We start from the raw sequence: 49439 nt of genomic DNA, 5'->3' as shown, positions 1-49439 counted from the left end.
CGCCGAGCAGCCGCGCAACCGCAACACGGCTTGGTCCCGGCAGATGCGCTTCGACATGATCTGCGAGGCCAACGGGATCGAGCACCGCCTCACCAAGCCGAACCATCCGTGGACGAACGGTCAGGTCGAGCGGATGAATCGCACGATCAAGGAAGCCACCGTCAAACGCTTCCACTACGAGAGCCACGATCAGCTCCGCACGCATCTCGCCGACTTCATGGCGGCCTACAACTTCGGCCGTCGGCTGAAGACGCTCGGCGGTCTCACGCCCTACGAGTACATCGCCCGGATCTGGACCTCAGAGCCCGACCGGTTCATCGTCAATCCGATCCACCAGATGCCGGGACTGAACAGCTAGGGGCAAATCAGCGACACGCCGATAGTAGCGGCTGTGCACTCGGTGCGAGAGTCGATCGCAAGACGGGCATGCCGCCGATAATGCTCGCGCCGAGGCGGTGACGATCAGGACGCCGTCCACAAACTCCTGGTGATCGACAACCAGCCCGGCTGGAACGACGGACGAGAGCGAAAGACGGCACGACATGGCAGAGATCCCTATCGGAAATCGCCATTCCCGCCGCCAAACTGCATCAGTTGTGAGTCAGACCCAGTTTTGCAGGCCGTTTGACATGATCGGCGGATCCGGACGCGACATCTACACGGTCGACGACATCGGCGACGTGGTCGACGAGGTCACGGACCAGGACGCGGACGACGGCGCCCTGGACACCGTCTGGAGCACGGTCTCCTTCATGCTTGGGCCGCGCGTCGAGAACCTTCGCCTCCAGTCGGGCGACATCGACGGCACGGGCAACGAACTAGCCAACCTGATCACCGGCTCGGCCGGCCGCAACGTCATCGCCGGGGGGACGGGCATCGACAGCCTCTACGGCAAGGGCGGCGCGGACGTGTTCGTGTTCGCCGAGAAGGGCAAGGACAACAAGGACTCGATCTGGGACTTCGACGCCGACGACAGGATCCAGCTGCGAAAGCAGGTCTTTTCCGGTCTCGATGCGGACGGCGACGGGGTTCTGGATGCGGGCGCCCTCACCTTCGGCTACCGCGCCGCAGCCACCAACGCGCAGATCGTCTACGACGCCAAGACCGGCAACCTCTCCTACGAAGCCGACGGCACGGGCGGCGCGCCCACCGAGGTGATTGCCATGGTCGGCAAGAACCTCTCTTTCCTCGACTCCGGCGACATCCTGCTGGCCTGACGCCCCGGCTCCGAATCGTTTCGGGCGACCGTCCTCTCCCGGCGGTTCCGACGCTTGGCGTTTCCCGAGAGAATGCCGGGCGGCGGCTCCGCGCGGGGCGTGCCACATCGCGATATCGCGCGGACGCAATCCGAGCGCCCGGCAGGTTCTTTGGTCGGAACAGGCGCCTGAGCGGCGCCTACCGGATCTTACCCTGCGGCAGGCCTGCCGAACCGGGCAGTGACGGCGCCGAGGTCGATGCAATCGCGGGCGGAGCGCCCATCGTTAAACAATCATTAATCCTCTGGTTGACTCATATCTAGCCGTCATTATTAATCCCGTTACCATCACAGGGGGCCTTCATGACATTTAAATCAAACTTTATATTTGGCGCCGTCCAGCTCACCAACGGTGACGATACGCTCAGCGCGAAGAAGTATCTGCTGGCGGACGTGTTCGGTCGTGACGGGGACGACGCGTTCATCGCCACGGGGAACGGCAGCATCTCGTTCAGCGCCTTCAAAGGCGGCGCGGGGAACGACCGCCTCGTGGTCGACGCCGACACGTCGCTGATCGGCTCATCCACCTATAACGGCGGTGCGGACAAGGACATTCTCGAGTTCTCCTCGTCCGACCGCATCGTCATGCGCGAGACCGGAGTCTCGTCCACCGGCGAGACGGAAATCACCCTGACCACCCTGAAGTTCGGCTGGCTTCCGCTCGGGTCGATCACCACCACCAGCGTCGAGCGTTTCGTCATCACCGGCAGCGCCTACAACGACGTGCTCGTGGGCAGCTCAAGTAACGACTGGCTGGACGGCGGCGCCGGCGCCGATACGTTCGCCGGCTCGGCAGGAGACGACGGCTACGTGTTCAGCAGTGCCGCCGAGCGCGTCGTCGGCGAGACCCAGAACGGCGGCGAAGACTCGATCTGGACCACAGTTTCCGTCGATCTGCGCCAGAACCAGTTCGTCGAGAACCTGCGTCTCTACGAAGAAGGCGGGGCCATCAACGCCATCGGCAACGAGCTGGCCAACCTAATCACCGGCAACGCCGCCAAGAACGTCATCACCGGGGGACTCGGCAACGATTCGCTCTACGGCAAGGGCGGCGCGGACGTGTTCGTGTTTGCGGAATACGGACAGGCAAACAAGGACTCGGTCTGGGACTTCGATTCCGACGACAAGATCCAGCTGAGCAAGTCGGTCTTCTCCGGACTCGACGCCAATAACGACGGCGTCCTCAATGCGGGTGCGCTCACCTTCGGCACCCGTGCCGAGGGCACGAACGCCCAGATCATCTACGACGCCAAAACCGGCAACATCTCCTACGACGCCGACGGCACGGGCAGTTCGCCGACCGAGGTGATCGCGCTGATCGGCCGGAACCTGCCCTTCCTCGACCACAAGGACTTCCTCCTGGCCTGACCGGCCGACGCGTCGCCGGTGGCGAACCGGCGATGCGTTTCGAAGGCGCGGCGCGGCGAAGGGCTTCGCCCGCAAGCCGACGCCGCCGGAAGACCCCCGGTCCGGCACTGCCGGGGCCGGGGACCCGAACCCGGATGCTCCCGCAGAGATCACCGACATGGGAGCCCGCACGCCTCGCCCATGGCGTTCCATCGCGAGCCGACGGAACGTCTCGGAGCGGCATAGCGAGGCCGGACATACGGGCGGCCGATGTCTAATCGGCGCCTTGCTCACGCAAGATCATACATCGTTTATATTTTGTGTTGCGCTGCGAGATGTCCGGCAACGCGCGGACAGACTTTCCCGCCGACGACTTCGCCGCGGCGATATTGCACTCAACCCTTGAACCACAAGAGGCAAACCGCCTCATTTTTTGCTCCAAATGCCAAAGTTCCTCTGTTAGTTAACAAGGACATAATGTCATTTGACTATTTAACCGCTATCTTGCATATCCTCATTCCACAGCGTCATCTGGAGACTCACCCATGGCAACCACCTACAACCGTTCGAATATCGTCCTCTCCGGCGATCAGTTTCTCGGCCGCGTGGACGACACGCTCATTGCCAAGGGATACGACAACGCCTCCGTGATCGGCCGCGAAGGCAACGACACGTTCAAGACCGCCGGAGCCGGCACGTTCACCTGGTCCACCTTCCTCGGCGGCGACGGCAACGACCGTCTGGTCGTGCAGGAAGGCGATACCTTCGTGGGCACCACGTCGTACTACGGCGGCACGAACACGGATTCGAGCATCCGCGAAAGCGACATCTTGGAGTACAGCACCAACAAGCAGCTCACGATGTCCGTCGAGGGCAGCGGCGTGCTCCTGCAGCAGGCCGGCGTCAGCGGGCAGCTCTATGTCAGCAACGTCGAGCGCTTCGTGATCAAGGGCAGCGCCGACGGCGACGTGCTGATCGGCTCCAACGGCAACGACTGGCTGGACGGCCGCGGCGGGCTGGACACGTTCCAGGGCTCGACCGGCGACGACGGCTATGTCTTCGACAACGTGAACGAGCGCGTCGTCGGCGAGCAGGCCAATGGCGGTAACGACTCGATCTGGTCGACGGTCTCGGTCGACCTGCGCCAGAACGCCAACATCGAGAACCTGCGCCTCTACGAAAGCACCAACCAGATCGAGGCCGTCGGCAGCACGTCCGCGAACCTGATCACCGGCAACACGTCCGACAATTTCATCGCCGGCCTTGCGGGCAATGACCGCCTTCACGGCAAGGGTGGAGCAGACACGTTCGCGTTCAACGAGTTCGGCAGCGCGAACAAGGACACGATCTACGACTTCGCCAGCGACGACCACCTAGCCCTCGGCAATGCTTTCACGGGCCTGAACTACAATGCGGACGGCACGCTGGTCGCCAACCAGTTCGTGACCGACCCGTCCGCGCTGGTGGCCGGCGTGGCTGCGATCATCTACAACAGTGCGACCGGTGTCGTGTCCTACGACTCGGACGGTGCCGGCGGCGCGGCGGCCGAAGCCTTCGCCCAGATCGGCCGGGGCGCCAGCCTCGACAACACGCAGATCATCAAGACGGACTTCTTCCTCGTTTAAGGTCGAAGACATCGTCGAGACAATCGAGGCCACCGGCGGCAAGCCGGTGGCCTCTTTTCGTTGGAGCCGTGAACGGCGGGCTGCCCCGTACGTGCATCGACGCCGGCCAAAGGGGCGGTGCCGGCCCGCCTCGGCGAGGACGGACGTGCGGACACCCTTGTCCAGATCAAGCTCCCGCATGGGTCGCAAGCGACGACCCTGTGCGCGCTTCTGCGGCATCCACAAGTCAGCGCGGCACCCTTGCCGCGGTCTTGAACGACCCGAGACGGTGTCGTCGGGGTCGAACGGCTCTGAGCCGATCGAGCGCGTCGTCAAGCGGCAGATGCGGCGCGAACGCTTCGACGTCGCTCGTTGTACCGTTTCGCGCCTGATGCGGCAGATGGGTCTGAAAGGTGACGTCCGCGGCAAAACCGTGCGCTCCACGATCCGCGAGACCGCGGCGCCATGCCCGCCCGACCGGGTGGACCGCATCTCCGAGGCGCCGCGCCCGAACATGCTGTGGCTCAGCGATCTAACCGATGTCGCGACCTGGGGTGGCTTTGTTTATGTCGCCTACGCGACACATGCCGCGCATTTGCGCTGACGTCGTGACGCCTTCGCCCAGTGCATCGTTGCTTGGCGGGTATCGCGCTCGGCGCCGACGGACTTCGTTTTAAATGCTCCGGAACAGGCGGTCCACCAACGCCGGTCCTTCGCCGGCGACGGCCTCGTTTGCCATTCGGACCGCGCTGGCGCTCCTTCGACGCCGTCGAGTTCGCTACCCTCGAATGGGTCGACTGGTTCAATACCTGACGATTGCTCGAGCCGATCGGCAACATCCCGCACGTCGAAGCGGAAGAAGTCTATTACGCCAGGCTTGAGGCCATGCCGATCGCCGCGTAGAACTCAAACCAAACAGCCTCCGGGAAACCCAGCGTGGTTCAATCGAGTACAGCCCGACGATGCAGGACGCGATCGAAGGGGCCGACCTCTGCGTTCTCGCGACGGAATAGGACAAGTTCTTGCGGTTCCCGCCGGAGGGCTACCGGGCGGCCCTGCGCAACCCGATCTCTGTCGACTTCAGCAACGCCTTCTCGCTGGAGGCCATGGCGGAGGGTGGCTTCGAGCATCTCTCGATCGGCTGCGGCAGCGTCGAGGCGGCCGAGCCGGCCCTGGCCAAGCGCAACGTCTGAGGGACGTAGACCCCTGGGCCGTCGTCACGCCGCGACCGCTTGCGAGACGGTGGCCGGCGGCAGAAGGAAGGCCGTGAGGCGGCGCCCCTCGATCATCCAGGCGGTCGTGGGCTGCACCGCGCTGCGGGCATCGGCGCCGGTCGCCACGCCGCCGTATTCGGGAACGGACGGATTGCGGATCGCCACGTTCGGAACGAGCCTGACGGCGAACGGAGGGTGGCAGGAGCCCGCTGCGGACGTCTTCGGGGGCTGTCTGGGAAGGCCGGGGGAGGTCAGCAGTCGAGGTCGGGCCGGCACCGCGTCGGACGGGGGCGTCGAGGCGGTCGGCGACGTCGCCGCGACCCGGCCCGACATTGTCTTCATCGAGTTCGGAGCCAACGACGCTGCGCTGAATAAGCTGATCGGCCCGTCAACGAGCACGGCCAACATGCGTTGGATCGTAGACGCGTTGTCTACGCGATGAGGATGAACCCGTTCGGCGGCCGGCGCTCTTGGATGAGTTCCTCTGCGGGACCGCTGCAAAGAGGTGCATCGCGAACTCGTCGCCGAACTCGGCCTCGGCTACATCGACCACCGGCCGGCCTAGGCGGCGCTGCCGCTCAACGAACTCTATCTCGCGGTCTGCGACAGCCTTCATCCCTCGCCCTCAGCGGCGGCCGTCATCGTGCCCGACACCGTGCAGCGCATGAGGGACGATGGCCTCGTCCGCTGCGGCGCCGGCACGACGCCATGAACCGTGCCTCCCGCGCCCCCCGCGCGACCGCGTTCGCACTTGGTGAAACGCCCGACAGGAGACGATCGGCATGAAGGCAGGAGCGATCGAATTCGTCGGTCTCGCCGCGACCCTGGCATTGACGGTCTGCGGTACCGCCGAAGCGACGGAGGCACCCCGTTCCACCTTCGTCGAAAGCGCGATCCTGTCCGAGCCGTCGGGCGACGTCCAACGCCTGTCCTCGCGCGACTTCACCGAGTACATGGAGCGCTCCGTCCTCGACTACGGGCGCACGAAGGCGCCGGCGGCCTTCGACGGCTGCCCCCTCCCCGACCCCGTGTCGAAGGGGCGGACCTACGTGCTCGATCCCGTCGGCGGCCGGCTGGACGGCGAGGGAAGCGCCGAGCGGCCGCTTCCCTCGCTATCCGCCGTGTTCGACGCGATCCGTAAGGGTCGGCTCCAGATGCCGCTGGAGGCCGGCGACACGTTGCTCCTGCGGTCGGGCGATCACGGCTCGGTGGTCGTGCCCGACCTCGGCAATGACGGCTTCATCGCGATCCGGGCGGCGCCTGGGGCGGCCCCGGTCATCGAGACCCTGCGGGTCACTGACGCCCAGAACATCGTGTTCGAGGGTCTGCGCTTCTCTTCGGCGGGCGACGGGAAGAACAACCGGTGGCTCGCTACCGTCTCTCCCGATGCGTCGTCCATCGTCTTCCGATCCAACCGCTTCTCCACCCGCACCGACGGCGCATCATGGAGTGATGAGGACTGGGCGCAACGTTCCAGGATGGGCCTGTTCTCGCGCGGGCACTGCGCTTCGGTCGTCGGCAACCGGTTCGACGATCTCTACAACGGCTTCCGGTCGGCCGGCACGTCCGCACTGGTCGCGGGAAACCGCTTCGAGGGCGTGGTCAACGACAACATCACTTTCGAGACGGGTCGCCAGTGGCTCCTCGGCAATGCGATCCTGAACGGGCGCAACAGCTTGTCAAATCCGCTGCATTCGGACGCCATCCAGGGGTGGAACAAGGATCCGGACCTCGCCTCCGACGTCGTGATCGACGGCAACCTGACCCTGCACTACCAGCCCCAGCGGGCGGAGCCGCCCGATCCGAAGCGCAAGGTCGCCGGCCAGTGGATGACGCCCGAATCCGGTGTCTACCGCCAGGGCATCTCGATCTTCGACGGGAAATGGAGCCATGTCCGGGTGAGCGGCAACGTCATCGTCACCAATTCCACGCACGCGCTGACGATGCTGGGCGTCGAGGACTCGGAGATTACGGAGAACGTGGCGCTGAGTTCCGACCCGACGCGCGTGACGGCGCGGATCCGCATCCTCTACGCCAAGAGCCGGGCGCCGGTCGAGCGGACCGTCGTGGAGGGCAACGTCGTGCCCCAGTTGGAGGTGACGACCCGTCTCCCGCCGCACCCGAACGTCATCCTGGACGAGCTGATTCAAAACACCAAGGGCCAGCCAGGGGAGACGCCGGTGCCCCCTGGGCCGCCCGCGGGATGGGGCGGGGTCCTGGATCGGCAGCAGGACGTCTTCGTGCGCGATATCGACCCGGCGGCCGGCATCTACGACGTCAGGCCGCGCGAGCCCATGCATCCGTGAAGGGGTGGACGGCAGGACAAGAAGCCGCAAGCACCGCCGCCGAACCACGGGATCGCGCGGCACTCATCCACGCACGTCATAAGCTCGAGGCGCGATGATCATCAAACTGTTCAGCACGGCGAACCTGTCCTCCGGCCGCTCCAAGGTCTTTCAGAAAGATGGTGGCGTCGGTCGAGGCGGCCGCGCGCGCCAGGCCAGACGTGACGATCCGGCTGCTGCTGCTGCAGGGCTGCGAGAGCGTACCCGCCGAGCTCATGTTCGAGGACGAGGCTCGGTTCGCCACCCTTCTGACGGTGCCCGAGATGTTCTCGCTGTCGGTGGCGCGCAACCAGCTTCTGGCCGAAGGACGGCGCCTCGGCTGGATGGCCGACGGCGAGATTGTCGCCTCTCCGGATGACGACTGCTGGTATACGGACGGCATCCTCGCGCATGTCCACGGCATCTTCGCGTCCGACGCGTCTCTTGACTTCTGATTCTGCGACTACGCGTCCGCGCCGGTTCGGATCAACGCGACGCTCGAGCGCGGCGCCTCGGTCCACGACGTCCTGCGGCGGGCCTCGTCCAACACGATGGTGTTCCGCAGCCAAGTCGCACACGACCTCGGCGACTTCGATCTGGATCTAGGCGTCGGGGCGCGGCTGAACGGCTCGGAAGACAACGACTACTCCCTGCGCGCCTTCGCGGTGTTCCGGTGGGCACACTTCCTGCCGCAGCCCGCGATCGGGCATCGGGATCGCAACACCGCCATCCGTGCCAAGTGCTACCGGTCGGGGCTGATGGTGATCGCCCGCCACGCACGCCGCCTTCCAGCCTTGCGCAGCGCGCTTCTGCGCAAGCTGGCCGTCTGCTCGGCGCTGATGGCGCGCGGCGAGCTGAAACCAACGGCCTTTGTCGGCGTGGTGCGGACGGCCGCCGGCGAACTCAGGGGCGCAGGGGACGCCCGCAGCGAGCAACGCCCTTGAGCGCGGCGCCTTGGCGCGACCGTCCCCACCCCCGCATCAAGGACTCGCGAACGGCGCGCCTTTGGCCTTCGAAAGGGGCAGGCGCCGGCCTAGGGACATCGCCGGCATCTCGACGAGGCGTAAGCAGAGTTCGGTCGCCGCCAGTGAAACGACGATCACCAGGAGGGAGATCCCCAGCGGCGACAGGACGCCGTCAAAGATCCGGAAAGTGGCCAGAAGAATAAGAAGATGGACGAGGTAAAGGCTGAAGGAGACGCGCCTCAGCCAGACCAGAGGCGCGACGTTCAGGAAGCGCTGTAAGACGTTGGCCCCGAGGGCGATGAGGACGACGGAGGCGATCCCGAACAGGAACTCCGACCCCTTGATCCCCGGCGGGACGGCCAGGAGCGTGACACAAACCGCGATCGTCGCCAGCACCCACAGAGGCTTCATTTCCGACGCGCGGCGCGCGACGTCATCGCGGCGGACCGACAGCAGGGCGCCGGCGGCGAAGTAAGTCGAATAGTAGAGCGTCGCATTCAGCGAGGCGAGGAGCGTGTCCGGCGTGACGAGCGGGGCGGTGAGTTCGGTGAACAGGAGCACGATGGCGATCGCCGCCAGCGTCGCCGGCACGCCGCGCAGGACGACCAGCATGACGAGCGGAAACGCCAGCGAGATCCGCATCTCGTGCACGAGGCTCCACATCACGTTGTTCAGAGAGGAATGGCTTGCGATACCGTCCATGCTGAGATGCGCGACGATCAGCTCGAAGCTGACCGGGTCCGTCCAGGACTTGCCGTGGAACCATTCGCTGAGGCCGGCGACCCCTTGGTTTACAGCCAAGGCGGTGAGAAGCGCCGCCAGTAGGATCGCCGCGGCGAACGGGATGTAGATCCGGCAGAACCGCTTCCACGCGTAGTCCAGATAGGGTGTCTGGGCCACCCGCTGGAAGACAATGTCGAGCACAAAGCCCGACAGCACGAAGAACAGGACCACCGCAGGCCGACCGCCAACGAAGGTTCTCAGCGGCGAATAGTGTAGCCAAGTCGACCACTCTCCTCAGATGGACAGCGATCCCAAGTCGATCCGGTCGGACGTGATCGGAAAGCGAGGAAGAGGTGGTGAAGCACGACGGTCAGGGCGGCGATGCCGCGCAGCGCGTCCAACGAAATCAGTCGTCCCAAAGCAACCCAAGTCGATTGTCGGAGGTATTTCTAAAAAAAATATCATGCCGTCATTATCAGGGCGAGGTTATCACGCGGAATTGATTCGAGCGCCGGCCGCATTCGATTCCTCCCGCCGGCGGCCGGCCGGCTCGTCCCCCCGACGCCCATCCGCCCTCGATGCCGCTCGCCGCCCACCCTGGCGCGGTGGCGCGGTAGCGGCGGACGGAGCGTCCGATAGATTTATGATCAATTTTGCAAAAATAGAATTCATTTCAAATGTTATATTATAAGATGATTTTTTGATTTTTTATTAAAATACTACTGCTGCGCCACATCAAGACTAAAAGGATAGCGATTACAGTCCTCAATCAATGATGACCACCTCGATGTCCGGGTGGTCCGCTGTTTTCGAGGACGCCCATGCCGCTGACCATCCAGCTCCAGTCGAACGCCACCGAAGCCGACATCGTGGCGGGCCTCGAGGTCCTTAAGGCCCAGGGCGGCGGCTCCCTGATCCTGCCCAAGAGCGCGACGATCCTCGTCACCAAAGAAATTAAGCTGTCGATCGACGCGCACCACATCAAGATCGACCTGAACGGCAGCACGCTTCTGGCCTCGGGCGAGCACCGCGTGCTCGTGGCCGAAGGCAAGGAGACCCCCCCGACCGCCGTGACCCTGTCGTCGGACACGGCAGGCAACGCCAAAATCACCTATGCCGCCCTGCCAACGGACATCAAGGTCGGCGGCTGGGTGAAGGTGGTCGCCGACAACGGCCTACCGGGCGACCACATCGACGCCGGCGACGGTGGCCAGACGACGAAGCTCGGACAAGCGGCCCAGATTGTCGCGATCGACGGCAACACGGTCACGCTGAAGGGGCCGCTCGTCGAACAGGGTCTCTACACCGCCAACGTGCGCGCCACGACCTACGCCGCCGGCAGTTTCACCCTCGAGAACGGTAACGTCACTGGCACCGCGGCGACCTACTCCTGGTCTGGGACCGACCTCGTCCACATCCGCTCGCTCGTCGACACCGAGGTGTCCGGCGTGACCGTCAAGAACGGTGGCACCGGAATCAACGTCGTCAGCAACGTCCATGCCGAACTGAAGGACATCGTCGCCTCGAACCTCTGGGCTGGCGTCCATTCTGCGACGTCGCTTGGCACCGAGGTGAACGGCCTCTTCGCCGAGACCGTCGGGCACGGCGTCCTCGTTCACGGCGTCGGCACCACGGCCAACGGCCGCTCGGCCTCGAGCTACGGTGCCGACATCGGGCTCGATGCCTCGAACTCGGTCGTCTACGACGCGTCGAAGTCGGCCTTCGACTTCCATTCGGAATCGCGCAACGGCACCTACAGCGAGGTGCTCGCCTTCGACGCCCGCATGCTCGGCAGCTTCCGCGGCATGGGCAACGGAATGAAGGACAGCGGCGGCGCCGGCAACGATTATGCCCTGCAGTTCTATGAATACGGCCAGGGCGACGGCCGCAATATGGTCGTCGACAACCTGACGGTCCGCGAGACCCAGAACTACAGCTTCATCATCTCCGGCAAGCCGGTCGGCAACACCCTGACCAACAGCCTCTTCGAGAGCAAGACGGCCGGATACGCGATCGGCGCGACGGCTGTGACCATGACCAACGTCGCGCGCACGCTCAGCAAGGGGGATGACGATATCCTGATCGGCACGAACAAGGCCGACAAGCTCCTGGGCGGCAAGGGCGCGGACCAGATCTTAGGCGGCGGCGGCAACGACTACATCTGGGGCGGCGCGGGACGCGACGACCTGTCGGGCGGGGACGGCCGCGACCGCTTCGCCTACAACGCCCTGAGCGAGGGCGGCGACGTGATCCGCGACTTCAAGGCCGGTGTCGGCGGCGACATCATCGACGTGTCCGTGCTCGCGATCCGCATGGGATGGGACCGGAGCAACCTTCTAGGCCAGCACACCATCCACGCGGTCCAGGACGGCCAAGACACGGTGATCAAGGCGGTAGACGGTTCGGGCCACCTCGTCACCCTGGCCCAGCTTACCAACGTCAAGGCATCCGATTTCACTGCCTCCAACCTGCAGACCAAGCTGTCGGAGCCGCTTCCCGCCGGCACGACTCAGCCGGTCGACCAAGCGGCGCCGGACGCGGCGAAGGTCCCGGCCCTTCCCGCTGCCGCAGCCCCCACCGTGGCCGTCGGGCCGAGGGCCGTCGGCTATGCGTTCTCGGCGAATGACGGCCACCTGAAGGCGGGCGAAACGATGACCGTCTCCGTCAATTTCAGCGAAGCCGTGACGGTCGCGGGCAAGGGCCTCGCCCTCCATCTCGCCAATGGAGGGTCGGCGAGCTACGTCTCGGGATCGGGGACCGCGAAGCTTACCTTCTCCTACAAGATCGCCGACGGCCACGACACGGGGGCGCTGAAGGTCGCCTCGCTCGACGTGACGAGCGCGACTGTTGCGTCCTTCTCCGGCGCCACGGCCGGCACGGCCGTCGCGGGTTCGCCTTCGGGCCAGCCGGTCGCGATCGACACCGAGGCCCCCCTGTCCAGCGCCATCTCCCTGTCCTACGAGGACAGCGGCCTGAAGGGCGACGGGCTGACCAACGCCGAGAGCATCCAGGTGTCGGGCTACGGCGACGCCGGTTCGACGGTGCAGGTCTACGACGGCACCAAGCTCGTGGGCACGACGAAGGCGGGGGCCGACGGCCTGTGGCAGCTCGACGTCGCCTCGCGCGCCAGCGGAACCCGCGCGTTCACCGCGGTGGAGACCGACCTGTCGGGCAACCGGAGCGCGGCCTCGAGCGTGGCGGCCGTGACACTGGACCTCAAGGCGCCCGACCGGGCGACGATCGACGGGACCCTCGGCACCGCCTTCACGAAGGACGCGGCCTACACCCTGTCCGGCACGGCGGAAGCGCTTTCCACGATCCGGATCCTGGACGGTAACACGCTGATCGGGACCAGCCGGGTCGGCGCGGACGGGCTCTGGAACTTCGAGGCAGCAGGCCTGTCGGAGGGCCGGCACCGCTTCACCGCCTTCGCCGAGGACGACGCGGGCAACCTGGGACGCGCCTCGATCTACCGGGACGTCACGGTGGACCACACGGCGGCCGACATCGAGGTCACCCGCCTCAATGCGGCCAACGCGAACGGCCAGACCCAGCTGCGCGGCGCCGCCAGCGAGGGCCAGACCACAATCTCGGTCTTCGACAACGGAAAGCTGGCCGGAACGGTCCTGGCCAAGTACGGGAGCTGGATGTTCGACACGACGGTCGATACGTCCAAGGCGCATAGTTTCACCTTCGCAACGCAAGACCGCAGCGGCAATGTCGGCAAGATCGAGGGAACCGCGCTTCTTGGAACCCGCAACGCCGATCGTCTGGTCGGCACGGTCCACGACGACATCTTCACCGGCGGCGGCGGCTCGGACACGTTCGTCTTCGCCCGGAACCTCAGCCACGACACCATCACCGATTTCCGCGGTGGGGCGCCGGCGAGCGGCGGCGACGTCCTCTCCCTCGACCCGCACCTGGCTTCCAGCTACGGCGACGTGATGGCCGATGCCGCGCAGGTCGGAGCCGACGTCGTGATCACCTTCGACGACCATTCGAGCCTGACCCTACAGCGCGTGGCCCTGTCGAGCCTGACGGAGCACAACTTCCTCTTCGCCTGAGCGCGCACAGTGCGCCACAGCGGGGGCGCCAGAGCCGCTCTCCCGCCGACGCCGGCGACGAGCCCGGACGCCGGGCGGCGCGCGGCACACGCTACGGACCGCTCTTTCCTTCTTCGAAGACCCTATGTTAGATGAACCATGCTGCAACGCACGTTCCGCCGCCGCGTCACGGGAGCGGTCGGGTGGCGTCGAAGTCGGCCACGCAGCGGCTTGCCTGCCCCATTCCCTTGCGAGATGCGATCGACCATGAAACTCGGCAAGCTGCGCAGCCTCAACAGTATTTCTTGGGTTCGGAAGTCGATCATCCGAACGAAGTGGCACATCTATACAAAGTTCTGGGGCATGGACATCGCGCGGTCCGCCAGCTTCTCGATGAAAACGCATTTCGACAAGACCTATCCCAAGGGCGTGCATATCGGCGAGCGCAGCTACGTCGCCTTCGACGTGGCGATCCTGGCGCACGACATGACGCGCGGCCTCTACCTGCACACCCGCATCGGCGACGACTGCTTCATCGGCGCGCGCAGCATCATTCTGCCCGGCATAACGATCGGGTCGGGCAGCATCGTCGGCTCGGGCAGCGTCGTGACCAAGGACGTGCCGCCACACTCGATCGTCGCCGGCAACCCCGCCAAGGTAATCCGGTCGGACATCGAGGTCGGCCCGTTCGGCCGCTTCACCAACGCGGAAGAGACCAAGATGCGGCTGGTGGCGAGCGGCGCGTTCGACTGACCGGCCGTGTGCCCGAGCGCCCCACCGATAGCCGGATCGACGCCCCCCGCATGACCCCTCTCTTCCTTGTCCAGAGCCACAACAACCCGGCGCAGCTCGTGCGCCTGGCGACGCTGATCAGGACGACGCTCCCGCAGTCCGTCGTTCTCTTCAGCCACGACGTCCGGGCAGCGCCGCTGGACAAGGACCTCTTCGGCAAGGACGATGCAATCCTGGTCACGCAGGGCCAGGGCGGACGCGGCGACTTCGCCATACTCGATGGCTATCTCGACGCGCTCCGCTTCCTGCGCCGGGAAGGCATCCGGTACGACTGGCTGACGAACCTGAGCGCGCAGGACTATCCCGTGCATTCGCTGGAAGGGATGGTGGCGGTGCTGGCGGCGGCAGAGGACCACGACGGCTTCCTCCACCATTTCGACGCGCTCGCCCAGGATCCCGACGCCATGGCGCCGATGGCCTGGCCGGCCGGGCATGGTTATGAGCGCTACCACTTCCAGTACGCCAAGCTGAAGGACCGGATCGGGACGCCGGAGCGGGCGATGCTGAAGATCCCGCGTCTTCTCGCCGAGCGCTTCCCGAGGGGGGTCCGCATCAACACCGCCTATGGGTTGATGGTCGGGCGCCATGCTGCGAATGCGCCCTTCGACGAGAGCTTCCGCTGCCATGCCGGCAGCTACTGGCACACGATCCGGGCGCGCTGCGCGGAATACCTCCTCGACTTCGCGCAGGAGCGGCCCGACGTCGTCGCCTATTTCCGCAAGGTGCTGATCCCGGACGAGTCCTTCATTCAGACCGTCCTCATGAACAACCCGGCGTTTCGCTTCGAGCCGCGCAACCGGCGATATTTCGACATGCGCGGGTCGCGGCATGGCCATCCGCAGCTGCTGACGGCGGAGACCTTCGACGCCTATACCGATGGCCGTTTCTTCTTCGCCCGCAAGTTCGCGCCCGGCGCGGCCAATGCCGGACTCTTCGACCGGCTCGACCGGATCGCGCGGGCGCCTGCCGCCTCGCAGGTCGGCTGAACCGATCCGCCAGCGCCTATCGGGCCCGGCGGACCTGGCGTGCCATGTTCATTCCCAACTTGATGGTTCCCCGGTCGATCAGCGCCATCGCGGCGGCGTAGACCAACGCGCCCGTCGTGATCATCGCGGCAAGACGCAGGACCGGCGAGACGCCGACGAGTTCGATCGACACGAACCCGACTACTGCGGCCATGATGCCCGCGCACAGGATCGGCCGCAGCGTCGCCTCCCCCTGCTCGCGCACCGAAACGCCGATCGCGGAGCGGATCGTCAGGAGACCCCATGGGATGCCGACGACATGCCGCAGCACCCAGGCGATGCCGATCGCCATCATCCCGTAGCCCGCCGACAGGAAACCACCGAGATTGGTGACGGCGACGGCCAGGAACGCGTAGAAGATCAACCCCTTCTGCTGCCCCTTCGCCCGAAGCACGGGACCGACGAGAACGCGTGGGAAGGCGAGGACCCAACCGGTGGCGGCCATCTGGCACACGATGATGGACGGCTCCCACCGGGCGCTGAACACCGTGCCGATGAGATCGGGGACGACGAGCGCGATGCCGACGAAGATCGGCGCGGCCACGGCGGTGATCAGGCGCGTGGCCTTCAGGAAGGCCTCGTTCGGGCTCTGGCCGAGGCGCTCCAGGGCCGAAAAGTAGGACAGGCCGAAGCGGATCGAGAAGGTCTGGATCAGCGTGGCCGTCTCGTCGATCAGCCGCTGCGCGAACTGGAAATAGCCGAGCACCGCCGCTCCGTGGACATAGCCGATCACGAGCCAGAAGAGGCGCACGAGAAGCCCCCAGAGAAGGCGCTCGACGCTGAGGGCGCTGCCGAACGCGACCAGCCGGCGGAACTCGGCGCCGACGAAGCGCGGACGCGGCCACCGGTTCATGGTGGGAAGCAGCATCAGCATGCCGCCGATCGAACCGGCCACGGCGCCGAGCACCACCGACCAGCTTCCGAACTGCAGCCAGGCGAGAAGACCGGTTGCGAGAAGGACGGTCACGCGCGTCGCCATCATGCGAAGCGTGAGCGCGGCCGCACGCATCTTGCGCGTCAGAAGCGCGGTCGGGATGGCAATCGAGGCGTTCAGCGGAAGGGTCAGGGCCGCGACCATGATCAGCGGCGCGAGTTCCGGATCGTCATAGAGAACAGCCAGGGGATGGGCCGCGACGAGGCAAAGGCCTGCGCCAACGAGCGAGAACATCATCACCCCTGTGAACGCGGTGTCGGAGGCCGTCGTATGGCTCGATCGTGCCGCGATCAGCGCCTCCACGAGGCCGAGGCCGAACAGGATTTCCACCGTCCCGACCAGCGCGAGGGCGATTACCGCGTGGCCGACCTGCGTCGGATCGAGAAGCCAGGCGAAGATGAAGGTCATCCCCAGTCCGACGAGGCCGTTGACCAGGCTCTCCGCTAAGCTCCAGGGAACCGCGCGCGCGACCTGCTTGTGGAGGCGTGAACTCACGACAGCGCCCGCATCGACATGTTGCGCAGCATGGTGTCAGTGCCCGAGGGCACTGTGCATGCGGTCGGATCCCTGGAACCAGAGATTGGCGTAGCGGTGCAGCTTGCCGTAGTTGCCGTCGGTGTAGCGTACCGTCTTGCCGAGCAGCGCACCGAGGATCATGCCGTGCAGACGGTCGGTGTAGATCTCGGCATAGGGGCGGAAGCGCTCTGTGGCGCGCGACACCAAACTGTCTCGATAGGGACGCCAGAGACTGTAGTTAGGAACGACCTGGCGGAGCGGATTGTCGATGATCTGCCACTTCCGCAAGGCCTTGATCATGAAGCGGTCGCGCGACGAGAACAACTCGTCCCAATCGAAGCCGCCCTCGTTCGAGCCTTCGTTGCGGCTTTCCTTGTCCCGCCGCTCCTGTACCAGCACGCCCTGGGCCTTGCCGGGCTCCCCCGTGTTCAGTCGCCCCCAGAGCTGGTGCGCCATGTCCGGCATGAGGGCTGTCGGCAGGCCGCATTCGTCGCGGACGAAGTCCAGAGAAGCGGCATCCCGGACGAAGATGTGAAGGTTCTTGTGAGCACCAAACAGGCTGGCCGCTCGCTTCTGCTGAGCCGCGTCATGAAAATGTATCGACTGGGGGAAGATGACGATCTTGGAGTCCGGGTAGCGCGATACGATCATTTCCCGAAACTGCTGGAACTCCGGCCAGATATCCCCGAAATTGCCGCCGCCCTGCATGATGATCGTGGGGCGGTGACGCGATACCAGATCGTCGAGCGCCTTGATCGATGGCTTGAGCGCAAGGTGGGGCTGCTTCTTGTCGACCCGACGCGCGAACTCGTGAATCGAAAACTGACCGAGTGTATTATAGCCGTTTTCGCGCAAGAACGCTTCGCCGCCCTGATGGATCAACAGGTCGCCGATGTTATCGTAAACGGGATAGTCCAGATACACGACCGGAACGTCTGGCGAGCATACGGCCTTGATGTCCAGAAGCTTCGTCTTGGTAGCTTCCATGACGCTTTCATGAGTCACGCGTCGTCTCCTGTAAAGAAACCGAATGCCTTCTCTCCTTGAGCGAAGAAGGACGGCACGTCAGCTGGCAGTCCGTAGTTGTGTCGTCTTCGGCATCATCGCGTACGATTGTCGCGGCTGCGGAGCGAAAGCCATCGCCAATACCAGGACGAACACGGACGTATTCGAGCTGATCACGTTGTCGGTGAAGCAGTATATGAAGAAGCTTGCAACCATCACAACAAACGCAGGCGTCCGGTACTTCGATGCTTGATACATCAGACGGAGAAATATCACTATAAGGAAGAAGAAGAAGGCGTAAGCGCCGACGTAACCTATCTCCAGAGCAAGTCGGAGATATTCGTTATGGGCAGCAATCGTGGCTGCCCTCTCGGCCACGTTCTCCGGGATCACCACGGTCTGGTGCCCAAGACCGATACCGAACATCGGATACATATCGAGGACAGCCTGCAGCGCACCCCAGATCAGGTCGCGTCCGCTTGACGATTCGCTTTCAAACCGAGCGGCGATGCGTTCTCCGAGGATGAGGTAGGCGACAAAGGCGAGCAACATGAGAGCGATCGACGCCAGCGAAACGGTGATGATCCGCTTCGTATGGAACTGGTAGAACATGACCAGGCAGACGAGAGCCGCCATGGCGAAGGGCATGCGCGCCGCGCTGAGAACCAGGATGATGAGATTGACACCGACCAGCCCCAGATAGCGGCGATCGACGAACACCGACGCCGTCATGGCGGCAATCGTGCCGACATAGCCTAGCGATCCGACGCCCGCCGGTATGACCGACCCTTGCAACCGTTGTACGCCAAGGAAGTCGACATACCAGACCGGATGGATGCCCAACACGTTGTAGACCATTCCGAGCGCGATGCAGCCGACGGGTGCCCAAGCCAGGTTGAGAATGATGAACCGATAGTCCTTGCGGTCGAAGACGACCATCAGGGGGATCAAAACGGCGACCAGGGAGAACAGGCTCAGGAAATAACGGCTGTAGCTCAGGTGGTTGAAGTCCGACAGAAGCGCGCAGACGAAGGTCGTCGCGACCATCATCGAAACGCAGAACACCGCGAAGGGGCGCTTGGGGCGCGACAGGAGGGCGGCGACGCCGAAGGCGAACAGGGTCGACTTGTGCAACTGGTTCGCCCCGGCGAGGCCGAGGACGCGCGGATTGAGCACCCAGATGACAAGATGCATCGAGAAGAGCCAGCGGGTGATCATGTCAGCGCCTATCCGCGAAAGCATGGGCGGAGTTCGCATGCTGATCCGCCGTCATCCGCCCTCTCCATGCGTTTCGAGTGCACCGCCGTTCGCCGGGATGCCCGGTCGCCTTGAAACCGTGCACTCCCGGCTCGGTTCGACGCCGCCAAGGGGAGAGAACCGTCAAGCTCCGGCGGCGGACGGTCTTCTATCACCATCCATCAGGCGGGCATAGGCCGCGACGTAACGCTCGGCCTCGCGATCCCAGTCGAACTGGGCGTCCGCCAGCGCCTTCGCCCGCCGGCCGGAGGCCAGGCGCAGCTCGAGGTCCTCGATCAACGGAACGGCCGCCACCGCAAGGTCGGCCGGCGTGGCGCCAAGCGCGTAACGGCCGGCCTCGCCGAGAAGGCGGCGCGTTTCGGTGAGATCGTAGGACACGGAGGAGATGCCGAGCGCAGAGTACTCGAACACCTTGTTCATGCTGATCTTGTCGTTGTACTCGTTCACCGGGTCGGGAATGATGCCGATATCGAAGGTCGACAGGGCCGCAAGAAGATCCTCGCCGCGCAGGTATCCCGTGAAGGTGATGTGGTCGGCGACCCCAAGCTCGCCCGCGAGCCGCTTGACCGACTCCAGCGCCGGGCCGTCCCCCACCACGACCGCGCGGATCGACCGCTGACCGTGATCAGCCACGAGATGGTGGACGCAGCGCACCAGATGGTCGACGCCGTCCTGGTCCGCGATGATGCCCACGTAGCCGAGAACGGTGGCCGCTCCCGCCCGCAGCGCCTCGTTGGGCGACACGCGGCGTATGCGCGCCTTGTCGGGCACGCTGTAAACTGTCACCACGTCTTCCGGCTTCTTTCCGCCGCGCGAGATCGCGAGACGGCGATAGGTCTCGTTCGCCGATATGACGAGGTCGGCCGTGCGGAAGGTCGCCTTCTCGGCTAGCAGGAGCAGCGTGTGGAAGAAGCCGCGGCGCTCGAACTTCGCCACGAAGAGTTCGGGGCAGACGTCGTGATGGTCGAAGACGAAGCGCTTGCCGAAGAGCTTGAACGGTGCCGCGACGAGGAAGATCAGGTCCGGCGGATTGCAGGCCTGGATCACGTCGAAGCCGCGGCGCCTCCGGACCTTCCAGAGCAGGCGGAACTCGTGGAACAGCGCCGCGGCGTATTCGTAAAGGAAGGCGAAGCGGCCGGAGGCCTCTAAGGGAAGGTCGTGCCGGAAGATCTCGATATCGTCGATCGTCTCGAAGGCGAGCGGGAACTGCGCGCTCTTGGGGCAGATCACTGAGATGGTCCAGCCTGCGTCGCGAAGGGCACAGGCCTCCTGCCAGACGCGCCGATCGAGCGGCACGGGCAGGTTTTCGACAATGATCACACAGGACGGCATCGCGTGCCCTCTCGATTTTAGGCGCCAACGACCGCCTGGGTGATCGACGCGCACGACCGTGACGGTGGATGGGCGAGGTGTATATTGCTGCAGCGCACCAATCAAGTCGACATGGCGGCTTGTGAAAAGGTGGTAAAGGCAATTCGGCGCGTCACGGGCGCCTGGACGTCGCGGACCCGCGCCCGCGGCCCAGGCTGATCGTCGTCGCCGCCGCCAGGTAGGCGGCGAAGAACGCGGCCATTCCAGGAATCTGGAGCGAGAAGTCGACAAGGCTGTGTAGCGCGACGAGCGCCACGGCGCCCAAGGCGATGATCGGAACCACGCGCATGCTGCGCCGACGACGCAGGCCCGCCACGAAGTTTCCCACGATGTGGAGGGCGCCCCCGATCAGAAGCGGCACAAACCCGATCCCCAGCCCGAGAAGGGCTTCCAGGTAGATGTTGTGCGCGCGCAGGAAGACGTCGCCCGGCGCGCCGCATCCAGCCGATCGGTAGATCGGGAAGACCGATTCGAACGTGCCGAACCCGGTGCCGAAGCGCCAGTTCTGACCGATGGCGTCCAACATCGACCAGTACACGCAAAGGCGCGCCGCATCCACGCCGCGTGTCTCCATGCGATGGATCGTCAGGCCGCCGAAGAGACCCACGACGCCGAGGGTGAGGATCGCGACGCCCACGGCGACCGCCGCCGGACGCCCGAGCGCCGCCAGCCTCGAGCGCGCACCCTTGACGGCCGGCGGCCGGCTTCCGCCAGAATCGAGGATCAGGAACGGGATAATGGCTACATAGGCGATCGCAGTGGCCAGGAGCGCGCCGCGCGATCGCGTCAAGAACAGGGCGAACAGGATCGCGAACAGGCACGAGAGCATCAGGAAGGCGCTGCGCCGCTGCGGCGCCGGCGCATCCGGATCGGTGAGGAGGCCGAAGAAGGAGTAGCGCACTTCCCCCTGCCGCACGGGCCGCAACGCCAGGGTCAGCACCGCGAAACTCGCCACGCCGAGGAACGTGCCGGCCGTATTCCGGTTGACGAACGAGGCCGTCAGACTGTCGAGATAAGCGGTCTTCTCGGAAAACAGGAGGCTGCGGGGAAAGAAGGCGACCTGCAGGAGCCCGAAGACCGCGAAGGCGACGCCCATGGCCGTCAGCCAGCGAAGAAGCACCACGCCCCCCTCGTCGCGCTGGAACAGCGCCAGCCCTGCCGAGAAGACGAGAAACGGCGCGACCAGCGTGAAAAGGGCGCCGCGCGTGGTCGCGGGGGCGACCGAGATGGCCGCGACGTCGGCACCCAGAAGCCGGTCCACCCTGCTCCAGAGCGGATTGGCAAACGGGTTGCCCAGAAAGCTCCAGGACTGGAAGACAAGATACAGCGCAAGACCGCCCGCCACGAGGATGCACAGGCGATAGGATCGCAGCGTCGCCGCCGCGACCGGGGGTGACAGGGCCCCCACGGCCAGCGACACGCCGACGAGGCAGACAACGCCCAGAAGGACGAGCGGCGAAACGGCGCCGCGCAGCGCGATGCACAGAACGAGTGCCAGGATGAACAGCGTCCGTCCGACAAGGACGAGACGGGTGGTCCCCGCCAGCCCCGCCCCCTCGCCGTCCCGCTCCCTGAAAAGAGGGCGCGGCGGTGCGGGATCTCTTCGTCCGGGTTGCCGAAGTTCGTCGACCCGCCTGTCTTCAACGGGCATCCCGTCCCTCTCGCTTTCCAATGGATTTGAAATGGAAGCCTCCGCTTGTCGGCGGTGCCGTCGCGCCCCGCCGCCGAAGCGCGGGCGGACTGTGTGTCGAAGCGGGACGCAGGGTCAAGACCGCCGCCACGTCCCGCGCTGCGGGGTCCACGACGCGCCGTAGCGATGTGTCCCAGCGTTAACCCACTGGAGCATAAAAACTTCTGCCCTGGGCCGGCTGCAACTCTCTCGACTTTCTCCGTTAATTATCCTGTGTTAAGGGTCTAGTTAGTATTAGAGGTCTTTTGAGTTTAGGGGCACGGCGTATGGATGTTTTCCGGGCTGGAATGATTGGATTGGCGCTTCTGGTGCCGGGTGGCGCCGTGGCGCAGGACGCGGCGGCGCCGCCGGTCGCCCCGCCGCAGGCCGGCGCGCCGGCGATGAATTCCGAGCAGGTCCCGGCCGGGTCGGCTGAGGATGCCGCCCAGTCGACGGCTGGTTCGCCGACCGCGTCCCAGGCCGGACCCGCCGGTTGGGAGGGCGAGGTGCCGCCTGCCTATGCCGGCACGCGCACGCCCGTCGGCGCCAATGCGATCGAGGCTTGGCTGGCGCAGCCGCGATCTATCCTCGACGACAATCCCCGCGGCGGCCGGAACATGGCTCAGTTCGTCCGGTCCCTGGTCGAATCGGACAATCGGTCGGTGCTGACCCTGGTCGACCTCGTCAAGATGCCCGACGTGCGCGACGCTCAAGTCGGCGCGGTGGCGGAGGGCCTGGCGAGCGCGATGCGCGACTCGGAAGGCCTCGCTCCCCGCTACGCCGCGTACATCCAGTGGGCGGTCGCCCAGAGCGGCTCCAACGAGCTGATCGAGGCGTTCGAACGCTCGTCGGGTGCTGACGAGGACCGCACGGCGGCGATCGGCGGGGGTGCCGGTGGCGGCGGTGCCGCGGGCGGTGGCTCGCTCGGCGGCGGGGGCGCTCCGGGAACCTCCGGTCCTGCCGGCGACGACTCGACCGTCGCGCAGACCGGCGGCCTGACCGGCGGCCGCGGTGGCGGCGGCAGCGTGTCCCTGAGCGAGTCCGATCGTCTGCTGGATGGTGCCTCCGGCCGCCTTATCCTATGCACGGTCGATGCGAGCCCGGCGGGTTGCCAGGTCGTATTCTAGGAGTTGTGCATTGCGGCACCCCTTCGCGCCGCCATAATTCCGACCCGGATAGTTGATGTTCGAATGCAGTAGGTGTTCGGCCGTCGTTGCGGTCCAACCGGAGACAGGCAGGACGGGACCGACGAACGATCGTTCGTCTCCGTCCGGGCTGAAATCGGTTCTTAGAATGTTCGGGCGAAAAGCGGTTGGGGGTGGGTGTCGCCCCGGATCGCTTCGTCGCGCTTGGGTTCTCCCGTTCGCGCCGCTCGTGCCGTCGCCGCAAGGCGGGGTCCGCGGGCCGTCCCGAAATGCGTCCAGACTTTCCATCCGTGAGGCGTCATGCTGCACTACCCCGAGATGAACGCCCGAGAGACCTCCGTCGCGATGGCGGAAAAGGATGGATCGGGAGACTTCATCGACTTCGACCGCATCCTCGCGATGGTGCGTCGACAGATCTGGGTCGTCGTGATCGGCATCGCCGTCGGCATGGTGATCGGCGCCGCCTACCTGATGTCGGCCGTTCCGGTCTACACCGCCTCGACCGACATCCTGATAGACAAGGGCCAGTCGAAGCTGGTGGACGAGCTGGCAACGGCCAGCGGCGTCTTTCAGGACGAGGCCGAGATGCTGAGCCAGGTCGAGCTTCTGAAGTCCCGCCAGATCGCGTCCGCGGTGGTGCGGGAACTCAAGCTCGACGAGAACGACGCGTTCCTGGCGGGTAGTCCCTCCCCCTTGCGTTCGATCCGTGTCGCCCTGAGCGGCGTGCTCTCGGCTATCCGCCCCGAACTGGCCGCCGAGGGCGTCGACGAGACGGCGGCGCGGCGCGACGCGGCGATCGACAACCTCCAGGCCAATGTCGACGTGGCCCGCGTCGGCCAGACCTACGTTCTCAGGCTGACCTACACCTCGCCCGACGCGGCTCTGTCGGCCCGGATCGCACGCGCCTACGGCAGCGCCTATCTCGACGACCAGCTTCAAGCCAAGTACGCCGCCACGCGCCGCGCCAGCACCTGGCTGCAGGACCGGATCGCCGAGCTGCGCCAGCAATCCTACGATGCCGACCTCGCGGTCCAGCAGTTCCGCAACGACAACGGGCTGCTCGCCTCCGGCGCCGGGCTCGTCTCGCAGCAGGAGCTGGGCGAGATCAACTCGCAGCTCGTCGCCGCACGCGCGCAGACGGCCGAGGCCAAGGCCCAGCTGGACCAAATCGAGCGGCTGATCAGCGACGGGCGCACGGACGCGGTGGTCAACGACGCGCTCGCCAGTTCCACCATCAACTCGCTGCGCAACCAGTATCTCGAGGCGGCGCGGCGTGAGAGCGAGATCACGCGCAAGCTGGGGCCCGACCATGTGCAGGCCGTTCGCCTGAAGGCCGAGATGCGCGAGTACGAGCGGCTGATCTTCGGCGAACTGCGGCGCATCGCCGAAAGCTATCGCAGCACCTACTCGGTTTCTCAGGAGCGCGAGCGGTCGCTGGAAGCGAGCCTGGCCGACATCCGGGCCGTGAACGCCGACGACAACACGCTGCAGGTCCGCCTCCGCGAGCTGGAGCGCGAGTCCGAGGCCTATCGCTCGCTCTACGACGACTTCCTGCAGCGCTACCAGCAGACCGTCCAGCAGCAGTCCTTCCCCATCACCGACGCGCGCATCATCACCGACCCAACCGTGCCGGAGAATCCGAGCGCGCCGCGCAAGCTCTTGGTCATGGCGCTGTTCGCGGGCCTGGGCGCCGCGGCCGGCGGCGCCGTGTCCGGGCTTCGCGAGTACCGCGAGCGCTTCTTCCGTGTCGGCAGTCAGGTCCGCAGCGAGCTCGACATGGAGTTCCTCGGCTTCATGCCGCTCGTGGATGCCGGCGAGGCGAAGGGCGGCGAGCCCGGCCCGGCGTCGCGCCTGTGGCCCGGCGGCGCGCTATCTACCTACGTGCGGCGCCGGCCGATGTCGTCCTTCGCCGAGACGCTGCGCAACATTAAGGTCGCGGCCGACCTGAACATGCCCAACATTCCCTCGAAGGTCATCGGCATCGTGTCCTGCGTGCCGTCAGAGGGCAAATCTTCGGTGGCGGCGAGTCTCGGGAACCTTCTCGCCCTGCAGGGCGCCAGAACCCTTCTGATCGATGGCGACATCCGTAATCCCGGACTGACGCGCAGCCTCGATACCAAGCCGGAGCGCGGGCTCGTCGAGGTCATCATCGACAATGCCGATCCCGACGAGGCCTTGCTCTGGGAGAGCTCGATCCCGCTGGCTGTTCTTCCGACCATCTTGAAGAGCCGCGTCTCCAACACCAGCGACGTCCTGGCGTCGGCCAAGATGGCGCAGATCCTAGCTCAGTTCCGCGAGAAGTTCGAATACGTGATCGTGGATCTGCCGCCGGTCGGCCCGGTAGTGGATGCGAAGGCATTCGCCAGCCGTGTGGACGGGTTCGTCTTTGTGGTCGAATGGGGCCGCACGTCCCGCCAGCTCGTACGCAGTGCGATGGGCAACAGCCCGGTGTTCCGGAACCATTCCCTCGGCGTCGTCCTGAACAAGGCCGACAGCAAGAAGATGAAGTTCTACCGGTCCTACGGCTCGCCCGAATATTACGCATCGCGCTACGAGTCCTACTACCGCAACTGACCCATGTCGCGGCGCTCGGCGGACACCATCGTGGTTCTCGCGGCCCTGCTGACGGTCGCGGGCGGCACGTATGCGCTGGTCGGCGCGCTCTCGGCCGAGCCATGGGTTCGCTACGCGCTGCGTCTAGAGTCGGCGCCCGGTCCGCTGAACCTGCCGGAGCCGGTGCGCGACGAGCTCGCCGAGCGGATCAGCCTGCGCGATCCTGGAAGCTGCGACTGGGACATCGCCCGCAGCCGGGTGACCATCGTGCTGGATCTCCTTCGGCGCAGTGCGGCCGCCGACGCGGCGCCGGCGCAGCGCGACCAAGCGGCGCGCGACGCGGTGGCGGTGGTCCGGGAGGGGCTTCTGTGCAACGCTGCGGATGCGAACTTGTGGTACCTGCTCGCGCTGCTCGAGTACCGCGCGTCCTCCGACTGGGGCAGGACGCAGCCGCTCCTGCGGACGTCGGCCCTGCTCTCGCCTTTCGAGGGGGACCTGCTTCTGAAGCGGGCGCAGCTCGCCGCGCTGGCCCTAAGCCGTCCCGAAGCCCGGCTGGACCTCGACGTCGCAAGCGACCTACGCCGGGCGATGGCCTTGGCGCCGGTCGCGCAGGCCTCCGCGGTACTGGGGCGCCTTCGCGACGCCGGACGGGGGTCGCTCGCGGACGAGCTGGTCGTCGACCTGCCGGCGGAACGGCTGGAGTCGCTGGCCGGCGGTACGAACTATCGCCGCTCGACCTTCGGGAAAACCGAGCGCTACCGCCACTTCGACTACGAGCCGTTCGGCGCGGGACAACCCTGACCGGTCGCGCCGCGACGTCCGTTGCCGACAGTCGGATCTGGCATAGGAGCTTAGGACCGTTCGCGAATTCGCAAGCGGTGCATGTCTAGATTGGTTTTGGTCCGCCCGTTCCCGTCGAACGGTCAAGACGTTGCGGATGGGGATCTGCCACATGGTTGGAACATCGCGAGACGCATCGCTGCCCGTCGGTCGCGCCGAGATCGTGAAGGCGCTCGCCACCTGTCGCTGGGCGCTCGTGGGCATCGCGATCCTGAGCGGCGTCCTGAACATTCTGTTCCTAACCGGCTCCTTCTACATGCTGGAGGTCTACGACCGCGTCTTGCCCAGCGGCAGCATCCCGACGCTGGTGGGCCTCGCCGTGATCGTGACGATCCTCTACGGTTTCCAGGGCATCGTTGATATGATCCGCGGCCGCCTCCTGGCGCGGATTGGGACGGCGGTGGACTCGCAGCTAAGCGGACGCGCTCTCCAGGCGATCACCCGACTGCCGCTCACCGCGACCGGCATCGACAGCACCCAGCCCTCGCGCGACCTCGACATCGTCCGCAACTTCCTGGCCGGCCCCGGGCCGACGGCGCTCTTCGACCTGCCCTGGATTCCCTTTTACCTGACGATCTGCTTCGCGTTCCATCAGGCTATCGGCTGGGCCGCGACGATCGGCGGGCTGGTCCTCGTCGTGATCGCGCTGTGCACCGAGATCATGTCGCGCAAGCCGGTCGAGGCGGCGTATACACTCGGCCGCCAGCGGGGCATGCTGTCCGACACGTTCCGGCGCAACGCCGAGGTCCTGCGCGCCATGGGCATGGAAGCGCGCGTTGGCCAGTCCTGGACCGAAGTCAACGACAAACTGGCGGCAGCGCAGCAGCGCTGCGCCGACCTAAATGCCGGCCTCGGCGCCATCTCGAAGGTCACGCGCATGCTGCTCCAGTCGGCAGTGCTCACGGTCGGCGCCTATCTCGTCATCAACGGTCAGGCGACGGGCGGCATCATCATAGCCAGCTCCATCCTCAGCGCGCGCGCCCTGGCGCCCGTCGAGCTCGCGATCGGCCAGTGGCGCCCCTTCATCGCGACCCGCGCAAGCTGGAAGCGCCTGTCCAACGTGCTTCAGAACCTTCCGCTCCCCACCGCGCCGCTCGACCTGCCGCCGCCGTCCCGGACCCTCTCGATCGAGAACCTGAGCGTCGCTCCCCCGGCGGTACGCGTGCCGTTCGTGCGCGACGCCACCTTCCGGGTGAAGGCGGGCGACGGTCTGGGCATCATCGGCCAGAGCGCCTCGGGCAAATCCACCCTGATCCGGGCGATCGTCGGGGTCTGGGCGCCCATGAACGGAGCCGTCCGCCTCGACGGCGCCGCGATCGACCAGTGGTCCGCCGACCGGCTCGGCGCCCATATCGGCTACCTGCCGCAGGAGCTTCAGCTCTTCCCCGGGACCGTAGCGCAGAATATCGCCCGCTTCGACCCTTCGGCGACCCCCGAGGAAGTTATCGAGGCGGCCGTCGCCGCCGGCGTCCACGAGATGATCGTTCGCCTGCCGGACGGCTACGAGACGGCGACCGGCGAGAACGGGCTCGCCCTGTCGGTGGGCCAGCGCCAGCGGATCGGCCTTGCCCGGGCGCTGTTCCGCAAGCCCTTCTTGGTCGTCCTCGACGAGCCGAACTCCAATCTCGACGCCGACGGCGAGGCCGCGCTGACGAACGCGCTGGCCGGCGTCCGGCTCCGGGGCGGCATCGTCATCGTGGTCGCCCACCGACCGAGCGCGCTGATTGCGATGAACCTCGTTCTCGTCATGGCCAATGGCCGGGTCCAGGCCTTCGGCGACAAGGACGACATCCTCGGCCGCGTCCTGTCACCCGCGTCCGTCGCCCCGCCGCCAGCCTCGCCCGCTGTCTCGGACGGGCGTCCCTATTCCCAGCAGCGAGGTCTGCAGAACTCACAGGCGGGATCCGCATGAGCAAGCTTCTCTCCAACACGACCCAGCGCTCGATCCGCCGTCACCTCGTGGCCGGCATCGCCCTCGTGGCACTTCTGGGCGGCGTCGTCGGCGGATGGGCGGCGAACGCCACTCTGGCTGGCGCGGTGATCGCCCACGGCGCCCTCGTCGTCGATACCGCCACCAAGCAGGCGCAGCACCCGCTTGGCGGGGTGGTGGAGACCCTGGCCGTCCGCGAGGGAGACCGTGTCGCTGCGGGCCAGCTCCTGGTACGGCTCGACCCCACGCAGGCGCGCGCGACCGAGCAGATCGTGGTCAAGCGGCTCGACGAGGCGCTCGCACGCAAGGCGCGGGCCGAGGCCGAGCAGTTGTCGCTTCCGGCGCCCGTAGTGCCCCCGGAGCTGACAGACAGGCTCGAGCAGCCCGACGTAAGGGCGGCGCTGGCGGGAGAGAAGACCATGTTCGATCTGCGCCGGGCCGCTCGGGAAGGCCAGCAGACGCAGCTCCGGGGACGGATCGACGAGCTGGAGGGAACGATCGCAGGCCTTACCGAGCAAGTCGCCTCCAAGGACGAGCAACTCGCACTGATCGACGAGGAACTCGGCAGCGTCGTCGCGCTCGTCCAGAAGAAGCTCGTCACTGCGACCCGCGCGACCACGCTGAAGCGCGAACGGGCCGAGACGCTGGGCGAGCGCGGCCAGCTCACCACGACAATCGCCGAGGCGCGCGGAAAGATCGCCGCCGCTAAGCTGCAGATCATCCAAGTAGATCATGACGCCCGCGAGGCGGCCTCTCGCGAGATCCAGGAGGCGCGCAACCAGATCGCCGAACTTGTCGAGCGCAAGACGGCGGCCGAGGACGAGCTGAAGCGAATCGAGATCCGCGCCCCCCAGGAGGGCGTCGTCCACAAGCTGGCGGTTCACACGATCAGCGGCGTCATCCGTCCCGGCGAGACGATCATGGATATCGTTCCGCTCGAGGAAAAACTCAGCGTCGAGATCAAAATCCTGCCTAAGGACATCAACGATGTGCATGTCGGCCAGACGGCCAAGCTGCGCTTCTCGGCGATCAACGCTCGCACCACGCCCGAGGTGACGGGGACCGTGTCGCGCGTGGCGGCGGACGTGACGGAGGATCAGCGTACCGGCCTGTCCTTCTATTCCGCTCGGATCGAGGTGACGAGCGAGGAGATGGCCCGGCTAGAAGGGCTGCGGGCGGTTCCCGGCATGCCCGTGGAAGCGTTCATCCAGACCGGCGAGCGCACAGCGCTGTCCTATCTGGTGCAGCCGCTCTCGGATCAGGTCGTGCGTGCCTTCCGCGAGCGGTGAGCCGACCCGAGCCGCCGGCTAGCGGCCGACGGCTCGCCCGGCGGAGGGCACCGCCGGGCATTTGCTCCATGACTGTCGCGTAAATGCAACCGTTTACCATTGAATCAAACTTCTCGTTCAAACGCTATAGGACTGCCTGCCAAGCCAGCTTATGGTTCGCGGCCCGTGTTTCTGTGTCCGTCGGATAGGTAATCGATTTTGCGCACCACCAAAACGACCTGCCTGACTTTGGGCGTCCTCTGCACAGTTGCGCTGGCGGGCTGCACGACGCTGCCCCGCTCCGGACCCGACGACAAGCGGATCCGGGATGAGGCGACGCTTTATTTCGCCGCCGACAAAAAGAAGCCGCTGACCGACTACGTCCTCGTCGACCTGACGGAAACGGTGCTTGGATATTTCCCGATGCAGTCGCAGGGATTGTCCCGAGGCTTCGGGCCGACCCGCCGTGGGGCCCCCGAGTTACCGCTCGGCAACGGCGACACGATCCAAATCACACTATTCGAATCTTCGGCTGGCGGCCTGTTCATCCCGGCCGAGGCAGGCAGCCGACCGGGCAACTTCATCACGCTGCCGCCGCAGACGATCGATACGACCGGCCGGATCTCGGTGCCCTATGCCGGAACGCTGACCGTCTCTGGTCGAACCCCGGCTCAGGTTCAGGCCGATATCGAGGATCGGCTCGCCAACCGCGCTATCGAGCCGCAAGCAATCATCAACCTGATCGAGAAGCGGTCCAGCCAAGTCTCGGTGCTCGGCGACGTAAACGAAGCCGCCCGGATCAGCCTGAGTGAGGGAGGCGAGCGCGTCCTTGACGTCATCTCCCGCGCGGGCGGTATCAGCGCTCCCGCGGAGGAGACCAGCGTCACGCTGCAGCGTGGCGGAACCTCCGCCACCGTGCCGTTCAACCAACTCGTCACGAGCCCAAGTGACAACATCTTCGTCTACCCCAACGACACGATCTACGTGAACCGCGAGCGCCGGACCTATCTGGCCTTCGGCGCCTCGGGCCTCAACGGGTCGATCGACTTCGACGACCTGAACCTCAGCTGGGCGGAAGGCGTCGGGAAGGCTGGCGGTCTGCTTGATTCGCGCGCCGATCCAGGCCAGGTCTTCCTCTACCGAATGGTGGATGGCGAGACCCTGACGCGGATGGGCTTCCCGGTGGCGGGCAAAACGGGCTTGAGCTTCCCGGTCATCTTCCGCGCCAACCTGCGCGATCCATCCACGTTCTTCCTCGCTCAGCAATTCCCGATGCGGGACAAGGACATAATCTACGTGTCCAACTCGGACTCCATCGAGGTCGTCAAGTTCCTTGACATCATCAACTCTGCGACGAGCGGCGTCAGCGGGCCTCTAGTCGATGCCGCCTCGGTGCGGACTTCGTCGCGGCTGATCACACGCTAAGTCGCGCTGCGGGCGTTCTCCCGGTCCACTCTACCCCCACGGGTCACGGCGGCGCGCCTTGGAAAGAGCGCCGTCGAGCGCTAGGTTCCCGATCGAGGCGCTCGGCTTTTGACGGCCGAACGCCGCCGTCCCAAGCTAGACTCTCTACCGAAGAACGATGGTGGAACGCGCCTGCAGCGGCACGCTAATTGGATACAGGGCGTCATGGGCTCCGGCACCGTTTCTAAGACGCTGAAGCGTCTCCTCGCAGGTTCTAGCGCCACCGCGCCGCAGCCGCGCGTGGAGCGGGCGAGGCCGGAGATTGCGGTCGATCCCGACTGCGCCTATGCCATCGGCGACATCCACGGCTGCCTCGACAAGCTGCGCCAGCTGGAACAGGCCATCGTCGCCGACGCCACCGCGATCGAGGGCTCCAAGCTCCTTGTCTATCTTGGCGACTATATCGACCGCGGCGTCGCATCGGCAGCTGTAATCGAGCATCTCCTGGCCCCCCCTCCCCCCGGTTTCAACCGTGTCTGTCTCTGCGGGAACCACGAAGAGGTGCTGGTGGACGTTCTTGACGGGCGCCGTCAGATCGACGACTGGCTGCGATTCGGCGGCGAGCGCACTCTCCTCTCCTACGGCTACGACATCGCATATATGAGCAAGCATAGGCGCGGCGGAGAAGCTGAGGCGCTGGCCCGGGTGGTCGAGGCCATTCCCAAACGCCATGCCGCTTTCCTGCGCCAGCTTCCCTCCGCCTTCGCGACGCCCTCTTACTTCTTCGCACATGCCGGCATCCGTCCCGGCCTCGCCGCCGCCGAGCAGCGCGACGACGATCTCCTTTGGATCCGAAGCCCATTCGTCACCGACGGCGCCGCCGGCTTCGGCCGTCTGGTCATCCACGGGCATACGCCGCAGGATGGTCCCGTGGCTCGAGACGGACGGATCGGGGTCGATACGGGTGCCTATATGGGCGGTCCGCTAACGGCCGTGCGGCTGACAGCGGACGGGATAGCGTTTCTGGACGATCGCTAGCCGTCGAATTACGACCTTCCACAGAAGAAACGTATTCGCTTGATATGCGCATTCTGGCCGGGCCGAAACGGCTTTCTCGCCCGAACAAAGCCTCGAATCAACGATTTGAAGCGCACCCGGCGGACCCGTATTCTCCAGGAGAGGCTCCAGGTCCTACGCTGCCAAGCGGCAAGCGACTTGTCACGCAGGTGACCGGAAAGGTGGATCATATGAAACGCTGGATCGTCGCCCTTCTTCTGTGTGGATTCGCAGGAACGGCGCAGGCTCAGGAGCCGATCGACGGTTCCGGCAAGCGCCTAGAGCGCCTGCGTCAGGAGCGCGAACGGAGCAACGGGGTGCTGAGGCGGGACGGGAGCGATGCGGGGCGTCTCGACGAACTCCTGCGCATGCGACAGCGCAGCGAACAGCGCGTCCGCCCGCTGCACCAACCCTCACAAGAGTCCCATCCGGCCAATGCGCGCAATTTTAATAAAAATACGGTCAGAACCCAGTAGGCTGATGCATCGCCAGCGAGCGAATGACCGAGGATCAGAAATGGTGACTTCGGTCATTTCTATTAAAAGTCGATCCTGGAGCTAAACTCGATATCCGATTTTTTCGTGTCTACTGCATCTCAAGGGAGATACGGAGACGAAGATGTCGGCACGGAATAATTTGGCTGTAGTTATATCGACGGCTCTTCTAACAGGGTCGTTGCTGTCTTCTGCAGAGGCTGGCAATCTTGCCCCCTTGAGGCAGGAGAAGGCAGCCGCCTATCTGAAGATGCAGGAGGGCAACAACACGCGCGCGCCCTTCGCCTTCATTCGCTACTGCGTAACGAGCCCGGATGCCTGCCGGATCGGCCAGCAGCGGACGGTGGACTGGACGCCGGGAATCAAGGCCCTGGTGGGGCATGTCAACCGCAGCGTCAACCGGGGCATCCGGCCGGTGAGCGACAGGGGACGGGACGTCTGGCAGGCGAATGTCGCAGTCGGCGATTGCGAGGAATTCGCCTTGACCAAGCGCGAGCGGCTGATGAAGGAGGGCATGCCAGCTTCAGCCCTACGCATAGCGGTAGCCACCACGGGATCGGGCGAGGGGCATGCAGTGCTTGTCGTTAGCACAGCGGACGGCGACTTTGTCCTGGACAACCGGAACGATCAGATTTTGATCTGGCATCAGACCGACCTCACCTTCCAGAAAATCGCATCGGCGGAGGACCCGAGGCTTTGGCACCGGCTGGCCTGAGACGCCGTCTCCAAAGTGATAAAAGGCTCGCCTTCGCAGGAACGGCGGCCGCTTCGACCGGATGGACCCGGTGGGTGACAGGATCAGATAAGGACGAAGTTCGTGATGTTGACGAAGGTCAGACCCTTGCCGCTCATGGCGATGACCTACGTGGCCTCGCCGCCCGCTCCGTCGACGTCGTAGGAAAGGTTGCCGGTTCTATCGTCGTAGATCAGCTTGGCCTTCGCGTACTCCGCCAGAAACCCGGCCGTCAGCACGTCGACACGACCGTCGTTGTCGGCTTCGAGGCCGATGAAGACGGTCTTGTCCAGCTGGCTGCGATCATTGATGTCGAAGTCCCAGATCCGGTCCTTGTTGGCCGTCCCCGCCTCGGCAGAGACGAACGTGTCGGCGTTGCACTTTCCGTAGAGCGAGTCCTTGCCGAGGCCGCCCACGATGACGTTCCTAGCCGCGTTGTCGGTGATGAGGTTGGCGAGGTCGTTGTCGGTGCCGTCGATCGCGCCGCCGCTTCCGTAGAGCCGTAGGTTCTCCACCGCCTCCTGCTGGCGCAGGTCGACCGTCACGTTCGACTAGAGCGCGTCCTGTTTAATCCGGCTCATACCCTGCGGCTACGAAGTAGTTTGCGCATTCGGCTGGCGTGAAGGCGTCGAGGAGGGCGCCGACGGCGTCCCATAAGGCGCCGATGGTGCGTTCGGCTTTGGCCCTGAGGAGTGCCTTGAGCTTTGAGAAGGCATTTTCGATCGGATTGAAGTCCGGACTGTAGGGTGGCAGGTACAGGAGCCTGCCGCCGACCTGCTCGATGGCCTCGCGCACGCCTGCCGCCTTGTAAGCCGGCAGGTTGTCCATGATCACGATGTCACCGGGCTGGAGCGTGGGGACCAGCACCTGCTCGACGTAAGCCCGGAACACGACCCCGTTCATGGCGCCGTCGTAGACGAAGGGCGCGGTCATTCCAGCAAGGCGAAGCGCGCCCGTGAAGGTCGTGGTCTTCCAATGCCCGTGCGGCACGCCGACCCGGCAGCGCTCGCCGCGCAGGGAGCGACCCCGAAGGCGGGCCATTTTGGTGGACAGGCCTGTCTCGTCAATGAAGACGAGCCGGGCAGGATCGAGGTCGGGCTGGGCTTGGAACCAGTCCTCTGGCCGCTTCAGGATATCCGGGCGCTCCTGCTCCAGCGCATGGGCGGACTTTTTTTGAACGTCCAGCCGCGGGAGCGCAGCCAAGTGCTCAACGCGCTGCGTTCAATGGCGAGAGCCCGCTCGGCCTTCAGCCGGGCGACTATCACGTTCAGCGTGATGTCCTTGGCCGCCTCGATCATCGCGATGATGAACGCCTTGTGGGCATCGAGCCGCGAACCCCGCGGCTTACCTCGCCGACGGGCCGTGTACTCACCGTCCTGGCGTGCCCGCCGAGCCCAGACCATGGCGGTCGCCATACCGATCCCAAACCGCTCCGCCGCAGACCGGGCCGTCGCTCCGGCCGCCACTGCTTCAGAACGCGAACCCGAAGATCGACCGCATAAGCCCGTGCCATCACCGCCTCCGTCAATGGAGACGGTGAATCACAACAAAGCCCAAACGTCACCCCTACAGCGAATTGGCCTTCAGCGGACGGGCTCTAGATCGTATCGACGCCCCATCTCGCCCTCGACCTTGTACCTCAGCCTGTCGCAAACGTAGCCGCAATTGCCGCTCGATCCCTTGTAGGTGTCACCGCTGCCGCGCCCGTCCAGCCAGTCGTTGCCCGCGCTGCCGATCAGGCTGTCATCGGCGTAGTAGGCCTTGATCACGAAGCGCTCGACATCCGCCCCGGCCTCCACCGCGCACCCTTCGAACATGAATGCGATCGGGCCGTCCGACAGCGTCCGCGCCGTGACCGGCCCGGTGCCGGCGGTCAGTTCCAGGATATCCGTGGCGACGCCGCCTTTGAAGACGATCCTGGCGTCGAGTTGGAGCGCGTCGAGGTTCTAGATCAGGCAATTATTACCGCCGCTGGTGATGAACGTTTTGCCGAGCGATGAGCCCTCCAGGATCACTGGGCGCTCGCCGAACTCAGCCGACAGGTCGAGCGTGCTGCCGTCCGTGACGACCGGCTCGGCCGGTGCTTTTGGGTCGGTGGACAAGCCGCGGATCACGTCGTAGTCCGCGAACTGGTCCACCGTACCCGACACAGTCTGGCCGTCGGTGGTCAGGGTCTGCGTGACGTTGGTCGGCGTGAACCAGCCCGTCGCGAATTCGTAGGTGCTGTCGGAGAAGCGGGCCGTCTCGACGTTCGAAAGCCTGTCGGTGCCTATCCCGAGACCGTGAAGATCTTGCTAGCCGCCTGCGACCGGTTGATCGCGTAAGACGCGCAGGCCTTTGCGAAGACGGCGACATCGTTGCCATCGCCGCCGTAGAGGGTGTCGTTCCTGGCACCAGTGACGATCTCGGTGCTAGGAACGACGCCGTGACTCAGGCCGCCCGCTTGCCATCCAGCTGCGCGGCCAAGTTCGCCTTGCCGGCGCCCAACAGCGTCACGTAGATCGGCAGTCCTCGTTGCGCCAGATGGCGCTTCGACCGGGCGAACCGGCAGCCGCCTTTTGCGTTATCCTGACACAATAGTGAAAGAACGACCGGGAGACGCGAGTTGGAGGAGACAGAACGGGCGGATGAAACCTTCCGCAATCTGGAGGACCAAAAGCCCGCCGCCATCTTGGAAGCGCTTCTTGCAGGCCAGCGCCGAGCGCTCGATGCGGTTGAAGCGGCTCTCCCCGCGATCGAACGCGCGGCGGAGGCGGCAGCCCTTCGCATCGGCTCTGCGGGGCGGCTGATCTATTGCGGGGCCGGTACCTCCGGGCGGATCGGGCTCCTCGACGCAATGGAACTGGGCCCAACCTTCGACTGGCCGGACGAGCGGCGCCAAGTCGTCCTAGCTGGCGGCGAAGCGAGCTTGATGCGCTCGCGCGAGGGTGCCGAGGACGAGACGCACATGGGCCGTGAGATGCTGTCGGCGGTCGGTGCCGGCCCGCACGACGTCCTGCTGGCGCTGGCGGCCAGCGGACACACTCCGTTCACGCTGGCAGCCGCAGGCACCGCCCGCGCGGCCGGTGCCCTGACCATCGGGCTTGCTAATAATCCCAGCGCCCCGCTACTGGCAGCCTGCGAGCACCCGATCCTTCTGCGAACCGGATCGGAGGTGCTTGCCGGCTCAACGCGGCTTGCGGCGGGAACCGCGCAGAAAGCGGCCCTCAACCTCTTCTCGACGCTTCTGATGATCCGCCTCGGCAAGGTTTTTCGCGGACGGATGGTCGACATGCGTCCGACGAACGCCAAGCTGAAGCAGCGGGCGCATCGGATCGTGCAGGACGTCGTCGGGTGTTCGCCAGACGAGGCGGCACGCGCGCTGGAGGCCGCCCGGGGATCGATCCGGGAGGCGATCCTCGCGCTCGAGGCCACTCGCTGACTCGGTCAGTCTTTGAAAGGAAGGAGGCGCGCGATGCGTTCGCGCCAGATGCGACGGCGGTTCAGGCGCCAGCGCGTCGCCTCGACCGCGGCTACCGCATCGGCGATTGCATCGCTCCGGACGCTGCCGACGCCGATCACGAGCGTTCCGAGCGAAAGACGATCGCGCCAGAGGCGGTTCATGATTCGATGGTCTGGCACCGTGCATGAGTCAATGAGCGTCACATCGGGATCGGCGACCAGCGTCTCGGTCGCGAGGGCAGCTACGATCGCACCGGGTCCGAACCGCTTCAGCTCCTCATTGTAGGCCGTCTTCCAAGCAAAGGCGCGGTCCCTCGATTTCAGGACGACGAGGCTTGCGGCGGCAACCGCTCCAACACGCAACGTAAAGACGCGCGCCTCGCCGCGTTCGGCCAGACCGTTCACCGCCTCGCGCGCGAAGGCCGCTCGGTGGCGGTCCAACAGGAGAGCGCTGCGATGCTGCCCCTTCCATCCCGACGCCTCGAGATGCAGGAAATCCTCCAGCGCTGCCCGAACCCCGTCCGGCGTGCTCGCGCATTCGAAGGTGACCGGACCGACCGCGGAGAGTTGACGGAGGCGGCGGCGGTGGTCGCGGTGGCCCGATGACCCGAGCGCACGACGAAGATAGGTCGATGGATCACCGGCGGTGGCAGGCCGCAGGCAGGCGCGCTGGGTTCGATCCGCCCAGGCAAAGGACAACCCGGCCTGATGGGCCGCCGCCATGAGGGTGCGGGCGAGTTCGCCGTCCACCGGGAGATCCGGCAGGACGAGGATGGGCGGCAACCCATGTTCGGCTGCCTCCAAGGCATCGAAGAGGCTGCGGGCCGTGCCGGCGGGATCGTCGCGATCGAGCGGCAGGGCGCCGAGCGGACCGAACGGATGTGTCCAGGCGCGCACCACGGAGCGACGCGACGGCCGCTGGAGGCGCTCCACCGAGAACGGCATCAGGAAGCGCAGGCGGCTCCGCCGCTCGTCCTCGTCGCGCGCGACCATCAGGCGGACACGGCGTTCGTCGAGACGCGGCATGGCGGGTGCGAGGAAGCGCGGCGTGAAGAAGACGTTGGGCTCGATCACCCGACCTGCGAGATGCTCAAGTTCCTCGACGAGGCCAAAGACGGCATGAGGATCGTAGATTGCGATCCGTCGGATGTCCCCACTGGCTTGGGCGGCCGCCGAACCATCCAGCGGCGGGGCATCAAGGTGCTGATGTGGGTGAACGCCCGGTCCAGCATCGCCGGTCCGATCGGCCGGTTTCGTCAGGGTCAGGTTCGCCACGGTGCATGCCTCGGTCTGGGTGGCGGGCGCGTTTCGCCCGCCGATGGCCTGCCCTCAGATCTAGACTTTGCAGCTTAAACGTTGGTGTTAATCAGGCGAACGTTTCGTGCGGAAGCGGTGGAAAACGGACCGGCTCAACCGGCAAAGCCGCCCTCGTCGAGAAACGCGGTCTCCTCGGGCGAGGTTTCCCGGCCGAGGACCGCGTTGCGATGGGGAAACCGGCCGAACCGAGCGACGATGTCGCGATGCTCCACCGCGAAGGGCACGTTCTCCTCGCCGATCTCCTTCATCCAGCGCACGCATTCGTCCTGATCGGCGAGATTTTCCGAATGCATCAGCGGCATGGCGAAGAACTGGTTGATGTCCTCGCCGACGTGCCACTGATCGCCGCGGGCAAGCGCGGCCTTGGCGATACGAAGCGCCTTCTCGTCGGTCGCGAAGGCTTCCGGGCGACCACGGAACATGTTGCGCGGGAACTGGTCGAGCAGGATCACCAGGGCGAGCGCCCCGTTCGGCTCCTCGGCCCAGTCGTCGAGGTCGCCGAGGGCCGCACGCTCGTAGACGTCGCCGAACCGATGCGTGATGGTCTCGTCGAGCTCGTCGTCCTTGACGAACCACCGCTCCGGGCCGAGATCGCGCCAGAAGTCGACGATGGTCTGGGGATCGATCGAGTAGTCGCTCATGAAACCGTTCGGCCGTTGGAGGAGATCAGTTGGCGGAGCCGGAAGATAGGACGGCGGGGCTGTCTGCAAAAGGGCGAAACCCGACCGCGAGGCTCGACCTTCGCGGATTGAAATGCCCGCTGCCGGCTCTGCGGACCGAGAAGGCGCTCGCCGGCGCGTCAGCGGCCGTTGATCTCGTCGTGCTCGCCGACGACCCCCTCGCCCGGCTCGACATCGCACATGTCTGCCGCAAGGGTGGCCATGCCCTTGTCGCCGCCGAGCCGCTCGAGAGCGGCGGATGGGCGTTTCGGATCCGGACCGGGCAGACGGATCGCTAGAAGCCGCGCGACGATAGGCTGAGCGGATTGTCGACGAGGGCGGCGCGATCCGGCGCGTCGATGCGCGGCGCGCGGGCGAAGGCGGCGAAGAGGTCGCGGATCACCCGCTCGTCGAGCCCCTCGCCGATCAGCACGAAGGCGGTGCGCGGTGCCTCGCCATCCGGCCAGGTCACGAGGCGAACGGACGGATGGAGGTAGGTCCGCACGCCGTGCAGAACCAATGGACGGCCCGGCATCTCGACGGTCCAGACCACGGCCTTGAGGCGCAGGAGCCCCGCGCCGAACCGCGTCAACACGAGGTCGAGAAACCCTTCGGCATCGGCTTCCGTCATCGGCACGTCGTGCGTCAGCGACAGGGAGCGGATCGCGCCGTGCGCCGATCCGTGATCGCCGTGCGAGTGGTCGTGGCCGCAATGGGGATCGTGGCAGGCGTCCGCATTGCGGATCCCCGTCTCCTCTCCCAGCCAGCGCGCCACGTCGGCGCGCCGCGTCGCGGGGTCGACGAGGCCGCAACCGAAGAGCTCACCCGGGCCCGCGTCACCGACGGCGACGAGCGGCGCGCGCGCGTTGAGATGGCGGAGGGAATGCCGGAGCGCCGCGGTCTCGGGCTCCAGATCGGTCTTCGTCAGGACGAGGCGATCGGCACAGGCGACCTGCCGCCGCGCTTCCGGCCGCTCGGCGAGCGATGCCGCGCCGCTCAGCGCGTCGACGAGCGTCACGACGCCGTCGAGCGCAAAATGCTGGACGAGGACGGGATGGCCCATCAGCGAGGCCAGGATCGGCGTCGGGTCGGCAAGCCCGGTGGTCTCGATCACGACGCGGCGGATCGCTCCAAGGCGACCGGTCTGTACGCGATCCACGAGATCGGCGAGCGTGTCCACGAGATCGCCGCGCACCGTGCAGCAGATGCAGCCGTCGGACAGCTCGACGATCCCCTCGCCCGAGGACTCCACAAGAAGATGGTCGAGGCCGACCGCCCCGAACTCGTTGACGATCACGACGGTGTCGCGGAGCGCCGGATCGCGCAGGAGGCGGTTGAGGAGGGTCGTCTTGCCGCTGCCGAGAAACCCCGTCAGCACCGTGACGGGGACAGGACCTGGCAGGACGCCGGGCTGCGCGGTCATTCTGCGCCCGTAGTGGCCGTCTCGGCTCCTTCGGCGGCAGCCGCAGCCGGCGAGGCGGGATGCTCCGCACCGGCGTCGGAGCCGACGGGCAACTCGCCCTCGAAGCCCGGCTCGCCGGGGCGCGCCGGCCGCCACGTCGGGACCGGGATGCCGTAGGCTGCGATCACGCGCGTACCGGCCTCGACACCGGGCGCCGCGGCGGCGCTGCCGAGGTCCACCGGGAAGGCGACGGCCGGCCGCTGCAGATCGGTCATGTAGGGCGAGCCGAACGTGTCCTCGCGCTTGTCCTCTTCCTGCCGCTCGTTCGCGCGGGCCGTGCGCCCCTTGGGCGAGCAGATCTCCGCGCTGATGTCGGCGGGCGGCCCGCTCGACACGGGCAGATCCGTCACCGTGTCGCGGATCGAGCGCGGATTGGTGTTGAAACCGTTCTCAAGGATTTCGGCGGCGGTGCGCTCGCGCACGATCGGGCCCTCGGCACCGAGCACCACGGCGATCAGCGTGCGGTTGTCGCGCGTGGCGGAGGCCACGAGATTGAAGCCCGCGGCGCAGATATAGCCGGTCTTCATGCCATCGGCGCCGTTGTAGCGACCAAGGAGCCCGTTGTGGTTCTTCATCGTCCCCTTGCCGACGGCGATCGCCTCGGTGGCAAAGTAGTTGCTGAACTCGGGGAACTCCTTGCGCAACGCGACGCCGAGGATTGCCAGATCCTTGGCGCTGGAATACTGGCCAGGCGCCGGCAGGCCGTTCGGATTGACGAAATGCGTGTCCTTCATGCCGAGCGCGGCCGCCTCCGCATTCATCCGCTCGACGAAGGTCTCCATCGACCCTTTGCCGAGCGTCTGGCCGATCGCGTAGGTCACATCGTTGGCCGACTTCACCAGCATCATACGCAGCGCCATGTCGAGGCGCATCACGGAGCCGGCGGGATAGGCCATCTTGGAGGGCGGCTCGGCGGCGGCCGCGCGCGACATGACGACCGGCGTGTCGAGCGAGACCTCCTGCGACTTGAGCGCCTTCAGCGCGACATAGGTCGTCATCAGCTTGGTGGTCGAAGCCGGATACCAGCGCTGCGTGGCATTGTTTTCCGACAGCACCTTGCCGGTCGCGACGTCCACCACGATCGTGTTCATGGCCTCGGTCGGCCCCGCCATGAGAGCCGCGGTGCTCAAGCCCAGGAGAACGGCAAGCGCGCGGATCGACGGCAGCGGACGGATGATTGTCATGGGACCCTTCTCGCGGAAGCGCGAAGACGCTTTGCGTTCTCTTCGCACCTGCGTTCATATCATGGCAAGGTGATTCCAGCCCTCCTTCTGGCGGGCGAATTCCGCCTTTTGATGGCGCGAGACCGAAAGATATCGATGCTCCTCGTTCCCGAGATCGCGGCAGGCGCCGCCGACATCACAGAATGGCGCCGGACGCTCCATGCGATGCCGGAAATCCTCTACGACCTGCCCGAGACGGCCGCCTTCGTGGCCGGGAAGCTGCGGGACTTCGGCTGCGACGAGGTGGTGACGGGCATCGGCCAGACGGGGGTCGTCGGGATCGTCACCAGCCGTCTCGGCGAGGGTGGCCGCACCGTTGGTCTGCGCGCCGACATGGACGCGCTGCCGATCGCGGAAGCGACGCCCCGCCCCTATGCCTCACGCCGACCAGGCGCGATGCATGCCTGCGGTCACGACGGACACATGGCGATGCTGCTGGGCGCCGCCCGCCACCTCTGCCGCACCCGCACCTTCCGGGGCCGCGTCGCCTTCGTGTTCCAGCCCGCGGAAGAAGGGGGTGCGGGAGCGCTGGCGATGATCGAGGACGGCCTGATGGAGCGCTTCGGCATCGAAGCGATCTACGGGATGCACAACCTGCCGGGCCTGCCGGTCGGACAGATCGCGCTGCGCCCCGGCCCGATCATGGCGGCGACCGACGAGTTCGAGATCGCGATCCGCGGCAAGGCCAGCCATGCCGCCCTGCCCCACGAGGGCGCCGATCCGATCCTGGCGGGCGCAGCGCTCGTGCAGGCGCTGCAGCAGATTTCGGCCCGCAACGTCGACCCCCTGGATTCGCTCGTCCTTTCGGTCACGCGCTTCCATTCCGGTTTCGCCCGCAACATCATCCCGGACGAAGCGCAGGTCTCGGGCACCGTGCGCTCGCTGACGGCACCGTCGCAGGATCTCGCCGAGCGACGGATCGAGGCGATCGCGCAGGGGGTTGCCGCCGCGCACGGCGCGAGCGCCAGCGTCGTCTACAAGCGAAACTATCCGGTGACGGTGAACGACGTCCGCGAGGCCGCCTTCTGCGCCGCCGTCGCGGCGGACGTCTGCGGTGCGGATGCGGTCAATGCCGCGGCGCCCCCACTCATGGCGGCCGAAGACTTTTCCTACATGCTGGAAGTGCGCCCCGGTGCCTTCGTCTTTCTCGGCAACGGGGCGAGCGCCGGGCTTCACAATCCCGGCTACGACTTCGACGATGCCGCGATCCCGTTCGGGTCGTCCTACTGGGTCCGGCTCGTGGAGCGTGCGCTCGCCAACTGAGGCGGGCGGCTGATCGTCTTCAGTTGTCGCGGGAGGGCGCCAGGGCGTCGATCAAAAGACGCAGGCGGTGGCGGATCTCGCCATCCGGGATCCGACCGAGAGCCAGCGACGACTGGACGACCTCGGGGCTCGGCGTCGCCGCCTCGTCCGTCTCGCCCTGCGAGGTCAGCCCCTCGAAGAAGAAGGTCGGGCTGATCTCGAACAGCTGCGAGATCCGATAGAGCGTCGCCGCGCTGATCCGATTGCTGCCGGTCTCGTACTTCTGGATCTGCTGGTAGGTCACGCCGATCTGGCGGCCGAGCTCTTCCAGCGACAGACGTCGGGACGTCCGCACCAGGCGCAGCCGGGCGCCCACATGCACGTCGATCGGATCTCGCTCGTTCTTCGTCATCGTCACGAAAATACACCCGCTACATGATAAGCAAGGAGACTGCCCATCAGGAACTCAACCCAACGCTTCGAGCACTAAATTGTAGCTCGCCAACAATCAACACTCATGCGTACCATTAATACGCAAATCTGCGTTGCGCGAATCCGATAGTCTGTCCCGGATCCTTCAGGCGACCGTCCGGCCCTTCGGCAGGAGGTGCAACCCGGCGACGGCGAGCCACGTCGTCATCCAGACAGGATTTCCTCGAGCAAACAAGAAGGATTCGAGAAAGGCGTTGAGGAGGGTGAACGCGAGGACCATCAGGAAGAAGTCCGCAACCCGCGTGGCGGCAGGGCCTTGCGCCCCGATCCGTACGAAATCGACCAAGGGTAGGATGACAAGGACGACGATCCCGAATCCCATCCCCGGCCAGCCCAGCGCGATCGCAAGATCCAGATAGCCGTTGTGCGCGTTGACGATGCCGCGCGGATCCCAGCTCGAACCGAACGGCGGTTCGGCATGCCTTACCACCGGCGTCGACCAGAAGGCCTCGAACCCCGTGCCGGTCCACGCCTGAGGTCCCAGCGCGTGGATGGCGAAACGCCAGAGGTCGAGGCGGCCCGTGAAGGTCGTTCCCGGCATCGCCCATTGCAGGAGATCGTAGAGCACCGGCGACAGGACCGTGCCGAGTGTCATCAGCGCGGCCCCGGCGAAGGTCGCCCCCAGAACGATGACGGGCAGCCGACGCCCGCCGAAGACGCGCCCCGCAAAGATCAGGACGGCCACGAGCGGCAGGAGGCCGAGCGTCGTCTTCGATCCGGTCTTCAGAACGAAGAAGGCCGAAAGAAGCACGATCGCGACGCCGGTCACCCATTGGCCGCTGCGCACGAGATAGAGCCCCGCAAAGCAGAGGGCGGCCATCACCGGCCCCGCGACGTTCTTGTGGGAGTAGATGCCGCGCCAGAGACCGATATTGGCGGCTTCCAGCGCCTCGTTGTGGATCGCCGCCGAGGGCATCAGCACGATGCCGGTATAGGACAGGCCAAGCACCACGAGGGCCGCCACCGTCAGCGCGAAGCGGAAGGCCCGCTCGTCCGGCACCAGGCAGAGGGCTCCGGTCATCGCGAGCATCGCGGCCAGCGAGAACACCACCGCGCGGAACGAGGCGTCGGGCCAGATCGACTGGGTCGAGGACAGGAGGAGCAACAGGGCCATCACGACCCAGGCGGGACGCAGGAGCCGCATCGCCACCTGGCGGGGCGTGATGCAGACATGGATCAGAAGGGCCGCGAGACCGAGGCCGCCATATCCCAGCTGGTTGGTAATGTTTCCCGATCCTGCAGGTCCTGCGAAGACCGCCTGATAGGGCTCGAAGGTCACGAGGAGCAGCGTCAGGATCAGCGCCGCTAGAGCCGTGCGGAGCGCTCGTCCTTCAGCAGCGCTCCACCATGGCGCCTCCCCCAGCGCCGCACTGAGGCCGGCGCTGGGTCGCGAGGGTCCGAGACGAAGGGGCGAGAGGTGACGCATCACCCACTATCATCGCCCCGGACGCTGAAAGTCGCGTTAAGGCCCGTCCTGCCGGACGATCATCGCGGGTCAGGCGGTGCGCCCGGCCGCTTCCGCGCGCTCGATGTCGCCGGGGAGATGGCCCGGCCCTTCATCGGGATCGGGCTCGACTGGAACGGGCGTGTCTGAGGGCTCGCGGATCTCGTCCGGCCCCACCATGGGTTCGGGAGGCTCGCCCATCGGCAGGGGGCTGTCGGGCGGGCCGGGATCGCGGCCCGGCCCGGTCGGAACGTCTTCGATGTTGGACATGCCGTTTCTCCCTCGAAAATTCGACGGAAAACCGCTGGCCTCATCCGGCGTTCCAAGGCTCGCGAAAACGCGATCAGTTCTGGGGCTTGGCGTCCGCCTCGTCCTCTTCCTCCTCGCCGAAGGGGAAGGACTCGACCATCTGCTCGACGTCCTCGTAGATCTCGTCGAGGAACTCCATGGCGCCGTCGGCGTCCTCGCTGCCCTGCGTGACCAGCATGGCAAGCTGGATCTTCAGGACGTTGGCGACGTCGTCGAGCTCCATGCCCTGGAAGAGGGTCGAGATCTTCTCGGAGATTTCGTCGGTCTGGGCGTCGGTCAGCATGCTGTGCTCTCCTGTGTGCGGGAAGGAGACGAGTGCGGATGCCTCGTGGTTCCCCCGGAATGCGCCCGAGCGGGGCATGCCACCGCAAAGGCGCGTTCCGCGCTTCGTCGCGCCCTTCGCTCCTAGCACGGAACGATGACGGGTGAAGCGTACCCCCGTCGCTCCGATCCTCATTCCGCCGGAGCCGGCATTTCCACCTTTTCGATACCGCGAGCACCCTCGCCCATCAGGGCGAGTAGCTCGTCGCGACGGCGCGCCGCCTTTTCCATCGCCTCGTGCTTGACGGGGCCAAAGCCCCGGATACCAGCCGGCAGGGATAGGAGTTCCACCGCAACGTCCCGGTCGGCGGGGCGTGCGCGCGAGAACAGGACACGGCAGTCCGCCTCGTAGTCGGCGACGAGGCGCCGCTCCGCCACGCGCTCGGGGTTGCGCGCGAAGGGATCGAACAGGGTGCCACGGAGCCGCTTCAGGCCCGCCAGCCCGCGCAGGAACGGCAGGATCCAGGGACCGAAAGCGCGCTTCTTCGGCCGCCCGTTGGCGTCGACCCCTCGGAGGAACGACGGGGCGAAATGGTAGACGTGCCGACGTACCCCGTCGAACTCCTCCTCCAGCCGGCGCTCGAAGCGGCCATCGGTATGAAGTCGGGCGACCTCGTACTCGTCCTTGACCGCCAGAAGCTTGGCGTAGTTCTCGGCGACGGCCCGCTCGATGCGGCCATGCGCCTCAGCCTTGGCATCGGCCTGCCGGGCCCGCTCCACCAGCGCGCGGTACCGTGCAGCGAGCGCGGCGTCCTGATAGTCGGTGAGGAAGCTTGAGCGGTGCTCGACCAGTTCGTCCGTGGACATCTCACCGAGCGTTCTCGTCGCATCACGCTGGCCGACGATCCCCGCCATGTCGTCCGGTCTTGCGGCGGCGAAACGCCCCCAGGCGAAGGCGTCGAGATTGGCCTTCACGGCCACGCCGTTCAGTTCGATCGCATGCTGGAGACTGGCGAAGGTGACCGGCACCATTCCCTTCTGCCAGGCATAGCCGAGCATCATGATGTTGGTGGCGATGGCGTCCCCGCTGACCGTTTCGGCGAGTTCCGTGAAGTTGACGAAGTCGGCGCCCTCCCCGACCGACTTTCGGATCGCGCCCGCGACGAGCGTGCGCCGGAAGTCGAAGTCGGGATCGCGCACGAACTGGGCGACCGGCGTCAGATGGGTGTTGACGACGGCGCGGGTGCGCTCTGGCGACAGGAGACCGGCCGCATCCTTCGAGGTCGCGACCACGTCGTCGGCCGCGATCAGGACATCGGCCGAGCCCGAGACGATCCGGGGGCAGGTGACGTCTTCGGCGCGGCGTCCGATGCGGACGTGGCTGAGAACCGCGCCGCCCTTCTGCGCCAGTCCTGCCATGTCGAGAAGCATCGGCGCGTTGCCATCGAGATGAGCCGCCATGCCGAGCACCGCGCCGATCGTCAGGACGCCCGTTCCGCCGACGCCGGTGATCGCGATGTTGCAGGGCTCGGCGAGATCGGGAAGAACGGGGTCCGGAATGCCGGCGAGATCCGGAGCCGCTCGCGCAGCCCGCGTCTTCGGCTTCGCGCCCTCCAGCGTGACGAAGGACGGGCAGAATCCCTTCAGGCAGGACGTGTCCTTGTTGCAGGTCGATTGGTTGATCTGCCGCTTGCGGCCCCACTCCGTTTCCAGCGGCTCGACCGAGAGGCAGTTCGACTGGACCGAACAGTCACCGCAGCCCTCGCAGACCGCGGGATTGATGGCGATGCGCAGATCCGGGTCGGGCAGAAGCCCCCGCTTGCGACGACGGCGCTTTTCCGACGCACAGGTCTGATCGTAGACGATCGCCGAGACGCCTGGCACATCGCGCAGCGCCAGCATGGCCGCCTCGACGTCGTCGCGGTGATGGATCTCGGTCCCCGGGGCCAGCTGCGAGGCGTGGTAGCGCTCGGGGAATTCCGAGACCAGCCAGATCGGTGTGACGCCCTCGCGATGCAGCTGATGCGTGATTTTGGCGGGATCGAGCGGCCCGTCGACCGTCTGACCGCCGGTCATCGCGACGGCATCGTTGTAGAGGATCTTGTAGGTGGCGTTGACACCGGCAGCGACCGCCTGCCGGATCGCCAGCTGGCCGGAATGAAAGTAGGTCCCGTCGCCGAGGTTGACGAAGACGTGGCGCTCGTCGGTGAACGGCGCCGTACCCACCCAGGCGACACCCTCGCCGCCCATCTGGCTGAACGTCTCGGTGCGGCGCCCCATCCAGGTGACCATGAAATGGCAGCCGATGCCAGCAAGCCCGCGCGAGCCTTCCGGCACCTTGGTGGACGAGTTGTGCGGGCAACCCGAACAGTAGAAGGGCGTGCGCGCGAGCGGCGGCTCCAGCTGCCCGGCAGCCTCGCCGCGCTGCCGAAAGTGCCTCACGCGCGCCTCGATGAAACTGCGATGCGCCTCGTCGAGATCGCTCAGGGCGAGGATACGCTCCCCGATCACGACGGCGGCCGTCGCCACCGTCAGCTCGCGGGCCAGCGACAGGACGGGACGGTCGTTGTGATCGAACTTGCCGATGATGCGCGGGCGCACGTCCGCACGCCAGTTGAAGAGCTGCTGCTTGATCTGGTTCTCGATGATCTCGCGCCGCTCCTCGACGACGAGGATTTCCTCGAGTCCGACGGAGAACTCGCGCACTCCTTCCGGCTCCAGCGGCCAGGGCATGCCGACCTTGTAGAGGCGAAGGCCCGCGAGATGCGCCGTGTCCTCGTCGACGCCAAGCTCGCGGAGCGCTTGGCGCACGTCCTCGTAGGCCTTGCCCGACGCGATGATGCCGAGGCGCGCGTTCGGTGAATCGAGCGTCACGCGGTCGACCCGGTTGGCGCGGGCAAAGGCGATCGCGGCGTAAGCTTTGTACGTCTGAAGCCGGTTGTCCTGGCTCCAGCGATCGTCGGGTACGCGCAGGTTGAGACCATCGGGCGGCAGGATGAAGTCCGTCGGCGTCACGAACTCTCGTCGCTCGCCCGAAAGGTCGACCGAGGCCGTCGTCTCGACGGTATCGGCGATCACCTTCATGCCGACCCAGCAGCCGGAATAGCGCGACATGGCGATGCCGAGCAGTCCGAACTCGACGAACTCGTGGATCGACGACGGGTAGAGCATCGGGATGACGGCCGCCATGAAGGCGTGGTCGGACTGGTGAGGCACGGTGGACGATTTCGCGCCATGATCGTCGCCGGCAATGGCGAGGACGCCGCCATGACGCGATGAGCCGGCGGCGTTGGCGTGTTTGAAGACATCGCCCGAACGGTCCACCCCGGGCCCTTTGCCATACCAGATGCCGACGACGCCCTCCTTTCGGGCCCCCAGCGACAGACCGACCTGTTGGGAGCCCCAGACGGCGGTCGCCGCAAGATCCTCGTTGATGCCCGGCTGGAAGTGGACATCCTCGGCGAGGAGAAGCTCGCGATTGGCCTGGAGCTGCTGGTCGTAGGCGCCGAGCGGCGATCCCCGGTAGCCCGATACGAAGGCGCCGGTTTCCAGCCCCGCTTCCCGATCACGCCGCATCTGGACGAGCGGCAGGCGGACCAGCGCCTGTGTCCCGTTCATGAAGACGCGCCCGCTGGTGGCGGTGTATTTCCGGTCGAGTTCGCCGCGGCGGCTCATGAGGATCCTCCCGATCCGACTGCTGTCTGGCGGTTTGTCCGCTCTTGTCGGCCAGACTTAAGGCATGTGCACCGCACCGGCACGCTGCAGCGCGGGAGGATGCTGCGGCATGATGGCCCCGGGCTTCACGCCCGGACGGGAGTACGCCTTGTGTTTGACCACCAGCATTTCTGGTGCCTGAACCCTGAAGGGTTGGATCTGCGGGAGACGGTGTCGCGGATGCTTTCGACGTGGCCGGCTGGCGAGGTCGCCAAGATCCACTATTCGTCGCCGCGCACGGAGTTGCGCGAGCAGCGGGTGGTGGATCGGGCGACGGGGCGCAAGGTCTTGCGGCCTGTTGCGCCGGTGATGACGGGCCATGCGGATTTCATCAACCCGTTCGAGTTCGTGATGTTTCTGGAGCGTGTGGCGGGTCTCGACTTCGACGTGATGCTGGAGGCGAAGGCG

At 66.0% G+C, this 49439-nt stretch carries 43 protein-coding genes and 4 pseudogenes; 25 read left to right on the top strand and 22 right to left on the bottom strand.

The window, feature by feature from the left end:
* Nucleotides 1-358 (top strand): integrase core domain-containing protein (locus BM175_RS19645; RefSeq protein ID WP_139224713.1); only part of this gene is annotated, 358 nt, incomplete at its 5' end.
* Here the strand turns inward: BM175_RS19645 and BM175_RS23385 are convergent.
* A pseudogene (locus BM175_RS23385) lies at nt 353-544 on the bottom strand (ISL3 family transposase); the annotation flags it as partial. The gene BM175_RS19645 and the pseudogene BM175_RS23385 overlap by 6 nt on opposite strands.
* 85 nt (nt 545-629) lie before the next feature.
* Here BM175_RS23385 and BM175_RS19640 point away from each other — a divergent pair.
* From BM175_RS19640 to BM175_RS22840, 5 genes and pseudogenes are all read left to right on the top strand, one after another.
* The gene (locus BM175_RS19640) at nt 630-1217 is read left to right on the top strand and encodes a calcium-binding protein (RefSeq protein ID WP_090966113.1); all 588 of its coding nucleotides are present in this window, start codon (nt 630-632) and stop codon (nt 1215-1217) included.
* Between the two features lie 341 nt (nt 1218-1558).
* Nucleotides 1559-2623 carry a calcium-binding protein gene (locus BM175_RS19635; RefSeq protein WP_139224712.1) on the top strand — a complete coding sequence of 355 codons (1065 nt, stop codon included), beginning with the start codon at nt 1559-1561 and terminating at the stop codon, nt 2621-2623.
* Between the two features lie 524 nt (nt 2624-3147).
* Entirely contained in the window at nt 3148-4227 is a 1080-nt protein-coding gene (locus tag BM175_RS19630; RefSeq protein ID WP_090966109.1) for a calcium-binding protein, read from the top strand.
* Between the two features lie 304 nt (nt 4228-4531).
* Nucleotides 4532-5109 (top strand): annotated as a pseudogene (locus tag BM175_RS23130) (IS3 family transposase); the annotation flags it as partial.
* A 119-nt stretch (nt 5110-5228) separates the two neighbouring features.
* Complete coding sequence (locus BM175_RS22840) at nt 5229-5399, top strand: hypothetical protein (RefSeq protein WP_175526929.1); 171 nt, start codon at nt 5229-5231, stop codon at nt 5397-5399.
* Nucleotides 5400-5423: 24 nt separating this feature from the next.
* On the opposite strand, the gene BM175_RS22835 is transcribed toward BM175_RS22840, so the two are convergent.
* Nucleotides 5424-5585 (bottom strand): hypothetical protein, encoded by a 162-nt coding sequence (locus BM175_RS22835; protein WP_175526928.1) that lies wholly within the window; start codon nt 5583-5585, stop codon nt 5424-5426.
* Between the two features lie 617 nt (nt 5586-6202).
* Here BM175_RS22835 and BM175_RS19615 point away from each other — a divergent pair.
* The 3 genes from BM175_RS19615 to BM175_RS19605 all read left to right on the top strand — a co-directional run bounded on the left by BM175_RS19615 (nt 6203) and on the right by BM175_RS19605 (nt 8688).
* Nucleotides 6203-7726: a right-handed parallel beta-helix repeat-containing protein gene (locus BM175_RS19615; protein WP_090966104.1), complete on the top strand. Its 1524-nt coding sequence runs from the start codon at nt 6203-6205 to the stop codon at nt 7724-7726.
* A gap of 158 nt (nt 7727-7884) precedes the next feature.
* Complete coding sequence (locus tag BM175_RS19610) at nt 7885-8199, top strand: hypothetical protein (protein WP_090966102.1); 315 nt, start codon at nt 7885-7887, stop codon at nt 8197-8199.
* A gap of 96 nt (nt 8200-8295) precedes the next feature.
* A complete protein-coding gene (locus tag BM175_RS19605; protein WP_090966101.1) occupies nt 8296-8688 on the top strand; it encodes a hypothetical protein in 393 nt (130 codons plus the stop codon).
* A gap of 36 nt (nt 8689-8724) precedes the next feature.
* On the opposite strand, the gene BM175_RS19600 is transcribed toward BM175_RS19605, so the two are convergent.
* On the bottom strand, nt 8725-9693 hold the full coding sequence (locus BM175_RS19600) for an acyltransferase family protein (RefSeq protein ID WP_090966100.1): 969 nt from the start codon (nt 9691-9693) through the stop codon (nt 8725-8727).
* A 560-nt stretch (nt 9694-10253) separates the two neighbouring features.
* On the opposite strand from BM175_RS19600, the gene BM175_RS19595 reads away from it, so the two are divergent.
* The 3 genes from BM175_RS19595 (at nt 10254) to BM175_RS19585 (ending at nt 15253) form a co-directional block, all read left to right on the top strand.
* Nucleotides 10254-13496 (top strand): Ig-like domain-containing protein, encoded by a 3243-nt coding sequence (locus BM175_RS19595; protein ID WP_090966098.1) that lies wholly within the window; start codon nt 10254-10256, stop codon nt 13494-13496.
* Between the two features lie 246 nt (nt 13497-13742).
* Nucleotides 13743-14228: an acyltransferase gene (locus tag BM175_RS19590; RefSeq protein ID WP_090966096.1), complete on the top strand. Its 486-nt coding sequence runs from the start codon at nt 13743-13745 to the stop codon at nt 14226-14228.
* A gap of 50 nt (nt 14229-14278) precedes the next feature.
* Entirely contained in the window at nt 14279-15253 is a 975-nt protein-coding gene (locus tag BM175_RS19585) for a hypothetical protein (protein ID WP_090966094.1), read from the top strand.
* Nucleotides 15254-15269: 16 nt separating this feature from the next.
* On the opposite strand, the gene BM175_RS19580 is transcribed toward BM175_RS19585, so the two are convergent.
* The 5 genes from BM175_RS19580 to BM175_RS19560 form a co-directional block, all read right to left on the bottom strand.
* Nucleotides 15270-16721, bottom strand: coding sequence for an oligosaccharide flippase family protein (locus BM175_RS19580; RefSeq protein ID WP_139224711.1), 1452 nt, complete (start codon nt 16719-16721; stop codon nt 15270-15272).
* A 36-nt stretch (nt 16722-16757) separates the two neighbouring features.
* Complete coding sequence (locus BM175_RS19575) at nt 16758-17729, bottom strand: polysaccharide pyruvyl transferase family protein (protein ID WP_090966090.1); 972 nt, start codon at nt 17727-17729, stop codon at nt 16758-16760.
* 78 nt (nt 17730-17807) lie between these two features.
* Entirely contained in the window at nt 17808-18965 is a 1158-nt protein-coding gene (locus tag BM175_RS19570; protein WP_175526926.1) for an O-antigen ligase family protein, read from the bottom strand.
* Nucleotides 18966-19127: 162 nt separating this feature from the next.
* Complete coding sequence (locus BM175_RS19565) at nt 19128-20324, bottom strand: glycosyltransferase family 4 protein (protein ID WP_244546089.1); 1197 nt, start codon at nt 20322-20324, stop codon at nt 19128-19130.
* A 163-nt stretch (nt 20325-20487) separates the two neighbouring features.
* Nucleotides 20488-22026: an O-antigen ligase family protein gene (locus BM175_RS19560; RefSeq protein WP_090966084.1), complete on the bottom strand. Its 1539-nt coding sequence runs from the start codon at nt 22024-22026 to the stop codon at nt 20488-20490.
* Between the two features lie 335 nt (nt 22027-22361).
* Between BM175_RS19560 and BM175_RS19555 the strand changes: the two genes are divergently transcribed.
* The 9 genes from BM175_RS19555 (at nt 22362) to BM175_RS19520 (ending at nt 33449) form a co-directional block, all read left to right on the top strand.
* Nucleotides 22362-23171 (top strand): hypothetical protein, encoded by an 810-nt coding sequence (locus tag BM175_RS19555; RefSeq protein ID WP_090966082.1) that lies wholly within the window; start codon nt 22362-22364, stop codon nt 23169-23171.
* Between the two features lie 318 nt (nt 23172-23489).
* Nucleotides 23490-25763 (top strand): polysaccharide biosynthesis tyrosine autokinase, encoded by a 2274-nt coding sequence (locus BM175_RS19550; RefSeq protein ID WP_090966080.1) that lies wholly within the window; start codon nt 23490-23492, stop codon nt 25761-25763.
* 30 nt (nt 25764-25793) lie between these two features.
* The gene (locus BM175_RS19545; RefSeq protein WP_139224710.1) at nt 25794-26543 is read left to right on the top strand and encodes a hypothetical protein; all 750 of its coding nucleotides are present in this window, start codon (nt 25794-25796) and stop codon (nt 26541-26543) included.
* A gap of 151 nt (nt 26544-26694) precedes the next feature.
* Nucleotides 26695-28494 (top strand): type I secretion system permease/ATPase, encoded by a 1800-nt coding sequence (locus BM175_RS19540; RefSeq protein ID WP_090966076.1) that lies wholly within the window; start codon nt 26695-26697, stop codon nt 28492-28494.
* Entirely contained in the window at nt 28491-29801 is a 1311-nt protein-coding gene (locus tag BM175_RS19535) for an HlyD family type I secretion periplasmic adaptor subunit (protein WP_090966075.1), read from the top strand. The genes BM175_RS19540 and BM175_RS19535 overlap by 4 nt, the downstream gene beginning before the upstream one ends.
* 198 nt (nt 29802-29999) lie before the next feature.
* Entirely contained in the window at nt 30000-31205 is a 1206-nt protein-coding gene (locus BM175_RS19530) for a polysaccharide biosynthesis/export family protein (RefSeq protein WP_210284140.1), read from the top strand.
* A 204-nt stretch (nt 31206-31409) separates the two neighbouring features.
* On the top strand, nt 31410-32222 hold the full coding sequence (locus BM175_RS19525) for a metallophosphoesterase family protein (protein WP_090966071.1): 813 nt from the start codon (nt 31410-31412) through the stop codon (nt 32220-32222).
* A 209-nt stretch (nt 32223-32431) separates the two neighbouring features.
* Entirely contained in the window at nt 32432-32716 is a 285-nt protein-coding gene (locus BM175_RS22465) for a hypothetical protein (protein WP_139224709.1), read from the top strand.
* A gap of 235 nt (nt 32717-32951) precedes the next feature.
* Entirely contained in the window at nt 32952-33449 is a 498-nt protein-coding gene (locus tag BM175_RS19520) for a transglutaminase-like cysteine peptidase (protein ID WP_175526925.1), read from the top strand.
* Nucleotides 33450-33595: 146 nt separating this feature from the next.
* Here the strand turns inward: BM175_RS19520 and BM175_RS19515 are convergent, their stop codons facing one another.
* The 5 genes and pseudogenes from BM175_RS19515 to BM175_RS23380 form a co-directional block, all read right to left on the bottom strand.
* Nucleotides 33596-34012 carry a calcium-binding protein gene (locus BM175_RS19515; RefSeq protein WP_090966067.1) on the bottom strand — a complete coding sequence of 139 codons (417 nt, stop codon included), beginning with the start codon at nt 34010-34012 and terminating at the stop codon, nt 33596-33598.
* 22 nt (nt 34013-34034) lie between these two features.
* Nucleotides 34035-34980 (bottom strand): annotated as a pseudogene (locus BM175_RS19510) (IS630 family transposase).
* Nucleotides 34981-35050: 70 nt separating this feature from the next.
* The gene (locus BM175_RS19505; protein ID WP_090966065.1) at nt 35051-35284 is read right to left on the bottom strand and encodes a hypothetical protein; all 234 of its coding nucleotides are present in this window, start codon (nt 35282-35284) and stop codon (nt 35051-35053) included.
* Between the two features lie 129 nt (nt 35285-35413).
* Nucleotides 35414-35617 (bottom strand): hypothetical protein, encoded by a 204-nt coding sequence (locus BM175_RS19500; protein WP_090966063.1) that lies wholly within the window; start codon nt 35615-35617, stop codon nt 35414-35416.
* 119 nt (nt 35618-35736) lie between these two features.
* Entirely contained in the window at nt 35737-35871 is a 135-nt protein-coding gene (locus BM175_RS23380; RefSeq protein ID WP_425285297.1) for a hypothetical protein, read from the bottom strand.
* A 201-nt stretch (nt 35872-36072) separates the two neighbouring features.
* On the opposite strand from BM175_RS23380, the gene BM175_RS19495 reads away from it, so the two are divergent.
* Complete coding sequence (locus BM175_RS19495; protein WP_090966061.1) at nt 36073-36888, top strand: N-acetylmuramic acid 6-phosphate etherase; 816 nt, start codon at nt 36073-36075, stop codon at nt 36886-36888.
* A gap of 5 nt (nt 36889-36893) precedes the next feature.
* On the opposite strand, the gene BM175_RS19490 is transcribed toward BM175_RS19495, so the two are convergent.
* Nucleotides 36894-38183 (bottom strand): GNAT family N-acetyltransferase, encoded by a 1290-nt coding sequence (locus BM175_RS19490; protein ID WP_139224708.1) that lies wholly within the window; start codon nt 38181-38183, stop codon nt 36894-36896.
* 134 nt (nt 38184-38317) lie between these two features.
* Nucleotides 38318-38866, bottom strand: coding sequence for a DUF924 family protein (locus BM175_RS19480; protein WP_090966055.1), 549 nt, complete (start codon nt 38864-38866; stop codon nt 38318-38320).
* Between the two features lie 29 nt (nt 38867-38895).
* On the opposite strand from BM175_RS19480, the gene BM175_RS19475 reads away from it, so the two are divergent.
* The gene (locus BM175_RS19475; protein WP_244546088.1) at nt 38896-39183 is read left to right on the top strand and encodes a sulfurtransferase TusA family protein; all 288 of its coding nucleotides are present in this window, start codon (nt 38896-38898) and stop codon (nt 39181-39183) included.
* On the opposite strand, the gene BM175_RS19470 is transcribed toward BM175_RS19475, so the two are convergent.
* On the bottom strand, nt 39180-40307 hold the full coding sequence (locus BM175_RS19470; RefSeq protein WP_090966053.1) for a CobW family GTP-binding protein: 1128 nt from the start codon (nt 40305-40307) through the stop codon (nt 39180-39182). The two genes, BM175_RS19475 and BM175_RS19470, sit on opposite strands and share 4 nt — an antisense overlap.
* Nucleotides 40304-41530 carry a D-alanyl-D-alanine carboxypeptidase family protein gene (locus BM175_RS19465; protein ID WP_244546087.1) on the bottom strand — a complete coding sequence of 409 codons (1227 nt, stop codon included), beginning with the start codon at nt 41528-41530 and terminating at the stop codon, nt 40304-40306. Before BM175_RS19465 ends, BM175_RS19470 begins: the two co-directional genes overlap by 4 nt.
* Nucleotides 41531-41665: 135 nt before the next feature.
* Here BM175_RS19465 and BM175_RS19460 point away from each other — a divergent pair, with 135 nt between their 5' ends.
* Entirely contained in the window at nt 41666-42832 is a 1167-nt protein-coding gene (locus BM175_RS19460) for a M20 aminoacylase family protein (protein WP_090966051.1), read from the top strand.
* Between the two features lie 19 nt (nt 42833-42851).
* On the opposite strand, the gene BM175_RS19455 is transcribed toward BM175_RS19460, so the two are convergent.
* From BM175_RS19455 to BM175_RS19435, 5 genes are all read right to left on the bottom strand, one after another.
* Complete coding sequence (locus tag BM175_RS19455) at nt 42852-43223, bottom strand: helix-turn-helix domain-containing protein (RefSeq protein WP_244546090.1); 372 nt, start codon at nt 43221-43223, stop codon at nt 42852-42854.
* A 165-nt stretch (nt 43224-43388) separates the two neighbouring features.
* A complete protein-coding gene (locus BM175_RS19450; RefSeq protein ID WP_090966047.1) occupies nt 43389-44729 on the bottom strand; it encodes an O-antigen ligase family protein in 1341 nt (446 codons plus the stop codon).
* 69 nt (nt 44730-44798) lie between these two features.
* Nucleotides 44799-45017 (bottom strand): hypothetical protein, encoded by a 219-nt coding sequence (locus tag BM175_RS19445; RefSeq protein ID WP_090966045.1) that lies wholly within the window; start codon nt 45015-45017, stop codon nt 44799-44801.
* Between the two features lie 73 nt (nt 45018-45090).
* Nucleotides 45091-45339 carry a hypothetical protein gene (locus tag BM175_RS19440; protein ID WP_090966043.1) on the bottom strand — a complete coding sequence of 83 codons (249 nt, stop codon included), beginning with the start codon at nt 45337-45339 and terminating at the stop codon, nt 45091-45093.
* 170 nt (nt 45340-45509) lie between these two features.
* On the bottom strand, nt 45510-48992 hold the full coding sequence (locus tag BM175_RS19435; RefSeq protein ID WP_090966041.1) for an indolepyruvate ferredoxin oxidoreductase family protein: 3483 nt from the start codon (nt 48990-48992) through the stop codon (nt 45510-45512).
* Between the two features lie 219 nt (nt 48993-49211).
* Here BM175_RS19435 and BM175_RS19430 point away from each other — a divergent pair.
* A pseudogene (locus tag BM175_RS19430) lies at nt 49212-49439 on the top strand (UV DNA damage repair endonuclease UvsE); the annotation flags it as partial.

Origin of the sequence: Aureimonas phyllosphaerae (assembly GCF_900113065.1) — a bacterium.
Taxonomy (GTDB): Bacteria; Pseudomonadota; Alphaproteobacteria; order Rhizobiales; family Rhizobiaceae; genus Aureimonas; species Aureimonas phyllosphaerae.
This window is presented reverse-complemented; position numbering and strand designations above follow the sequence as displayed.

Coding starts and splice junctions, on each gene's coding strand:
- BM175_RS19440 (WP_090966043.1), bottom strand. CDS start 45,339: ATGCTGACCGACGCCCAGACCGACGAAATCTCCGAGAAGATCTCGACC.
- BM175_RS19605 (WP_090966101.1), top strand. CDS start 8,296: ATGGTGTTCCGCAGCCAAGTCGCACACGACCTCGGCGACTTCGATCTG.
- BM175_RS19525 (WP_090966071.1), top strand. CDS start 31,410: ATGGGCTCCGGCACCGTTTCTAAGACGCTGAAGCGTCTCCTCGCAGGT.
- BM175_RS19610 (WP_090966102.1), top strand. CDS start 7,885: ATGGTGGCGTCGGTCGAGGCGGCCGCGCGCGCCAGGCCAGACGTGACG.
- BM175_RS22465 (WP_139224709.1), top strand. CDS start 32,432: ATGAAACGCTGGATCGTCGCCCTTCTTCTGTGTGGATTCGCAGGAACG.
- BM175_RS19630 (WP_090966109.1), top strand. CDS start 3,148: ATGGCAACCACCTACAACCGTTCGAATATCGTCCTCTCCGGCGATCAG.
- BM175_RS19640 (WP_090966113.1), top strand. CDS start 630: ATGATCGGCGGATCCGGACGCGACATCTACACGGTCGACGACATCGGC.
- BM175_RS19535 (WP_090966075.1), top strand. CDS start 28,491: ATGAGCAAGCTTCTCTCCAACACGACCCAGCGCTCGATCCGCCGTCAC.
- BM175_RS19615 (WP_090966104.1), top strand. CDS start 6,203: ATGAAGGCAGGAGCGATCGAATTCGTCGGTCTCGCCGCGACCCTGGCA.
- BM175_RS19560 (WP_090966084.1), bottom strand. CDS start 22,026: ATGCCCGTTGAAGACAGGCGGGTCGACGAACTTCGGCAACCCGGACGA.
- BM175_RS19570 (WP_175526926.1), bottom strand. CDS start 18,965: ATGATCACCCGCTGGCTCTTCTCGATGCATCTTGTCATCTGGGTGCTC.
- BM175_RS19435 (WP_090966041.1), bottom strand. CDS start 48,992: ATGAGCCGCCGCGGCGAACTCGACCGGAAATACACCGCCACCAGCGGG.
- BM175_RS19505 (WP_090966065.1), bottom strand. CDS start 35,284: ATGTTCGAAGGGTGCGCGGTGGAGGCCGGGGCGGATGTCGAGCGCTTC.
- BM175_RS19460 (WP_090966051.1), top strand. CDS start 41,666: ATGCTCCTCGTTCCCGAGATCGCGGCAGGCGCCGCCGACATCACAGAA.
- BM175_RS19465 (WP_244546087.1), bottom strand. CDS start 41,530: ATGACAATCATCCGTCCGCTGCCGTCGATCCGCGCGCTTGCCGTTCTC.
- BM175_RS19595 (WP_090966098.1), top strand. CDS start 10,254: ATGCCGCTGACCATCCAGCTCCAGTCGAACGCCACCGAAGCCGACATC.
- BM175_RS19480 (WP_090966055.1), bottom strand. CDS start 38,866: ATGAGCGACTACTCGATCGATCCCCAGACCATCGTCGACTTCTGGCGC.
- BM175_RS19470 (WP_090966053.1), bottom strand. CDS start 40,307: ATGACCGCGCAGCCCGGCGTCCTGCCAGGTCCTGTCCCCGTCACGGTG.
- BM175_RS19635 (WP_139224712.1), top strand. CDS start 1,559: ATGACATTTAAATCAAACTTTATATTTGGCGCCGTCCAGCTCACCAAC.
- BM175_RS19585 (WP_090966094.1), top strand. CDS start 14,279: ATGACCCCTCTCTTCCTTGTCCAGAGCCACAACAACCCGGCGCAGCTC.
- BM175_RS19455 (WP_244546090.1), bottom strand. CDS start 43,223: ATGACGAAGAACGAGCGAGATCCGATCGACGTGCATGTGGGCGCCCGG.
- BM175_RS19445 (WP_090966045.1), bottom strand. CDS start 45,017: ATGTCCAACATCGAAGACGTTCCGACCGGGCCGGGCCGCGATCCCGGC.
- BM175_RS19450 (WP_090966047.1), bottom strand. CDS start 44,729: ATGCGTCACCTCTCGCCCCTTCGTCTCGGACCCTCGCGACCCAGCGCC.
- BM175_RS19540 (WP_090966076.1), top strand. CDS start 26,695: ATGGTTGGAACATCGCGAGACGCATCGCTGCCCGTCGGTCGCGCCGAG.
- BM175_RS19575 (WP_090966090.1), bottom strand. CDS start 17,729: ATGGAAGCTACCAAGACGAAGCTTCTGGACATCAAGGCCGTATGCTCG.
- BM175_RS19590 (WP_090966096.1), top strand. CDS start 13,743: ATGAAACTCGGCAAGCTGCGCAGCCTCAACAGTATTTCTTGGGTTCGG.
- BM175_RS19550 (WP_090966080.1), top strand. CDS start 23,490: ATGCTGCACTACCCCGAGATGAACGCCCGAGAGACCTCCGTCGCGATG.